This window comes from Novosphingobium sp. (assembly GCF_036803765.1).
GTDB lineage: Bacteria > Pseudomonadota > Alphaproteobacteria > Sphingomonadales > Sphingomonadaceae > Novosphingobium.
Genome location: NZ_DAIRTS010000006.1, coordinates 114,278 through 169,724, shown reverse-complemented (window position 1 = coordinate 169,724; position 55,447 = coordinate 114,278). Strand labels below are relative to the sequence as shown.

At 67.1% G+C, this 55,447-nt stretch carries 54 protein-coding genes and 3 riboswitches (2 of these 57 cut by a window edge); of the genes, 26 read left to right on the top strand and 28 right to left on the bottom strand.

Features of this window, described 5'->3' with window-relative positions; genetic code table 11:
- The 6 genes from hfq to dusB all read right to left on the bottom strand — a co-directional run.
- Window positions 1-172, bottom strand: the beginning of a protein-coding gene (gene hfq, locus V7Q48_RS06060; RefSeq protein ID WP_333836880.1) for an RNA chaperone Hfq. It extends 449 nt beyond the left edge of the window; only the first 172 of its 621 coding nucleotides appear in the window; it begins with the start codon at window positions 170-172; its stop codon lies beyond the left edge, outside the window.
- 223 nt (window positions 173-395) lie between these two features.
- Entirely contained in the window at window positions 396-1,781 is a 1,386-nt protein-coding gene (gene ntrX / locus V7Q48_RS06055; protein ID WP_333836879.1) for a nitrogen assimilation response regulator NtrX, read from the bottom strand.
- Between the two features lie 77 nt (window positions 1,782-1,858).
- Window positions 1,859-4,120, bottom strand: coding sequence for a sensor histidine kinase (locus V7Q48_RS06050; RefSeq protein ID WP_333836878.1), 2,262 nt, complete (start codon window positions 4,118-4,120; stop codon window positions 1,859-1,861).
- A 59-nt stretch (window positions 4,121-4,179) separates the two neighbouring features.
- Entirely contained in the window at window positions 4,180-5,628 is a 1,449-nt protein-coding gene (locus V7Q48_RS06045; RefSeq protein WP_333836877.1) for a sigma-54-dependent transcriptional regulator, read from the bottom strand.
- Between the two features lie 4 nt (window positions 5,629-5,632).
- On the bottom strand, window positions 5,633-6,691 hold the full coding sequence (locus V7Q48_RS06040) for a two-component system sensor histidine kinase NtrB (protein ID WP_333836915.1): 1,059 nt from the start codon (window positions 6,689-6,691) through the stop codon (window positions 5,633-5,635).
- A gap of 80 nt (window positions 6,692-6,771) precedes the next feature.
- The gene (dusB, locus tag V7Q48_RS06035; protein WP_333836876.1) at window positions 6,772-7,818 is read right to left on the bottom strand and encodes a tRNA dihydrouridine synthase DusB; all 1,047 of its coding nucleotides are present in this window, start codon (window positions 7,816-7,818) and stop codon (window positions 6,772-6,774) included.
- Between the two features lie 103 nt (window positions 7,819-7,921).
- Here dusB and V7Q48_RS06030 point away from each other — a divergent pair, with 103 nt between their 5' ends.
- Genes V7Q48_RS06030 through V7Q48_RS06020 form a run of 3 tightly spaced genes read left to right on the top strand, consistent with a single transcriptional unit; the run spans window position 7,922 to window position 10,241 of the window.
- Window positions 7,922-9,109, top strand: coding sequence for a bifunctional 2-C-methyl-D-erythritol 4-phosphate cytidylyltransferase/2-C-methyl-D-erythritol 2,4-cyclodiphosphate synthase (locus tag V7Q48_RS06030; protein ID WP_333836875.1), 1,188 nt, complete (start codon window positions 7,922-7,924; stop codon window positions 9,107-9,109).
- Window positions 9,106-9,681: a hypothetical protein gene (locus V7Q48_RS06025; RefSeq protein WP_333836874.1), complete on the top strand. Its 576-nt coding sequence runs from the start codon at window positions 9,106-9,108 to the stop codon at window positions 9,679-9,681. Before V7Q48_RS06030 ends, V7Q48_RS06025 begins: the two co-directional genes overlap by 4 nt.
- Before the next feature lie 35 nt (window positions 9,682-9,716).
- Complete coding sequence (locus tag V7Q48_RS06020; RefSeq protein WP_333836873.1) at window positions 9,717-10,241, top strand: CinA family protein; 525 nt, start codon at window positions 9,717-9,719, stop codon at window positions 10,239-10,241.
- Between the two features lie 81 nt (window positions 10,242-10,322).
- Here the strand turns inward: V7Q48_RS06020 and V7Q48_RS06015 are convergent, their stop codons facing one another.
- A complete protein-coding gene (locus V7Q48_RS06015; protein ID WP_333836872.1) occupies window positions 10,323-10,769 on the bottom strand; it encodes a type II toxin-antitoxin system RatA family toxin in 447 nt (148 codons plus the stop codon).
- Window position 10,770: 1 nt separating this feature from the next.
- Window positions 10,771-11,733, bottom strand: coding sequence for a lipoyl synthase (gene lipA, locus V7Q48_RS06010; RefSeq protein WP_333836871.1), 963 nt, complete (start codon window positions 11,731-11,733; stop codon window positions 10,771-10,773).
- Between the two features lie 66 nt (window positions 11,734-11,799).
- On the opposite strand from lipA, the gene V7Q48_RS06005 reads away from it, so the two are divergent.
- Window positions 11,800-12,450, top strand: a complete 651-nt coding sequence (locus tag V7Q48_RS06005; protein WP_333836870.1) for a carbonic anhydrase — start codon at window positions 11,800-11,802, stop codon at window positions 12,448-12,450.
- Window positions 12,451-12,723: 273 nt separating this feature from the next.
- On the opposite strand, the gene V7Q48_RS06000 is transcribed toward V7Q48_RS06005, so the two are convergent.
- Window positions 12,724-14,064, bottom strand: coding sequence for a tetratricopeptide repeat protein (locus V7Q48_RS06000; RefSeq protein WP_333836869.1), 1,341 nt, complete (start codon window positions 14,062-14,064; stop codon window positions 12,724-12,726).
- Between the two features lie 305 nt (window positions 14,065-14,369).
- Here V7Q48_RS06000 and gyrA point away from each other — a divergent pair, with 305 nt between their 5' ends.
- The 3 genes from gyrA to trmFO are packed head-to-tail and all read left to right on the top strand — an operon-like array spanning window position 14,370 to window position 18,846.
- A complete protein-coding gene (gene gyrA / locus V7Q48_RS05995) occupies window positions 14,370-17,156 on the top strand; it encodes a DNA gyrase subunit A (protein ID WP_442947096.1) in 2,787 nt (928 codons plus the stop codon).
- The gene (locus tag V7Q48_RS05990) at window positions 17,153-17,503 is read left to right on the top strand and encodes a DUF952 domain-containing protein (RefSeq protein WP_333836868.1); all 351 of its coding nucleotides are present in this window, start codon (window positions 17,153-17,155) and stop codon (window positions 17,501-17,503) included. Before gyrA ends, V7Q48_RS05990 begins: the two co-directional genes overlap by 4 nt.
- 5 nt (window positions 17,504-17,508) lie before the next feature.
- Window positions 17,509-18,846: a methylenetetrahydrofolate--tRNA-(uracil(54)-C(5))-methyltransferase (FADH(2)-oxidizing) TrmFO gene (trmFO, locus tag V7Q48_RS05985; protein ID WP_333836867.1), complete on the top strand. Its 1,338-nt coding sequence runs from the start codon at window positions 17,509-17,511 to the stop codon at window positions 18,844-18,846.
- 86 nt (window positions 18,847-18,932) lie between these two features.
- On the opposite strand, the gene gcvPB is transcribed toward trmFO, so the two are convergent.
- The 13 genes from gcvPB to V7Q48_RS05920 all read right to left on the bottom strand — a co-directional run bounded on the left by gcvPB (window position 18,933) and on the right by V7Q48_RS05920 (window position 30,150).
- Window positions 18,933-20,495 (bottom strand): aminomethyl-transferring glycine dehydrogenase subunit GcvPB, encoded by a 1,563-nt coding sequence (gene gcvPB / locus V7Q48_RS05980; protein WP_333836866.1) that lies wholly within the window; start codon window positions 20,493-20,495, stop codon window positions 18,933-18,935.
- Entirely contained in the window at window positions 20,492-21,850 is a 1,359-nt protein-coding gene (gene gcvPA, locus V7Q48_RS05975; RefSeq protein ID WP_333836865.1) for an aminomethyl-transferring glycine dehydrogenase subunit GcvPA, read from the bottom strand. Before gcvPA ends, gcvPB begins: the two co-directional genes overlap by 4 nt.
- Before the next feature lie 4 nt (window positions 21,851-21,854).
- The gene (gene gcvH, locus V7Q48_RS05970; RefSeq protein ID WP_333836864.1) at window positions 21,855-22,226 is read right to left on the bottom strand and encodes a glycine cleavage system protein GcvH; all 372 of its coding nucleotides are present in this window, start codon (window positions 22,224-22,226) and stop codon (window positions 21,855-21,857) included.
- Window positions 22,226-23,392 carry a glycine cleavage system aminomethyltransferase GcvT gene (gene gcvT / locus V7Q48_RS05965; RefSeq protein ID WP_333836863.1) on the bottom strand — a complete coding sequence of 389 codons (1,167 nt, stop codon included), beginning with the start codon at window positions 23,390-23,392 and terminating at the stop codon, window positions 22,226-22,228. The genes gcvH and gcvT overlap by 1 nt, the downstream gene beginning before the upstream one ends.
- Window positions 23,393-23,424: 32 nt before the next feature.
- Window positions 23,425-23,551: riboswitch (glycine riboswitch) on the bottom strand.
- A riboswitch (glycine riboswitch) is annotated at window positions 23,552-23,659 on the bottom strand. It abuts the riboswitch before it with no gap.
- Between the two features lie 38 nt (window positions 23,660-23,697).
- Entirely contained in the window at window positions 23,698-24,384 is a 687-nt protein-coding gene (locus V7Q48_RS05960) for an NAD(P)H-binding protein (protein ID WP_333836862.1), read from the bottom strand.
- Window positions 24,377-25,567 carry a deoxyguanosinetriphosphate triphosphohydrolase gene (locus V7Q48_RS05955; protein WP_333836861.1) on the bottom strand — a complete coding sequence of 397 codons (1,191 nt, stop codon included), beginning with the start codon at window positions 25,565-25,567 and terminating at the stop codon, window positions 24,377-24,379. Before V7Q48_RS05955 ends, V7Q48_RS05960 begins: the two co-directional genes overlap by 8 nt.
- Window positions 25,564-26,259, bottom strand: a complete 696-nt coding sequence (locus tag V7Q48_RS05950; protein ID WP_333836860.1) for an aspartate/glutamate racemase family protein — start codon at window positions 26,257-26,259, stop codon at window positions 25,564-25,566. The genes V7Q48_RS05955 and V7Q48_RS05950 overlap by 4 nt, the downstream gene beginning before the upstream one ends.
- A gap of 115 nt (window positions 26,260-26,374) precedes the next feature.
- Window positions 26,375-26,701 carry a hypothetical protein gene (locus tag V7Q48_RS05945; protein WP_333836859.1) on the bottom strand — a complete coding sequence of 109 codons (327 nt, stop codon included), beginning with the start codon at window positions 26,699-26,701 and terminating at the stop codon, window positions 26,375-26,377.
- A 70-nt stretch (window positions 26,702-26,771) separates the two neighbouring features.
- Window positions 26,772-28,181, bottom strand: a complete 1,410-nt coding sequence (locus tag V7Q48_RS05940; RefSeq protein WP_333836858.1) for an NAD(P)(+) transhydrogenase (Re/Si-specific) subunit beta — start codon at window positions 28,179-28,181, stop codon at window positions 26,772-26,774.
- Window positions 28,181-28,465 carry a proton-translocating transhydrogenase family protein gene (locus tag V7Q48_RS05935; RefSeq protein WP_333836857.1) on the bottom strand — a complete coding sequence of 95 codons (285 nt, stop codon included), beginning with the start codon at window positions 28,463-28,465 and terminating at the stop codon, window positions 28,181-28,183. Before V7Q48_RS05935 ends, V7Q48_RS05940 begins: the two co-directional genes overlap by 1 nt.
- 12 nt (window positions 28,466-28,477) lie before the next feature.
- On the bottom strand, window positions 28,478-28,786 hold the full coding sequence (locus tag V7Q48_RS05930; protein WP_333836856.1) for a hypothetical protein: 309 nt from the start codon (window positions 28,784-28,786) through the stop codon (window positions 28,478-28,480).
- A gap of 107 nt (window positions 28,787-28,893) precedes the next feature.
- The gene (locus V7Q48_RS05925) at window positions 28,894-30,012 is read right to left on the bottom strand and encodes an NAD(P) transhydrogenase subunit alpha (RefSeq protein ID WP_333836913.1); all 1,119 of its coding nucleotides are present in this window, start codon (window positions 30,010-30,012) and stop codon (window positions 28,894-28,896) included.
- A 15-nt stretch (window positions 30,013-30,027) separates the two neighbouring features.
- Window positions 30,028-30,150 carry an aa3-type cytochrome c oxidase subunit IV gene (locus V7Q48_RS05920; RefSeq protein ID WP_333836855.1) on the bottom strand — a complete coding sequence of 41 codons (123 nt, stop codon included), beginning with the start codon at window positions 30,148-30,150 and terminating at the stop codon, window positions 30,028-30,030.
- A gap of 135 nt (window positions 30,151-30,285) precedes the next feature.
- Here V7Q48_RS05920 and V7Q48_RS05915 point away from each other — a divergent pair, with 135 nt between their 5' ends.
- Both V7Q48_RS05915 and V7Q48_RS05910 read left to right on the top strand, forming a co-directional pair.
- Window positions 30,286-31,707, top strand: coding sequence for a sigma-54-dependent transcriptional regulator (locus tag V7Q48_RS05915; RefSeq protein ID WP_333836854.1), 1,422 nt, complete (start codon window positions 30,286-30,288; stop codon window positions 31,705-31,707).
- A gap of 82 nt (window positions 31,708-31,789) precedes the next feature.
- Complete coding sequence (locus V7Q48_RS05910) at window positions 31,790-32,905, top strand: potassium channel family protein (protein ID WP_333836853.1); 1,116 nt, start codon at window positions 31,790-31,792, stop codon at window positions 32,903-32,905.
- Here V7Q48_RS05910 and V7Q48_RS05905 read toward each other — a convergent pair.
- Window positions 32,902-33,558: a ribonuclease HII gene (locus V7Q48_RS05905; RefSeq protein ID WP_333836852.1), complete on the bottom strand. Its 657-nt coding sequence runs from the start codon at window positions 33,556-33,558 to the stop codon at window positions 32,902-32,904. The genes V7Q48_RS05910 and V7Q48_RS05905 overlap by 4 nt on opposite strands.
- Window positions 33,559-33,705: 147 nt before the next feature.
- Here V7Q48_RS05905 and V7Q48_RS05900 point away from each other — a divergent pair, with 147 nt between their 5' ends.
- The 6 genes from V7Q48_RS05900 to V7Q48_RS05875 all read left to right on the top strand — a co-directional run bounded on the left by V7Q48_RS05900 (window position 33,706) and on the right by V7Q48_RS05875 (window position 37,059).
- Window positions 33,706-34,383, top strand: coding sequence for a pyrimidine 5'-nucleotidase (locus tag V7Q48_RS05900; protein WP_333836851.1), 678 nt, complete (start codon window positions 33,706-33,708; stop codon window positions 34,381-34,383).
- A 52-nt stretch (window positions 34,384-34,435) separates the two neighbouring features.
- On the top strand, window positions 34,436-35,272 hold the full coding sequence (dapD, locus tag V7Q48_RS05895; RefSeq protein ID WP_333836850.1) for a 2,3,4,5-tetrahydropyridine-2,6-dicarboxylate N-succinyltransferase: 837 nt from the start codon (window positions 34,436-34,438) through the stop codon (window positions 35,270-35,272).
- A 98-nt stretch (window positions 35,273-35,370) separates the two neighbouring features.
- On the top strand, window positions 35,371-35,601 hold the full coding sequence (locus V7Q48_RS05890) for a hypothetical protein (protein WP_333836849.1): 231 nt from the start codon (window positions 35,371-35,373) through the stop codon (window positions 35,599-35,601).
- 106 nt (window positions 35,602-35,707) lie between these two features.
- Window positions 35,708-36,010, top strand: coding sequence for an alkylphosphonate utilization protein (locus V7Q48_RS05885; RefSeq protein WP_333836848.1), 303 nt, complete (start codon window positions 35,708-35,710; stop codon window positions 36,008-36,010).
- A gap of 110 nt (window positions 36,011-36,120) precedes the next feature.
- Entirely contained in the window at window positions 36,121-36,549 is a 429-nt protein-coding gene (locus V7Q48_RS05880; protein WP_333836847.1) for an OsmC family protein, read from the top strand.
- 219 nt (window positions 36,550-36,768) lie between these two features.
- Window positions 36,769-37,059, top strand: a complete 291-nt coding sequence (locus V7Q48_RS05875) for a hypothetical protein (RefSeq protein ID WP_333836846.1) — start codon at window positions 36,769-36,771, stop codon at window positions 37,057-37,059.
- Between the two features lie 103 nt (window positions 37,060-37,162).
- Here the strand turns inward: V7Q48_RS05875 and V7Q48_RS05870 are convergent, their stop codons facing one another.
- Both V7Q48_RS05870 and thiC read right to left on the bottom strand, forming a co-directional pair.
- Entirely contained in the window at window positions 37,163-37,630 is a 468-nt protein-coding gene (locus tag V7Q48_RS05870; RefSeq protein ID WP_333836845.1) for a hypothetical protein, read from the bottom strand.
- 105 nt (window positions 37,631-37,735) lie between these two features.
- On the bottom strand, window positions 37,736-39,601 hold the full coding sequence (thiC, locus tag V7Q48_RS05865) for a phosphomethylpyrimidine synthase ThiC (RefSeq protein WP_333836844.1): 1,866 nt from the start codon (window positions 39,599-39,601) through the stop codon (window positions 37,736-37,738).
- A gap of 45 nt (window positions 39,602-39,646) precedes the next feature.
- A riboswitch (TPP riboswitch) is annotated at window positions 39,647-39,751 on the bottom strand.
- A gap of 109 nt (window positions 39,752-39,860) precedes the next feature.
- Here thiC and crtY point away from each other — a divergent pair.
- The 7 genes from crtY (at window position 39,861) to V7Q48_RS05830 (ending at window position 46,885) form a co-directional block, all read left to right on the top strand.
- Window positions 39,861-41,057, top strand: a complete 1,197-nt coding sequence (crtY, locus tag V7Q48_RS05860) for a lycopene beta-cyclase CrtY (protein WP_333836843.1) — start codon at window positions 39,861-39,863, stop codon at window positions 41,055-41,057.
- Entirely contained in the window at window positions 41,058-42,536 is a 1,479-nt protein-coding gene (locus V7Q48_RS05855; protein ID WP_333836842.1) for a phytoene desaturase, read from the top strand. It begins immediately after the preceding gene.
- The gene (locus V7Q48_RS05850; protein ID WP_333836841.1) at window positions 42,533-43,114 is read left to right on the top strand and encodes a TIGR00730 family Rossman fold protein; all 582 of its coding nucleotides are present in this window, start codon (window positions 42,533-42,535) and stop codon (window positions 43,112-43,114) included. The genes V7Q48_RS05855 and V7Q48_RS05850 overlap by 4 nt, the downstream gene beginning before the upstream one ends.
- 8 nt (window positions 43,115-43,122) lie before the next feature.
- Window positions 43,123-44,103: a phytoene/squalene synthase family protein gene (locus V7Q48_RS05845; protein ID WP_333836840.1), complete on the top strand. Its 981-nt coding sequence runs from the start codon at window positions 43,123-43,125 to the stop codon at window positions 44,101-44,103.
- A gap of 23 nt (window positions 44,104-44,126) precedes the next feature.
- Window positions 44,127-44,930, top strand: coding sequence for a cytochrome b/b6 domain-containing protein (locus V7Q48_RS05840; RefSeq protein ID WP_333836839.1), 804 nt, complete (start codon window positions 44,127-44,129; stop codon window positions 44,928-44,930).
- On the top strand, window positions 44,927-45,673 hold the full coding sequence (locus V7Q48_RS05835; protein ID WP_333836838.1) for a molybdopterin-binding protein: 747 nt from the start codon (window positions 44,927-44,929) through the stop codon (window positions 45,671-45,673). The genes V7Q48_RS05840 and V7Q48_RS05835 overlap by 4 nt, the downstream gene beginning before the upstream one ends.
- Window positions 45,674-45,742: 69 nt before the next feature.
- Window positions 45,743-46,885 (top strand): aspartyl protease family protein, encoded by a 1,143-nt coding sequence (locus tag V7Q48_RS05830; protein ID WP_333836837.1) that lies wholly within the window; start codon window positions 45,743-45,745, stop codon window positions 46,883-46,885.
- Window positions 46,886-46,901: 16 nt separating this feature from the next.
- On the opposite strand, the gene V7Q48_RS05825 is transcribed toward V7Q48_RS05830, so the two are convergent.
- The 3 genes from V7Q48_RS05825 to pgi form a co-directional block, all read right to left on the bottom strand.
- On the bottom strand, window positions 46,902-47,924 hold the full coding sequence (locus V7Q48_RS05825) for an NAD-dependent epimerase/dehydratase family protein (RefSeq protein ID WP_333836836.1): 1,023 nt from the start codon (window positions 47,922-47,924) through the stop codon (window positions 46,902-46,904).
- An 83-nt stretch (window positions 47,925-48,007) separates the two neighbouring features.
- On the bottom strand, window positions 48,008-49,366 hold the full coding sequence (gorA, locus tag V7Q48_RS05820) for a glutathione-disulfide reductase (protein ID WP_333836835.1): 1,359 nt from the start codon (window positions 49,364-49,366) through the stop codon (window positions 48,008-48,010).
- A 126-nt stretch (window positions 49,367-49,492) separates the two neighbouring features.
- Window positions 49,493-51,019, bottom strand: a complete 1,527-nt coding sequence (gene pgi, locus V7Q48_RS05815) for a glucose-6-phosphate isomerase (protein WP_333836834.1) — start codon at window positions 51,017-51,019, stop codon at window positions 49,493-49,495.
- 171 nt (window positions 51,020-51,190) lie between these two features.
- Here pgi and lepB point away from each other — a divergent pair, with 171 nt between their 5' ends.
- The 4 genes from lepB to V7Q48_RS05795 all read left to right on the top strand — a co-directional run.
- A complete protein-coding gene (gene lepB / locus V7Q48_RS05810; RefSeq protein WP_333836833.1) occupies window positions 51,191-52,060 on the top strand; it encodes a signal peptidase I in 870 nt (289 codons plus the stop codon).
- Window positions 52,033-52,734, top strand: coding sequence for a ribonuclease III (gene rnc, locus V7Q48_RS05805; RefSeq protein ID WP_333836912.1), 702 nt, complete (start codon window positions 52,033-52,035; stop codon window positions 52,732-52,734). The genes lepB and rnc overlap by 28 nt, the downstream gene beginning before the upstream one ends.
- A 96-nt stretch (window positions 52,735-52,830) precedes the next feature.
- Window positions 52,831-53,796: a GTPase Era gene (gene era, locus V7Q48_RS05800; RefSeq protein WP_333836832.1), complete on the top strand. Its 966-nt coding sequence runs from the start codon at window positions 52,831-52,833 to the stop codon at window positions 53,794-53,796.
- Between the two features lie 56 nt (window positions 53,797-53,852).
- A protein-coding gene (locus tag V7Q48_RS05795; protein WP_333836830.1) for a hypothetical protein crosses the window boundary here: on the top strand, window positions 53,853-55,447 show its 5' portion. Its footprint extends 19 nt past the window's final position; only the first 1,595 of its 1,614 coding nucleotides appear in the window; its start codon is at window positions 53,853-53,855; the stop codon falls past the right edge of the window.

Below are 55,447 nucleotides of genomic sequence, written 5' to 3'. Positions count from 1 at the left end.
GGAAAACGTCCTGGAGGTTCTGCCCTTTCACGGCCCCGACGTTGGCCGCCGCAGAAGCCGGTGCCGCGGCAGCAGTGGGAGCCGCCACAGCCGTTTCGGGCGTGTCGGCGGCTTCAGGCTTGGTCGTGTCCGACTTGGCGCGGGGGCGGGCGGACAAGGTCTTTCCGGTCATCTCACGTGACTCCTGTTGGTATTGGCGTGCCCCTTCTTGGCGGGGCTTGCGCGATCTGGCCGGAGCATTGCGGGCGAATATGACGCCGCCATGTCCCGTCCGGGTTCGGTGCATGTTCTATGGCGCCTTGGCACCGAGGTAAACCGGGTTTTTGCAGCCGCGTTCCACGAAATGGAAAGGAGCAGATGCAATTCCTGCAACCTGCCCCACCCCGTCACGTGCGTCATTCGTCCTCGTCGTCGTCGCGGCGTTCGGCCATGCCCAGGAGCTTTAGCTTTCGGTGCAGCGCCGAGCGCTCCATCCCGATGAAGCTCGCCGTTTTCGAGATGTTGCCCGAGAACCGCCGGATCTGCACCTTGAGGTACTCGCGCTCGAAATTCTCGCGCGCTTCGCGCAAGGGCACACCCATCAGCGCCGAGCTGCTGTTGTCACCGCCGAGGCGCGTGCTGACGATCTCGGGCGGCAGCATGTCCGCCTCGATCCGGCCGAGGCGCTCGCGCGGCGTCAGGATGATCGTGCGCTCGACCACGTTGCGCAACTGGCGCACGTTGCCCGGCCAATCGTAGCTCTGCAGCGCGGCCATCGCCTCTGGCGTGATCCCCGGCGGTGCGACGCCCTGGTCGGTCGCGTATCGTGCGAAGAAATGGTCGACGAGCGCGGGAATGTCGTCGCGCCGGTCGGTCAGCGGCGGGATCGCCACAGGCACCACGTTGAGACGGTAGTAGAGATCCTCGCGGAAGCGCCGCTCCTCGATCTCGCGCTCGAGCGGGCGCGATGAGGAAGATACGACGCGAACATCGACGCGGATCTGGCGATGGCCACCCACGCGCACGAAGGCCTGCTCGGTCAGCACGCGCAGGATCCTTGCCTGGCTCGAAGCCGGCATGTCGGCAACCTCGTCAAGGAACAGGGTTCCCCCGTCGGCCATCTCGAGCAGTCCGGCGCGCACCAGCTTGCCATCGACTTCCTCGCCGAACAGTTCCTGCTCGAAGCGCTCGGGCGTGATGCGTGCCGAATTGACCGTAATGAAGGCATTCTGCGCCCGTGGGCTCCAGCTGTGCAGTAGCCGCGCCGCCACTTCCTTGCCCGATCCGGCCGGCCCGGAAATGAGCAGGCGGCTGCCTGTGTTTGCCACGCGCTTGAGCGTCGCGCGCACCTGGTTGATGGCGGTCGAATTGCCGGTAAATTCCTCCGAGGCGACGAAGCCCTGCTTCAGTCGCTGGTTCTCGCGGCGCAGCCGCTCGGTTTCGGTTGCCCGTTCGACAAGCAGCAGTAGGCGTTCGGCCTCGAACGGCTTCTCGAGGAAATCCATCGCCCCGCGGCTGATCGCGGAGACCGCAGTATCGATGTTGCCGTGGCCGGAGAAGATGATCACCGGCAGTTCGGGCTCGCGCTTCTTGATCTCGTCGAGAACCTCAAGCCCGTCCATCGGGCTGCCGTGGAGCCAGACGTCGAGCAGGACGAGGCTGGGCCGGCGCTCGTCCACCGCGGCCAGCGCCGAGGTGCTGTCTGCAGCGAGGCGACAGCCGTAGCCCTCATCGCTCAGCACACCCGCGACCAGTTCGCGGATGTCACGCTCGTCGTCAACGATCAGGATATCGAGTGCCATGAAATGCTTGCGTCCTGAAAAGTGTGTGGTGGCGAAAAAGTTGGGGCGATGTTGGTAACGATCAGGGTCGGTAGCGATCAGGCCGGGCTGGCCCGGACGAGTTCGGGTGAAGCGGTCGTGGCAGCCAATCCAGCCTGCTGCGCCAGCGGATCGCGGGCGAAGCGCAATGTCACCCGCGTCCCGCCGTCAGGCTCGGAGGCGAATGCCATCGCGCCACCATGCTCCTCGACGATCTTGTTCACGATCGCGAGGCCGAGGCCGGTGCCCTTCTCACGCGTGGTCACATAGGGTTCGAGAATGCGCTCCCGGTCGGCGGGAAGGCCGATGCCGTTGTCGCTGACGCTGACGGTCACGGCCGTTTCGCCGGCCTGGAGATCGATCGCGATCCGCCCGCGATAATCGACATCCGACCGCGCGCGCTGCTGCTCCACCGCCTCGACCGCGTTCTTTAGCACGTTGGTCATGACCTGGCCGAACTGGTGGCGGTCGCACTGGAAGGGCACCGCCGGCGCGTTGCTGGTGAACGTGAAATCCACGTCGGTGTTCGCCACTTCCTGCAGGAACAGCGCCTGTCGCACGAGATCGCTGGCGTCCTCGCTGCGAAACACGGGCTTGGGCAGGCGGGCGAACGAGGAAAATTCGTCGACCATCTTGCGCAGGTCCCCCACCTGCCGGATGATCGTCGCGGTCAGTTCCTCGAAAAGCTCGGGATCGGTCACGATCTGGCGGCGATAACGGCGCTTGAGACGCTCGGTCGCTAGCTGGATCGGGGTCAGCGGGTTCTTGATCTCGTGGGCGATGCGGCGCGCGACGTCCGACCAGGCGGCGCGGCGCTGCGTCACCAGCTGGCGGGTAATGTCCTCGAAGGTGATGACGTGGCCGTGCCGATCGGCCGTGGCACGCACCGCCAGCGTGAGCAATTCGCCCTGGCGCGAATACTGGACGAGGCCGCTGGTTTCGCCGCTGGCAACCAGCTGGGCGATCTGCGGCGCGATGGCCGACAGGGTCCGCCCTTCAGCCGGCTGTTCGCTTTCTTCGAGCAGCAGCTTCTGCGCGGACGAATTGACCAGCTGGATCGTGCCGTCGGGGCCAACCGACATGATCCCGGCGGTGACCGATTCTAGCACCGTCTCGATGAACACGCGGCGCACGTCGAGCTGGGCATTGGCACTGACGAGCGCCTGGGTCTGCCCTTCGAGCTGGGCGGTCATCCGGTTGAAGGCGCGGGTCAGCAAGCCGACCTCGTCCGCGTCCTTGCCCGGTGCCACGCGCATCGCGAAGTTGCCGCTGCCCACGCTGCGCGCTGCCTTCACCAGTTCGATCAGCGGCGCCACTTGCCGGTCGGCAAACCGCAGCGCCACCCACACCGCGAGCGCCACCAGTGCCCAGCTGATGATGAACAGCGCGACATTGAAGCGCAGCTGGATCGCGCGCGCGCTACGGGTCAGTACGTCGTAGGCCCCGAGCACGCTCTTCGCTCGCTCGAACTGACTGAGTGCCAGCTTGTCGGAATTGCGCGCGACGTAGAGATAGATGCCGCGGGCGTGATCGATCGTCGTCACCGCCTCGATCCGCTCGGCCGAGGCGGACACCACGACCTGCTCGCCCGCGTCGAGCTTGCGCAGTTCATCGCGCGTAATCCGCTCGCGGTTATCCTTGCCGTTGGGATCGACGATCGCGGCGGTCCGCAGCGTGCCGTCGGCGGCGCGCTCGACGATCGCGCTCTCGTCCATCTTGCGGCTGTAGACCTGCCACGAGTAGCCGGCCGCAAAATCCTGGCTGGTGATCGGGGCTTGGTCGAAATAGCCGCGCACGTCACCGGCCATCGCCACGCTCTCGCGGCCGACGTCGCGCAGTTTGTCGGCATAGTAGCCGCGTGCCAAGCTGCTGGCGTTCTCCAGCATCCCGCGAGAATCGTTGGAAAACCAGAACTCGACGCCCGACTGGAACAACAGAGAGGCGAAGACGACGACAAGCAGCGTGGGGATCGCCGCGATCAGCGAAAACAACCACACCAGGCGGACATGCAGGCGCCCGCTGCTGCCGACACCGCTGCGCCCTGCGCGCGCGAGGGCCAGGCGACGACCGACCAGCACGGTCAGGCCCATCGCCGGCACCAGCGACCCGATCAACAGCACTGATGTCAGGCGGGCCGGCAGCAACTGGTTGGCCGCACCGTTCGCCGTGACGGTTTGCCACGACACCGCCAGCATCATGACCAGCGCGGTGCCGGCAACCATTTCCAGCAGGAGGAAGACGTTGGCCCGCCGCAGCCCGACCAGAAGCCGGCGCCACCAGCGCGGCAGCCGCCTGCCCGAACGCGTTGCAGTTGTACCCATCGTGGCGATATTACAACGCCGCTGTTGCAGAAATGCAAGGCCTTTTGTGCAGCAGCGTCCTATCGGGCGATGACGGCATCCTCAGGCGCGATGCCCAGATCAACCAGGCGCTTGCGCAAGGTGTTGCGATTGATCCCCAGCAACTGCGCCGCCCGCAACTGGTTACCCCCGGTCTGGGCAAGCGCATGGAGGAACAGCGGCCGCTCGAACGCGGCCAGGGCCGCATCATAGAGCGTGCCGGGTTCGGGCGGCGTATCGGCCAGAAAGCGATCGAGCGCTGCCGCAAAGGTCGTGTCGCGGCTTTCGTCGACGCCGCCTGCCCCCCGGCTCAAGCCGGGTGACGTTGCTGCCTCGCCGCTCAGGAGGGGTTCGATCGTGGTCTCATCGATCACGTCGTCCCGCGCCAGCAGCGCCAGACGGTAGATCACATTGCGCAATTCGCGCACGTTGCCGCGCCAGGGCTGGCGCGCGAGCAATGCCGCGCCGCCGGATGAAAGCTGCCGGCGCGGCAGACCTTCCGCAGCGGCGCGCGCAAGGAAATGCCGGGACAAGGCCTCGACATCGTCGGCACGGTCGCGCAGCGGCGGCAGCTCGATCGGCACGACGGCGAGGCGGTAGTAGAGATCCTCGCGAAACGTGCCTGCGGCGATCATCGGCACCAGGTCCCGGTTCGTCGCCGCGACGATGCGGCAATGCAGCGCGATTTCCTCGGTGCCGCCGACGCGGCGGATACGCCCGGATTGCAGGGCGCGCAGCAGGCGCGTTTGCGCCTCGAGCGGCATGTCGCCGATTTCGTCGAGGAACAGCGTGCCGCCTGCCGCCTGCTCGAACTTGCCGATCTGGCGCGATACGGCGCCGGTGAAGGCGCCCTTCTCGTGACCGAACAGCTCGCTCTCGATCAATTCGTGCGGAATCGCCGCGGCGTTGACCGCCACGAACGGTCCCTCGCGGCGATTGCCGAGCTGGTGGATCGCCTCCGCCACAAGCTCCTTGCCGGTTCCGCTCTCGCCCAGGATCAGGACCGTCAGATCATTGCGCAGGACGCGGGTGATCATGCGGTAGACCGCCTGCATCGCCGAACTGCGGCCGACCAGCGGCAGCCCCTGTCCCAGGTCCTCCACCGCATCCGGCATGTCGCCCCCATCGAGCGAGCCCAACGCCTGGCGAACGGTGCGCACGAGCTCCTCGAGATCGAAGGGCTTGGGAAAATATTCGAAGGCGCCGGTATCGCTGGCGCGCACGGCCGTATCGAGGGTGTTCTGCGCCGACAGGATGATGACCTGCATCCGCGGATACGCATCACGCACCGGCGGCAGGCTCTCGATGCCATCCCCGTCGGTGAGCATCACGTCGGTCAGCATGAGGCCGTAGGCCCGCTCGCCAAGCATGCGGTCGCGACCGGCGATGCTATCACAACGATCGACCTGAAGCCCTTCGGCTTCCAGCGCGGCGGTGATGACGATGGCGATCGAGGCGTCATCCTCGACCAGGAGTATCGACTTTTTCATGTCTTCAACCACCCTGCACCGTGCCGGACACCGGGAGGTGAACGCGGAAATGGGTCCACCCCGCTGCCTCGTCGCGATCGTGCGTGATCCGGCCGTTCATCTCGCGCACGAGCTTCTGGACGAGGGCGAGGCCGAGCCCCTGCCCGTTCTTCTTCGCGGTTACGAAAGGATCGAATATGTGATCGCGCAAAGCCGGGTCGATGCCCGGCCCGTTGTCGCTGACGCGGACTTCGATCGGCAGGCGCAAGGGGCGTCCGTTGCGCGAGTGGACCTGGATGCCGCTGGCAAAGCGGGTGCGCACCACAATGCGGCGATGGGCCTGGGCCGCGCAAGCCTCGCGCGCATTGGTCATGAGGTTGAGCAGCACCTGCACCAGCGCATCGGGATTGGCGGTGACCATCGGCAGCGAAGGGTCGAACTCCTCGTCGATCACCACAGCGCCGGGATCGCTGGCCATGATCACGGCCTCGGCCCGGCGGACCGCCTCGTGCAGGTTGCAGGGCGAGGCAGGTTCGCGAATGCGGCGTGACAGCGACTGCATCTGGTCGATCAGCTTGGCGATGCGATCGACTTCCGAGGTGATCAGGCCGGTCAGCGCACGATCGCCGGTACCGAGCTTGCGATCGAGCAATTGCGCCGCTCCGCGAATGCCGGCCAGCGGGTTCTTGATTTCGTGGGCGAGCACCTCGGGCGCGCGCAGCGCGGCGCTGTCCCCATCGCCATCGCCGCCGGTGTCGTCGCTCAGCCCCTCGACGCCGCTCATTTCGTGCAGCACGACCATCTGCCAGCCCGGATGATGCTGAACGGGCGCGGTCATGACGTCGAGCGGGCGCGGCGCGTGGCCCGAAAGGCTGACCCGCACGCGCCGGGCCACAAGCTGCGTCTCGGCATCGGCCAGGCGGTTCATAATGAGCGGTTCCTCGAAGGCCAGCACATCGGTGACGCGCTTGCCCACGAGCCGGCGGGCGCCCTGCCCCAGCAATTGCTCCGCCGCCGGGTTTACCGCCGAGATCGCCATGTCCGGCGCGAGCAGCAGCACGGCGAGCGGGAAGCTCGCAATCATGCGCCGTGGATCGGGACGCACCAGGTGCTCGGCACGCGCGCGCTCCGGCGCGGTCGTCGTGCCGCTGCCCGGCGCTTCGGTCATGCCGCTTCCCGCTGCTCCGCGCGGGCGCGCTCGGCAAGGCGCTGCGGCATTGGCGCGTAGAAGGCCTCGAGGCTGTCGAGCACATCCGCGGCACTGTCGATGAAGTTGACGCGGTTGCGGAATTCGGCCGAACCGGGGAGCCCCTTGGTGTACCAGCCCAGGTGCTTGCGCGCCATGTTGACGCCGGTCACCGGGCCGTAGTGGTCGAGCATCAGGCCATAGTGCTCGACGATGATGCGGTACTGGTCCTCGATCGACGGATCGGCGCGTACGGAGCCGGTCTGCAGCCAGTGCATCACCTGTCCCAGCAGCCACGGGCGGCCATAGGCGCCGCGCCCGATCATCACGCCGTCGGCGCCGCTCTGCGCCACGGCCTGCGCGACGTCGTCGATCCCGCAGATGTCGCCGTTGACGACGACGGGGATCGACACGGCGTCCTTGACGCTGCGCACGAAGGCCCAGTCCGCGCTGCCCTTGTACATTTGGTTGCGGGTGCGGCCATGGACGGTGATCATCTGCGCGCCGAGATCCTGCGCGATGCGGGCGAGTTCGGGCGCGTTGAGGCTGTCATGGCACCAGCCCATGCGCATCTTGACCGTGACCGGCACCTTCACCGCCTTGACCGTCGCTTCGATCAGCCGGGCGGCCAGCGGCACGTCGCGCATGAGGGCGGAACCGGCATCGCCATTGACGACCTTGCGCACCGGGCAACCCATGTTGATGTCGATGATCGCGGCGCCGCGATCTTCCGACAGCTTGGCCGCCTCCCCCATCTGCTCGGGATCGCAGCCGACCAGCTGCATCGAGACCGGCTCCTCGCTCGGATCCCATGCCCACTTCTGGATCGACTGGCGCGTCTCGCGGATGGCCGCGGGGCTGGCGATCATCTCGGTGACGTTGAGACCCGACCCGAACCGGCGGACCATCAGGCGGAACGGCAAGTCGGAGACGCCGGTCATCGGCGCCAGCACGACCGGGCAATCGATCTGGACGGGGCCGACCTTAAGCGGCGAGAGCGAGGGGGGGACGGGGACTTTGGTCATCGGGGGATCTGCTGCCTAAAAAACAGGCAGCCTTTAGTCGCAAACGGCTCTGCGGGCAAGCCGCTTGCCCCATACGGCAACCTGCTGGTAGAGGCGCAGCCGCATGACAGGCTCGCCCCCCCGAAATCCGGCTTTTGCAGATGACCTGCATGGCGTGTCGCCGGCCGCTGCCGTGATCGTGGCCGCGGGCAAGGGCACGCGTGCTGGCGGCAGCGTTCCCAAGCAATTCGCCCTTTGGCAGGGCAAACCATTGCTCCGCCATAGCACCGAAGCGCTCCACGCCGCCGGCCTCTCGCCGATCGTCGTGGCCATCCCCGAGGGGTGGGATGAAGAAGCGGCAAAGGCGCTGGCCGGCCTCCCCGTGCGCCTGATCGCGGGCGGAGCCACCCGGCGCGCGTCGGTCCACGCCGCGCTCGAGTCGCTGGCTGCCCAGGTCCCTGCCCGCGTGCTCATCCACGACGCTGCGAGGCCGGTCCTTCCCGCAGCCGTCATCGAGGCGCTACTCGTGGCGCTCGATGCCAAGCCCGGCGCGATCCCGGTTCTGCCCGTGGTCGACAGCGTGGTACGCGGCGATCAGGGCTTGCGCCTGCACGCCGAGGCGCGTGACGGCCTTTATCGCGTGCAGACGCCGCAAGCCTTTCATTATCCTGCCATCCTTGCCGCGCATCGTGCGTGGAGTGGCCCGTCCGAGGCGGGCGACGATGCCGAGGTGGCCGATGCCGCCGGCCTGGCCGTCGCGCTCGTCCCCGGCGACGAGGCACTGCGCAAGGTGACCTTCGCTGCCGACCTGGAGACCACGATGACGCCGATGCTACTGCCCCGAACCGGAATGGGCTTCGACGTCCACCGGCTCGTCGAGGGCGAGGAACTCTGGCTTTGTGGGGTGAGGATCGACCATCCCAAGGGGCTGTCCGGCCACAGCGACGCGGATGTCGCGATCCACGCCCTGGTCGACGCGCTGCTGGGGGCGATCGCGGCCGGCGATATCGGCGACCATTTCCCGCCGAGCGACCCGCAGTGGAAGGGCGCCGCCTCGGACCAATTCCTCGCGCACGCCGCCAGTCTGGTCACCGGAAGCGGGCATGCCATCGCGCACGTCGACGTCACGATCATCTGCGAGGCGCCCAAGATCGGCCCGCACAAGGCCGCGATGCGCGCGCGCCTCGCCGACATTCTCGCACTTCCACTCGATCGCGTGAGCGTCAAGGCGACCACGACCGAGCGCCTTGGCCTGACCGGCCGAGGTGAAGGCATCGCCGCGCAAGCGGTCGCCACGGTGGTGCCGGCATGATGCACCGTCTCGCCCGCCCTCTCGCCGTTGCTCTGGCGCTGACCGCCATCGGTACCAGCCTGGCCGCCGCTGCCGCGCCTGCGCCAGCGCCCTGCCTCGATCGGCAGGAACTGACCGCGATCGTGACCTATGCCCTGCCCTCGGCCATGGACAGCGCGATGACGTTCTGCCGCCCGCACCTGTCGCCGCAGGGCTATCTTGCGCGCGAAGGGCGTGGTCTGGTCCAGCGCTATACCGTGGCCAAGCCGGCCGCCTGGCCCCAAGCCAAGGCTGCGCTGGTCAAGATGGCCACAACCGGAAACGACCCGACTGTCTCGAGCATGGCCCGCCTGCCCGACAGCGCGCTGCAGCCCTTTGCCGAGGGCATGGTCGGCCAGATCGTGGCCGACGGCATGAAGCCGCAGACCTGCGCGCCGCTCGAACAGGCGATGCGCCTGCTGGCGCCGCTGCCGCCCGAAAACACTGCCGGTCTCATCGCATTCGTGGTAACCCAGACCCAAGGCGCCAGACCCGGCGCGCGGCCGACGACGCGCAGCCGTTCGTCCCTTCCGCTGTGCCCAGCCAGCCTGTGACCGCGACCATCCCCGTTAGCGAAAGCGCATCCTGCATGGACTCCCTCCTCCCCGACGACATCGTCACGCTTGCCCGTCGCGTCGTCGCGGCCAACACCGCGGCCGGTCGCACGATCGCCCTCGCCGAAAGCTGTACCGGCGGACTGGTCGCAGCCGCGTTGACCGAGATCGCCGGAAGCTCGGCAGTGCTCGACCGCGGCTTCGTCACCTATTCGAACGAGGCCAAGAATGAACTGGTCGGGGTGTCGCTCGACGTGATCGACGCCGTCGGCGCCGTCTCCGTCGCGGTAGCCTGGTCGATGGCGCAGGGTGCGCTCGCGCATTCACGCGCCGACGTGGCGGTGGCGATCACGGGAATCGCCGGGCCCGATGGTGGTTCGGAGCAGAAGCCGGTCGGTACCGTCGTGTTCGCGCGCGCCGAGCGAGGCCAGAACCCCGAAGACATCATCGCGGAAACGCGGCTGTTCGATGCCTGCAAGACCCGCTCTGCGGTGCGCCATCAGGCAACGCTGTGCGCACTGGAACTGCTGATGCCGCCCGAGGCTGAAACCGGCAGCTGATCGGTTGGTTCACGAGGGGACGTCAGTTCGTACCCCTACACCACCCCCAACCCCCTCCTCTGAAGAGGAGGGGGCTTTCTTTTATTGGGGGGCGTCCGTGCCGTAGAGCTTGGCGGCGCGGTTTTCGAAGGCCGTGACCATCTTGCGGAACGCCCGGTCGAGATACTGCCCGGCGAGTGCCTCGAAGATCGCGTTGCGGAAGCTGAATTCGACACAGAAGTCGATCACGCAGCCGCCGTTCTCGCCGGGGCTGAAGGCCCATACGTTGGACAGGCTCTTCATCGGGCCGTCGAGATATTCGACCTCGATCCGGCTCGCCCGCGTCTTGCGCACGCGCGAGGTGAACTTCTCGCGCAGCGCATTGAAGCCGACGAGCATGTCGGCGATCATCTCGCTCTCGCTGTCCGACTTAATGCGCGTCGCCACCACCCATGGCAGGAATTCAGGGTAGTGGCGCACGTCGGCGACGAGGTCGAACATCTGTTCCGGCGACCACTGCAGGCGCCGCTGCTCGGCAATGCGTGGCATGTCAGGCCCCGAGCGGAGCCTTGCGCAGGGCGGCCTTGGCGAGCTGCGCCTCGCGCGTGGCGCGCATTTCGGCAAAGTCCTCGCCGGCATGATAGCTCGACCGGGTCAGCGGGCTCGACGCAACCTGGAGGAAACCCTTGGCCCGTGCGATCGCGCCATAGGCATCGAAGGCCTTGGGCGTGACGAAGTCGATGACCTTGGCATGCTTGGGCGTCGGCTGCAGGTACTGCCCCATGGTCAGGAAGTCGATCTGCGCCGAACGCATGTCGTCCATGACCTGGTGCACCTCGAGCCGCTCCTCGCCCAGGCCGAGCATGATGCCCGACTTGGTGAAGATCATCGGGTTCAGGCGCTTCACCTGCTCAAGCAGGCGCAGCGAGGCGTAGTAGCGCGCGCCCGGACGGATCGTGGGATAGAGCCGGGGCACGGTCTCGAGGTTGTGGTTGTAGACGTCCGGGCCAGCCTCGACGATCGAGGCGACCGCGCTTTCCATCTTGTTGCGGAAATCGGGCGTCAGGATCTCGATCGTGGTCTTGGGCGTCTGCTCGCGCAGCGCCTTGATAACCTTGACGAACTGGCTTGCGCCGCCGTCGGGCAGGTCGTCACGGTCGACCGAGGTGATGACGATATGCTCGAGCCCCATGCGCGCGGCGGCTTCGGCGACGTGGCCGGGTTCGCTGGCGTCGACGGCGCGTGGCATGCCGGTCTTGACGTTGCAGAATGCACAGGCGCGGGTGCAGACGTCGCCCAGGATCATCACCGTGGCGTGCTTCTTGGTCCAGCATTCGCCGATATTGGGGCACGCCGCTTCTTCACACACCGTGTTGAGCTTGAGGTCGCGCATCAGCTGGCGGGTCTCGCCATAACCCTTGCTGGTGGGCGCCTTGACGCGGATCCAGTCGGGCTTGCGGTTACGCGGGCGCAGAGCCTCGGCGGACTCACGGGTGCTGGCAGTTTCGGTCATGGCGTGCAGATAGGCGCACTTGCAGGCACTTGAAAGTGGCAATCGAACACGGCATCCCCATTGCCCATGGCATCCCAGAAAACCCCCGAGCTGGAGCAGCTCATCGCCGGCTACCGCCGTTTCCGTGACCATGGCTGGACGCCCCATCGCGAACGCTGGGAGCGCTTGCGCGAGGGCCAGGAGCCGAAGGTGATGATCATCGCCTGCTCGGACAGCCGCGTCGACCCTGCACAGGTCTTCGATACCGACCCGGGCGAAATGTTCGTGGTGCGCAACGTCGCAGCGATGGTCCCGCCGTTCGAGACCACCCCCGGCCTGCATGGCGTGTCCGCCGCGCTCGAGTTCGCCATCCAGGTGCTCAAGGTCAAGGAAGTGGTGGTCATGGGCCACGGCATGTGCGGCGGCTGCCGCGCGGCGCTGACCCAGGAACTCGCCGGCGCCGAGCGCGGCCGCGGCGGCTTCGTCGCCGACTGGATCTCGCTGCTCGACGAGGCGCGCAAGCCCGTGGTCGAGGCCCATGGCACCAGTGGCCGCACCGCTGAGCGCGCGATGGAGATGGCCGGCGTCAAGGCCAGCCTTGCCAACCTGCGCACCTTCCCCTGCGTCCAGGAAAAGGAAGCCGACGGCAGCCTCGTCCTGCGCGGCGCGTTCTTCGCGATCTCGGACGGCGTGCTGCACCTGCTGGACGAAGATACGGGCGAATTCGCGGCGGCTTGAAGCGAAAGGGGGGGGGGTGAAAACCTTGGCCCCTCCACCACCGCATCGCGGCGGTCCCACTTCCCGCCTGCAGCAGGGAGGATCTTTGGCCGTTGTTCTCTCGCAGCCTTCGGCAAGTTCAGCCCGAACGAACCAAGAGTTTCAAAAACGCACGGCCGTTCGCCCTGAGCCTGTCGAAGGGCGCCAGCGCATAGCCCGCCAGGTTCACGAACAAATAAAGAAAGGGCGGCCCCTCGCGGAGCCGCCCTTTCTTGTTGCCGGTAAGGCTGGAGCTTACTTGGCGCCCTTGGTGGTGGCATAGACGCTCCACAGCTGCGCCATCGGCTGGCGAACGCCGGTCACCTGGCCGAACGCGGCCTTGGCTTCGTCGGCCTTGCCTTCGTCGAGCAGCGCGATGCCGAGGCGCATCTGCGCACGGTCCTTGTCGATGCCACCCTTCGACAGCGCTGCCTTGTACTGCGCTTCGGCCTTGGCCGCTTCGCCGTACGAGAGGTAGGCGTCGCCCGTAGCCAGCGCGAGCTTGCCGTCGGCAGCCTTGGCGGCGTCACGCTCGAGACCCGGCAGCGAAGCCTTGTCGGCGGCGATGCGGCCCTTCGACTGCGCCAGCGCATCGGCAACGAACGGATCGCTAGTCGAGATCGCACCCGAGGCGATGCCCATCTCGGTCACCTTCTGGACTTCGCCGGGAAGGCGGCGCGGGTCGGCCGACTGGATGTATTCGATGTATTCGCGGCCGGTGAACTTCTTGTCCACGCCGAGCGCGCCGGTGCGCAGGAACAGGCGGCCGAGGTCGAGCGACTCTTCCTTGCCGTAGTTGCCGAATTCACGGGCGAGCTGGCCGGCACCCAACCAGTTGAGCGGGCTCGGATCGGCCGAGACGGTCATGATGCCCCACTCGATCGACTGCGGGCCGAGCTTGGCGTTGTAGGCGATGACCTGGCCACGCTTGTACCAGCTGGCCGGCACGGTGCCGCCCGAGGCCTTGCGTGCGGCGATCGCGGCCTTCAGCGCCTCGAGACCCTGCGCGGGCTGGTTCTGCTGGACATACGTGTCGGCCAACAGCTCGGCGGCGTTGTCTTCGCTATAGTTCGCGTCGATCGCAGCCTTGAGCGCCTTCTGCGCGGTCGGGTAGTCCTTGTTCTGGTAGGCGGTGGCGCCCAGGAAGTACTGGACCATCGGCAGCTTGTCGGCGGGCATCATGCCGCTTTCCGCCATGTTCTGCAGGCCCTTCTGCTGCAGCGTCGCATCATCGGCCGCGCCGCCCAGCACCTGCTGCCAGTTGCCGAGGATGAAGCGGTCGTTCGGCGTCTTGCTGGCAGCCTCGACCGCCGCGAGGCCCGGGACCAGCGCCTTGCCGGCGGCCTTGTAGGTGGCGTCGTCGGTTTTGCCCTTGGTCGCCTGCCAGTCGTTGAACGACTTCTGGAACGGCCCTGCGGCGGTGACGAATTCCTTGGAGTTGGCAGCAGCCGGCTTGGCCGCTTCCTTGTCCTTGGCCATTGCGGCCGGCGCGCCTGCACCGATGCCGAGGCCGGCGACCAGCGCCACGGCCATGGCCGCCCGCGCGGCGTTGCCCTTCACGGCACCCTTACCCGAAAACAACTTTGAACCGCGCATCGTCTTTCTCTCCTGTTCGACCCGCCACCGCGCCGGCTTGTCCAGCCATCGCTCGCGGTGCCGTTTACCCTGGTCGGCCTGCTGCTAGTGGCCCGGAATGGCCGCCTTGGCAACATTGCGGCTGATTGCGCAACGCGCCGTGAACCCGGTTTGAACGGCATTTCGTCCTGCCGTTCAGGCAATTGGTCGCATGTGTGGAAAAGTGCCGTCAATCCGGCGCGAAGGGCCACGGTTTGCTGGCCTTTTGCGCGCAACCGGACTAGGGCCTATCTCTTTCCTGACAACGAAACGATAAAGCCACCACAGTGAGCGACGACACCCCCAATACCGATCCCACCCAGTCCGGCCCGGACGGCGAATTCCAGCGGATCGACATCGTCGACGAGATGAAGACCAGCTACCTCGATTACGCGATGAGCGTAATCGTGGCCCGTGCGCTGCCCGACGTGCGCGACGGGTTGAAGCCGGTGCACCGTCGCATCCTGTGGACCAGCCACGAGAACGGCTTCACCTCGACCAAGGCCTATCGCAAGTCGGCGCGTATCGTCGGCGATGCCATGGGCAAGTACCACCCGCATGGCGACGCCGCGATCTACGACGCGCTGGCGCGCATGACGCAGGACTGGTCGATGCGCCTGCCGTTGATCGACGGACAGGGCAACTTCGGGTCGATGGACCCCGATCCGCCGGCCTCGATGCGTTACACCGAGGCGCGCCTTGCCAAGGTGGCGGACTCGCTGCTTGCCGACATCGACAAGGACACCGTCGACTTCCAGCCCAACTATGACGGCGCCGAGAGCGAGCCGCAGGTCCTGCCCGCACGCTTCCCCAACCTGCTGGTCAACGGCGCCGGCGGCATCGCGGTCGGCATGGCGACGAACATTCCGCCGCACAACCTCGGCGAAGTGATCGACGGTTGCCTCGCCTACATGGAAAACCCGCTGATCTCGATCGACGAGCTGATCCAGATCATCCCGGGCCCGGATTTCCCGACCGCACCGCTGATCCTCGGCGCCAGTGGGGCGCGCAAGGCCTATACCGAAGGCCGCGGATCGATCATGATGCGCTGCCGCCACGAGATCGAGGAAGGGCGCGGCCGCGACGCCAACCGTCGCTCGATCGTGCTGACCTCGATCCCCTTCCAGGTGGGCAAGTCGAACCTCGTCGAGAAGATCGCCGAGGCCGCCAAGGACAAGCGGATCGAGGGCATCTCGGACATTCGCGACGAGTCCAACCGCGAGGGCGTGCGCGTCGTCGTCGACCTCAAGCGCGATGCCTCGCCCGAGGTCGTGCTCAACCAGCTGTGGCGCAACACCCCGGCGCAGTCGAACTTCCCGGCCAACATGCTCGCCATCCGTGGCGGCCGGCCGGAAATCCTGACGCTCAAGGACATCATCGAAAGCTTCGTGCGCTTCCGCGAGGAAGTCATCACGCGGCGCACGAAGTTCGAGCTCAACAAGGCGCGTGATCGCGCCCACATCCTGCTCGGCCTGGTCGTCGCGGTGACGAACCTCGACGAGGTCGTGAAGATCATCCGCGGCTCGGCAAATCCCGCTCTTGCCCGCGAGGCACTGCTGGCGCGCGAATGGCCGATGGGCGAAATCGCGCCCTACATCCGCCTAGTCGAGGCGATCGAGGACGACGCCGTGGCGGGCGAAGGCACTTATCGCCTGTCCGAGATCCAGGTCCGTGCGATCCTCGATCTGCGCCTGCACCGCCTGACCGCGCTGGGCCGTGACGAGATCGGTGACGAGCTCGAAAAGCTGGCGACCGCGATCAAGGAATACCTCGCGATCCTCGCCGACCGCCAGAAGCTCTACGCCGTGATGCGGCAGGAGCTCGAAGAGGTGAAGTCGGCCTACGCCACGCCGCGCCTGTCACAGATCATGCCCGCCGCCGACGGCATCGACGACGAAGACCTGATCGAGCGCGAGGACATGGTCGTGACCGTGACCCTCGACGGCTACATCAAGCGCACGCCGCTCTCGACCTTCCGCGCCCAGGCGCGCGGCGGCAAGGGCCGCTCCGGCATGGCGACCAAGGACGAGGACGCCGTGGCGACCATGTTCGTCGCCAGCACGCATACCCCGGTGCTGTTCTTCTCCACTGCCGGCAAGGTCTATCGCCTGAAGGTTTGGCGCTTGCCCGAGGGCGGCGCCGCCACACGCGGCCGTCCGGTCGTCAACCTGCTGCCCGCGCTGGACCAGGGCGAGACGATCGCCGCCGTGTTGCCGCTGCCCGAGGACGAGGCCGAGTGGGGCACGCTCAACGTCATGTTCGCGACGGCCAAGGGCAACGTGCGACGCAACGCGATGGACGCCTTCGCTAACATCCCGTCGAACGGCAAGTATGCCATGAAGTTCGAGGAAGACGCCGAAGACCGCCTGATCGGTGTGGCGTTGCTGAGCCAGGGCGACGACGTGCTGCTGGCAAGCCGGCAGGGCAAGGCGATCCGCTTCCGCGGCGACGACGTGCGCGAATTCATGAGCCGCACCTCGACCGGCGTTCGCGGCATGGCGCTCAAGGATGGGGACGAGGTCATCTCGCTGTCGATCCTGCACCGCGCCGGCGTGAAGGACCAGGACGAGCGCGAGGACTACCTGCGCTTCGCGCCGTGGAAGGCCGAGAAGGAAGGCGAGCCGCAGATGAGCGCCGAGCGCTACCAGGAACTGGTGGAGCGCGAGCAGTTCATCCTCACCGTCTGCGCCAATGGCTACGGCAAGATGTCGTCGGCCTATGAATATCGCCGCACCGGCCGCGGTGGCCAAGGCATCACCAATATCGACAACATCGGCCGCAATGGCCCGGTGGTGGCGAGCTTCCCGGCGACCCAGGCCGACCAGCTCATGCTGGTGACGGACCAGGCCAAGCTGATCCGCCTGCCGCTGTCGTCGCTGCGCGTGATCGGCCGTGGTTCGGCTGGTGTGCGCCTGTTCAACGTCTCGGGCGACGAACACGTCGTGGGTGCCGTCCGCCTCGCCGAGCAGGAAGGCGACGAACTGGAAGCCGTGAGCGAAGCGGTGCCCGCTGCCGAGGGCGGCGAAGACAGCGCTATCGATGACACCGGCAACGACGCGGATACCGAGGAATGAGCGGCCATCCGCGCGTTGCCTACAAGGTGCTGACCGCCAGCCAGCGCAGCGAACTCGAAGGTGGTTCGTTCGCCGGGGCACCGGTCGACCTAGCCGATGGGTATATCCACCTCTCCGGCGCCGACACGCTGACGGGCACGGTCGACAAGCACTTCGCGGGCCAGTCCGACCTGCATGTCGCGGCTGTCGACCTGACCCGGTTCGGTGACGCGCTGCGGTGGGAAGTGTCGCGCGGCGACATGCTGTTCCCGCATCTCTATGCCCCGCTGCCGCTTGCGGCGGTGATCGCGATGGCGCCGCTGTCGCGCACCGCGGACGGTACGGTCGCCCTGCCCGACGCGGACTGAGACCCATGGCCCATCAGATCCACATTATCGGCGGCGGCATGGCCGGCAGCGAAGCGGCGTGGCAGCTTGCCCGGCGCGGCTTCCAGGTGCGCCTGTCCGAAATGCGCGGCGGCGGCGACATGACGGCCGCCCACCAAGGCACCGGGCTGGCCGAGCTGGTCTGCTCCAATTCGTTCCGATCGGACGACGACGAGAAGAATGCGGTCGGGCTGCTGCATCACGAGATGCGCCGCTGCGACAGCCTCGTCATGGCTGCCGCCGACAAGGCGCGCGTCCCCGCCGGATCGGCGCTCGCGGTCGACCGCGACGTCTTTTCCGCCGCGGTCGAGGCCACGCTGGCGGAATTACCCAACCTCGAAGTGGTGCGCGAGCGCGTCGATACCCTGCCGAGCGAGGGCATGGTGATCGTCGCCACCGGGCCGCTGACCGCGGCATCGCTCGCGGGCAGCATCGGCGCGGCCACTGGCGCCGACAGCCTCGCCTTCTTCGATGCGATCGCCCCCATCGTCCATCGCGACTCGATCGACATGGACATCTGCTGGATGGCGAGCCGGTGGGACAAGGCGTCCGGCCCGGAGAGCACCGGCAAGGACTACATCAACTGCCCGATGGACCGCGACCAGTACTACGCGTTCCACCAGGGCCTGATCGACGGCGAAAAGACCGAGTTCAAGGAATGGGAGGCCAACACCCCCTATTTCGATGGCTGCATGCCGATCGAGGTCATGGCATCGCGCGGGGTCGAAACCTTGCGCTTCGGTCCGATGAAGCCGGTCGGGCTCGACAATCCGCGCACCGGCCGCTGGCCCTATGCCGTGGTGCAGCTGCGCCAGGACAACAAGCTGGGCACGCTGTGGAACATGGTCGGTTTCCAGACCAAGCTCAAGCATGCCGAGCAGGTGCGCCTGTTCCGCACGATCCCCGGCCTCGAAAATGCCGAATTCGCGCGGCTCGGCGGGCTGCACCGCAACACCTTCATCCATTCGCCCACGCTGCTCGATCGCCAGCTGCGCCTGAAGCGCTCGCCCAACATCCGCTTTGCCGGCCAGATCACCGGCTGCGAAGGCTATGTCGAGAGCGCCTCGATCGGGATGCTGGCCGGGCTCATGGCCGCCAGCGAGCTGGCCGGCCGTGACTGGACACCGCCGCCGGCGACGACCGCGCTTGGCGCGCTGCTCAGCCATATCACCGGCGACGCGGAGGCCGAGACCTATCAGCCGATGAACGTCAACTTCGGGCTATTTCCGCCGGTCGATCCCAGCGTAAAGAAGAAGGTGCGCAAGGAAGCGTACACCACGCGCGCCAAGGCCGATATCGCAGGCTGGATCGAAACCCTGGCCTGAGCCGCCCGCGCGGCTGCCCGATTTTTGCCCCGTCATTCAGACGACACCCGCCCCCTCCCCGCATGGAGAGAGGGCGGGTTTCATCATCAGGCCGCTTCTGGTGTCCACACCAGGCGCGGCTTGCGCGCGGCGCGCGTCTCGTCGACGCGGCGGCGCGGTGCCAAATGCGGCGCGGTCTTGAGTGCCGGGTCGCCGGCCTTGGCACGCGCAGCCAGGCTTTCCATCGCGGCGATGAACTGGTCGAGGCCGGCCTTGCTTTCGGTTTCGGTCGGCTCGATCAGCATGGCGCCGTGGACGACGAGCGGGAAATAGACCGTCATCGGGTGGAAGCCCTCGTCGATCAGCCCCTTGGCGAGATCGAGCGTCGAGAACCCTTCGGCGAAGGTGTCGTCGCTGAACAGCGCCTCGTGCATGCACGGACCTGCGGCCCCGAACGGCGCATGGAGCAGACGCTCAAGCCGGCGCAGAACGTAATTGGCATTGAGCACCGCGTCGCCCGAGGCTTGGGCAAGCCCGTCGGCGCCGTGGCTGAGGATATAGGCCAGCGCGCGCGTGAACATGCCCATCTGCCCGTGGAACGCGCACATGCGCCCGAACGCGCCCGGCGCAGCCTCGACCGCATCGGGCTCCTCGACCAGGTGCAGCAGCCCGTCCGCGCCCGCGGCGACGAAGGGCAGCGGCGCGAAGGGTGCAAGCGCCTCAGACAGCACCACCGGCCCGGCACCCGGCCCGCCCCCGCCGTGCGGCGTGGAGAAGGTCTTGTGCAGGTTGATGTGCATGGCATCGACGCCGAGGTCACCGGGACGCACGCGTCCGACGATGGCGTTGAAGTTGGCGCCGTCACAATAGACGTAGCCGCCCGCAGCATGGACCGCATCGGCGATGGTCTTGAGGTCGCGCTCGAACAGCCCGCAGGTGTTCGGGTTGGTGATCATCACCCCGGCGACATGCGGGCCGAGTTTGCCGACCAGTGCGGCCAGATCGACGCGCCCGTCGTCGGTCGCGGGGATCGACTCCACGCGGAAGCCCGCGAAGGCGGCCGTGGCCGGGTTCGTGCCATGCGCGCTTTCGGGCACGAGGATCACGTCGCGCTTGTCGCCGCGGGCATCGAGCGCCGCGCGGATCGCCAGCAGGCCACAGAGTTCGCCATGGGCACCCGCCTTGGGCGTCATCGCGACGGCGGCCATGCCGGTCAGCGTGACCAGCCAGTGCGCCAGTTCGTCGATGACCTTGAGCGCGCCCTGCACCGTGGCTTCGGGCTGCAACGGATGGACGTCGGCAAAGCCCGCCATCCGCGCGACCTTCTCGTCAAGGCGCGGGTTGTGCTTCATCGTGCAACTGCCGAGCGGAAACGGCCCGAGGTCGATGGCATAGTTCTGGCGCGACAGCCGGGTGTAGTGACGCACCGCTTCGGGTTCGCTGAGGCCTGGCAGGTCGACCGGGGCACTACGCAGCGGCAGGCCGGCGAGCGGCGCGCCTTCCACGACGTCGAAATCGACGCCGCACTGGTCGGCGCGGCCAAGTTCGAACAGCAGCGGCTCTTCGAGATGCAGCGCCCGATTTCCGGTCACTGTCGGCGGGACGTCGTGCGAGGCCGGGCTGCGCTCGCCCATCTCGGGGCGCCAGCCTGCGGGATTGAGTACGGTCATGCCAGCACCTCCGTCAGCGCAGCGACCAGCGCCGCAATATCCTCAGTCGTCGTCAGTTCGCTGGTCGCCACCAGCAGCACGTTGGCCAGAGCAGGTGCGTTCGGCACGAGCCGCGACAGCGCCACGCCGCCAAGCACGCGGCGCTTGGCCAGTGCATCGACGACTTCTGCAGCAGGCTTCGGCAGCGTCACCGCGAATTCATTGACGTAGTGCGCATTGACCAGCGCCACCCCGGGGACGGTGCCGAGCGCCTTCGCCGTCTCGACCGCACGCAGGTGGCTGGCACGCGCCATCTGCGCAAGCCCGCTCCCGCCGAGCAAGGTGAGATGAACGCTGAAGGCCAGCGCGCAAAGCCCTGAATTGGTGCAGATATTGCTCGTCGCCTTTTCGCGGCGGATATGCTGCTCGCGCGTCGACAGCGTGAGGACGAACGACCGCTTGCCATCTGCATCGACGGTCTCGCCGCACAGGCGTCCGGGCATCTGCCGCACGAACTTCTCGCGGCATCCGAACAGGCCGAGGTACGGCCCGCCGAACTGAAGGCCAACGCCCAGCGACTGCCCCTCGCCCACCACGATATCGGCCCCCAGCGTACCAGGGCTTTCGATCAGGCCGAGCGCAACCGGCTCGGTGACGACCGCCACCACCAGCGCGCCTTGTGCCGCTGCCGCAGCAGAAATCCGCGCGAGATCGGGAATACGGCCCAGCACATCGGGATACTGCACGAGCACGCAGGCGGTCTCAGCGTCGATCGCCGCGATCACGGCGTCATCGTCGGCCTGCGCGTCCAGCACCGGTGCTGACGTCACCAGCGTGTCGCCGGTGAAGCGGGCCATGGTCTGCGCGGTGCGAACGTAGTGCGGATGCAGGCCGCCTGAGATCACCGCCTTGCTGCGCCGCGTGATGCGGCCGGCCATGGCGATCGCCTCCCAGCACGCGGTCGACCCGTCGTACAGCGAGGCATTGGCGACATCGGTGCCGAACAGGCGCGCCACCTGGGTCTGGAACTCGAACAGCACCTGCAATGTGCCTTGCGCGATTTCCGGCTGATAGGGGGTGTAGGCGGTGAGGAACTCGCCGCGCTGGATCATGTGGTCGACGGTCGCCGGCACATGATGGCGATAGGCGCCCGCGCCGAGGAAGAACGGGACCGACCCGGCGCTCAGGCTCTCGGCCGAGAGCCGGGCCATGTGACGCTCGACCGCCATTTCGCTGGCATGGCCTGGCAAGCGGGCGATCGGACCATCGAGCCGCGCTTCGGCAGGCACGTCGGCGAACAGCGCCTCGACGTCGGGCGCGCCGATCGCGGCGAGCATCGCGCCGCGATCGGTGTCATTGAGGGGGAGATAGCGCATCGTCTCAGAGGCCTCCCACGTGGGCAGCATAGGCATCGGCATCCATCAGGCCATCGAGTTCGCCGGCATCGGCGAGCGTCATGCGCCACAACCAGCCCTCGCCCTCGGGTGCCGAGTTGACGAGTTCTGGTGCGTCTTCGAGCGCCGGGTTTACTTCGGTGACGCTGCCCGAAACCGGGGCATAGACGTCCGATGCGGCCTTGACCGAGTCGACGACCGAGGCGCTGTCACCCTTGCCGAGCGTGGCGCCGACGGCGGGCAGCTCGACGAAGGTGATGTCGCCCAACTGGCTCTGCGCATAATCGGTGATCCCGACGGTCGCGGTCTGGCCTTCAACGACGAGCCATTCGTGATCGGTGGTGAAATAGCGGGTCATCAGGCGGCTCCTTTGCGCACATAGCGAGGGGGGGTGAAGGGAAGCGAAGTGACGGTGGCGGCGAGCGTCTTGCCGCGCACCAGGATGGAAAGCGGGGTGCCGGGCTGCGCCAGCGCGGTCTCGACGAAGCCCATGGCGATGGGCCGCTCGAGCGTCGGGGCGAAACCGCCCGAGGTGACGGTGCCGACACTGCGGCCCTCGCGAACGATCTCGGCGCCCTCGCGCGCGGCCATGCGCCCCTCGATCAGCAGGCCGACGCGGCGCCTCGCCGGGCCCTGGGCGAACGCCGCCGCGATCTGGCCCGCGCCAGGGAAGCCGCCTTCGGCGCGGCGACGCGCCGGAATGGCAAAGCCGAGGTCGGCCTCGACCGGGTCGATGTCGGGCGACAGGTCATGGCCGTAGAGCGGCAAGCCGGCCTCGAGCCGCAGCGAATCGCGCGCACCCAGGCCGATCGGCTTGACGCTGGGCACCGCAATCAGCGCATCGGCAAGCGCCTCTGCGGCATCGGCCGGGACCGAGATCTCGAAGCCGTCCTCGCCGGTATAGCCCGAGCGGCTGATATCAAGCCGGACATTACCCCAGCGAAACGCGCCGGCCTCCATGAAACGCAGGTCGGCGAGCGCGGGGCCGCCGTCCTGCCAGGCCACCAGGTCCAGCGACGCCAGCGCCTGTGCAGCGGCCGGTCCCTGCAGCGCCAGCAGCGCGTGGCCGGTCAGATGCTCCAGCGTCACACCCGCAGGCAGGCGCGCGGTGATGTGGGCGATGTCGGCATGCTTGGTCGCACCGTTTACCACGACGTAGAATGCGTCGCCGCGATTGGTCACGATCAGGTCGTCGAGAATGCCGCCATCGTCTGCAAGAAGCAGCGAATAGCGCAGCTTTCCCGCCGCAAGCGTTTGGAACGCACCAGGCAGCAGCGTCTCGAGCGCGGCGGCGACGTCGGCGCCTTGGAGGATCAGCTGGCCCATGTGAGAGACGTCGAACAGCCCGGCCTGGCTGCGCGTCCATAGATGCTCGGCCATGATGCCTTCGTATTGGACGGGCATGTGGTAGCCGGCGAATTCGACCATGCGGCCGCCGCGTGCGCGGTGCCAGGCGTCGAGCGGAAGATCGAGAACGGCGGGGCATTCGCCCGCGTCGGGGGCGAGATCGTATGTGTCACTCACAAGTTTCAACTCCGCACAGAGATGCACCAATCGGTGCCCCCTCTGTCACGGAAACCTGAGAGCTTTCCCCCGCGCCCTCTCCCGGGCGCATTGGCGGGGTTACCCCTTCGGCGGCTCTCCCTCTCTGCGGAAGGAGCAGCACTTTCCAGAGTGTCGCTATCGACCCATGCGGTCCGTTAGCCTGAGAGTTTCCGGGGCGGTTGCTCCTTCGGCGCCTCAGCCATTTCACATATGCGAATCAGCTGCGAGCTCTCCCGCGCGGGTCAGCGACAGGCCCCGCCCTTCGCGCATCGCCCGTGCTCAAGTCAACCGCGCTGCGCCAACCTGTGGATTTCGCGGCCCGTGTGGATCGTCATCCGCGCCGATGCGGCGGCGTCGGCGCCCAGACACGCGAGGGCAGCGGCTGCGACGGTGCTTGCGCGTATGCTGCGATAATCCGAAAAACGCCCGGCGAGGAGCGGGCCGAGCAGCGGAAGCACGGTCATCCCGATGCGCTCGCCCAAGCGCAGCGGCCCCTCGCGCCGCCCGACCAGCAGGCCGGGGCGCAGGATGTCGAGACGCGCAAAATCCAGCTTGCCCAGATCGGCCTCAGTCTCGCCCTTCACGGCCGCATAGAACAGCTTTGCGGCCGGATCGGCGCCGACCGAGCTGACAAGAACGGCCTGCCTGGCTCCGGCATCGTGCGCAGCCTTGGCGCACGACAGGGCCAGATCGTGGTCGACCGCGCGGAACGCGGCCTTATCGCCGCCCACGGCCGCGATGGTGGTGCCAAGGGCGAGGATCACGGCATCGGGCCGGATGGCTGCGATCGCGGCGGGCCACTGCGCCGGGGCGGCCACCAGTTGCTCCATCCGTGCGCCAACGGGCATCGCGGCGGCACGGCGGCCGAGTGCGACGATGCGCAGGTCATCGCGCCCCACCGCCGCCTGCATCACCGCCTGCCCGACCATGCCGGTTGCGCCGACGAGCAGCACGCGGCGCGGCTCAGACATTGCTGAGCCCCTCGGGCACATCGCCGGTCAGCGCGGAGTACCGCTCGATTGCATAGCGGTCGGTCATCCCGGCAATGAAATCGGCGATCGTGCGCAGCCGCCCCGTTTCGTTGGCCGGGAGACGCTCGCGCCACGACGCGGGCATCAGGCTTTCGTCGGCGCGATAGGCATCGAACAGCGTGGCGACGACCGATCGGGCCCGCTCGGCAGCCGCGACCTGTTCGGGGTGATAGTAAAGCCGCGCGTACATGAACTGCTTGAGCACGCGCTCCTCGCGCCGCATTTCCTCGGAAAAGCCGCAAAGCGTGCGACCGGCGGCGCGCACGTCCGCCGCATTGGCAACGCCGCTGTCGGCGATGCGCAGGCGCGTTTCGGTGATGACGTCGTTGACCATCCGGCCGATCTGGCCGCGCACTAGTTCGCGCTGCAGCCGCTCGCGCGGGGCCTCGGGGTACCGTCGCTCGATCGCGTACCATTGTTCCGCCAGCGAAGGCAACTCGAGCAGGTCCTCGACGCCGAGGAAACCGCCGCGCAGGCCATCGTCGATGTCGTGATTGTCGTAGGCGATGTCGTCGGAGATCGCCGCGATCTGGGCTTCTATCGAGGCATGGCTCGACAGGTCGAGCGGGAAGGCCGCATCGAGTTCGGCCAGGGCCCAGCCGGGCTTGCGCACCGGGCCGTTGTGCTTGGCCAATCCCTCGAGCATTTCCCAGGTCAGGTTCAGACCGTCATGCTCGACATACGGGCTTTCGAGCCGCATCAGCACGCGCAAGGTATTGGCATTGTGGTCGAAACCGCCAGCCTCGGCCATCGCGGCCTCGAGCGCATCCTCCCCGGCATGGCCGAACGGCGGGTGGCCGATGTCATGGGCAAGGCACAGCGCCTCGGTCAAGTCCTCGTCGGCGCCCAGTGCGCGGGCGATTACCCGGCCGATCTGCGCCACTTCGAGGCTGTGGGTAAGACGCACGCGATAATGATCGCCATCGGGCGCGATGAAGACCTGCGTCTTGTGGCGCAGCCGACGAAACGCGATCGAGTGGATGATCCGGTCGCGATCGCGCTGGAACTCACTGCGCGGGCCGCGCACGCCGCCGTCCTCGAGCACGAATTCGCGCCCACGTGAGGCATGTGGGTCCGATGCCCAGGGCGCCAGCACGCCGGTCAGCCCCAGCATGTCGATCATCCTTCGCCCAGAATCCAGTCGACCGCGGCCTCGGCATGGATGCGCGTGCCGTCGTAGATCGGCAGGACGTTGGCATCGACGTCGATCACCATATCCAGCTCGGTGCACCCAAGGACCACACCCTGCGCACCGGCCTGGCTCATGTTGGTGATGAGCGTCTTGAACGTGCGCTCCGCCGAGCGGGTGGCGCGGCCCTGCATCAGTTCCTCGTAGATGATGCGGTCGATCTCGTCGACGTTGTCCATCACCGGGGGCAGCAGTGTGACGCCATGCGCCACGAGACGCTTGCGGTAGAAGGTCTCGAGCATGACGTTGCGCGAGCCGATCAGCGCGGCAGTCTTGGTCCCGTTGGCCTCCATGCGTGCGCCCACTGCATCGGCGATATGGATCACCGGTACGGACACTGCGGCGACGATATCGTCATAGGCCCGGTGCATCGAGTTCGCGCCGATCAGGATGGCGGTGGCTCCGGCCTGTTCGAGCCGGCGGGCGCTGTCGATCAGGACGCCGGTGGCGCGCGCCCATTCCTCGGCGGTGGACAGCCGGGCGAGCGGCGCGAAGTCGAGGCTCTCGATCAGGAGCGGGGCACTCGACAAGGTGCTGGTCCGCCCCTGCACGAGGCGATTGATGTGCTCGTAATAAGTACGGGTCGAAACCCAGCTCATGCCGCCAATCAGGCCGATCTTGCGCAAAACGTGGTCTCCTGTCGGCCGCTGGTCCCCGGCCGTTTGCACCCTGGCCTTACGCAAGCCGCCGCCGCAGGTCCACCCGTCGAGCGGTGCGGCCCGCCGCGCAAAGCGGCACGCGTCACCGCTTTTCGGGGGCCAGACCGGTGGCGCAGAGCAGGGCCGCGCTGGTCGTCACCTCGATCAGCTGACGATCACCCACGCGGCGCACGGTATAGACGTAATCGGCCAGCGTCCGGCGCTCCGCCCGCAGCGCTTCCAGCCGGCGCAGCTGGCCGATCGAAAGCCGGTCGGTCATGCGCTCGGCCATGCAGGCCGCATTGCGATCGGAGAGGCCCGCATCGACAAGCGCCGAGCGGACGCGTCCCTCGGCCAGCTTGGACATGCAGCCACCGAGAGCCAGTGCGGTGAGGATAGCGACGGCGGTCATGCGGGGAGCGATGGTCATGGGTGGTTGGTTGCGCTGACTGCACAGCATGTCAATTGGGGTTGCGTCAGGGTTCAATTACCCGAGCAGATCAGTGCTGCAGCGCCTTGACGATATCCTCGACCATCTTCTTGGCATCGGCCAGCAGCATCATCGTCTGGTCCATGTAGAACACGTCGTTGTCGACGCCGGAATAGCCGACGCCGCCCATGCTGCGCTTGACGAAGAAGATCGTCTTGGCCTTTTCGACGTCGAACACCGGCATGCCATAGATGGGCGATGACTTGTCGGTCTTGGCCGCTGGGTTGACGACGTCGTTGGCGCCGATGACGAAAGCGACGTCTGCCTGCGCGAACTCGCCCTGGATGTCCTCGAGCTCGAAGACCTCGTCATAAGGCACGTTGGCTTCCGCGAGCAGCACGTTCATGTGGCCTGGCATGCGGCCTGCCACGGGGTGGATCGCGTACTTCACGTTGACCCCGTTGGCCTTGAGCACGTCACCCATTTCGCGCAGCACATGCTGCGCCTGGCTGACCGCCATCCCATAACCGGGGATGATGATGACGTTCTCGGCTTCCTTCATCAGGAAGGCTGCGTCCTCGGCGCTGCCGCGCTTCCACGGGCGCTGTTCCTTGGCCGCGCCGCCGCCGCTGGCCGCCTCGGCGCCGAAGCCGCCCGCGATGACCGACAGGAACGAGCGGTTCATCGCCTTGCACATGATGTACGACAGGATCGCGCCCGAAGAACCGACGAGGGCGCCGGTCACGATCATGGCGGTGTTGTGCAGCGTGAAGCCCATCGCCGCGGCGGCCCAGCCGGAATAGCTGTTGAGCATCGAGACGACGACCGGCATGTCCGCGCCGCCGATCGGAATGATCAGCAAAAAGCCGATGAGGAACGACAGTGCGGTGATGGCGATGATAACCCACGCGCTCTCGTCCTGCGTGAACCACGCGACGAGGCCGAGTATTGCCGCCAGCGTGCCGAGGTTGATGACGTGGCGCCCGGGCAGCAGGATCGCCGCGCCGCTCATCTTGCCGGCGAGCTTGAGGAAAGCGATGATCGAGCCCGAGAAGGTGATCGCACCGATGGCGATGCCGAGGCCCATCTCGATGCGGCTGTCGGGATTGATGACGCCACTGGGCAGCAGAATTCCGAAGGCCTCCGGGTTGGCATAGGCCGCGAGGCCCACCAGTACCGCCGCCAGACCCACCAGCGAGTGGAACGCGGCCACGAGCTGCGGCATCGCGGTCATCTGGATGCGCCGGGCGATGACGAAACCGATTCCGCCGCCGATCGCGATGGCCACGGCAATCTCGGGCAGGCTGGCGATCGAATGCGTGACCAGAGTCGTCGCCACCGCGATCGTCATGCCGATCATGCCATAGCGATTGCCCGCGCGGCTGGTGCCGGGTGACGACAGGCCGCGCAGCGCCATGATGAACAGCACGCCGGCGACGAGGTAGGCGAGCCCCACCCAGGGAGAAGTGTTGTGTTCCATCACTTCTTCTCCTTCTTCTTGTACATCGCCAGCATGCGCTGCGTGACGGCGAAACCTCCGAAGATGTTGATCGAGGCGAGCACGACGGCGCCGAGTCCCAGCCCCTTGGCCAGGGGCGAACCTGCAGCCGCCGAGGCTACCAGCGCGCCCACGATGATGACCGAGGAGATCGCGTTGGTCACCGCCATGAGCGGCGTGTGCAGGGCCGGCGTCACCGACCAGACGACGTAATAGCCGACGAAGCAGGCGAGCACGAAAATGCTCAGGATCGATATGAAGTCCATCTCGGCGCCCCCCTATGAACCGCCCGGCCCTGCGGCCAGCATTCGCCTGACCGCGGCCGTTGCCCGGTCGAAATCGGAAATCAGGCTTGCGTATGCCGTGCGCGGCGTTTCCTGCGGCCCGACGATGCACGATGTGTCGACGTCGGCGCGCGAAGACTTCCAGCGCTGCCTGGCCTTCGCCAGCATGGCAGCAGCCGACCCACCGCGCATGGTTGTCACGACGCCATCATAACGACGCAACGCTGAACGATACGACGCGAGAGCCTGTCTGCTGCGATCGAGCCTGAGACAGTTCGTCGCCATGTCGCGGCTCTGTTCCATCTCGAACAGGCGTTGCGCAAACTCGGGAGACGCCCCCACTGCTGCGGATGATGACGCTGCACTTGCGATGCAAAGCGCAGCGGCCATCCATCCTGAACCGGCGCGTCTCACCCCTTCAGCCTCTCGTGAACGACTTGGCCACCTTGCGTCAGGCGGATGGCGTTGCCGATCTCCTCATCAAGAACCGGCCGGCCCTGTTCCTTGTCCCAGAAGGCCGAGAGGAAATTGTAGAGGTTGCGGCTGAACAGCGCCGAGGCGTCAGCGGGCAGCAGCGCCGGGGTATTGGCGTAGCCGACGATCTTGACGCCATGCCGCTCCACCACTTGGTCCGCCACGCTCCCCTCGACGTTGCCGCCCTGCGCGACCGCGAGATCGTAGATCACCGAGCCTGGCCGCATCGTCGCGATCTGCGCGTCTGAGATCAGGCGCGGCGCGGCCCTGCCCGGGATCAGCGCCGTGGTGATGACGATATCCTGCTTGGCGATGTGGCTGGAGACCAGTTCGGCCTGCGCCGTCTGGTATTCCGGGCTCATCTCGGTGGCATAGCCGCCCGCGCCTTCACCCTCGATACCGGCGACCGCCTCGACGAAGATCGGCTTGGCCCCGAGCGAGAGGATCTGTTCCTTGGTGGCTGAACGCACGTCGGTGGCGGAGACCTGCGCGCCGAGGCGCCGGGCGGTGGCAATCGCCTGGAGGCCAGCAACGCCGACGCCCATGATGAAGGCCTTGGCCGCCGTGACCGTTCCGGCGGCGGTCATCATCATCGGGAAGGCGCGGCCATAGAGGTTGGCCGCAACGAGCACGGCCTTGTAGCCCGCAAGGTTGGCCTGCGACGACAGGATGTCCATCGACTGGGCCCGCGTGATGCGCGGCATGAATTCCATCGCCAGCGCCTCGAGCCCGAGGGTCGCATAGTCGTCGATCCGGGGCCGCTGCCCGAAGGGGTCGAGCCCCGCGACGATCCAGGCCCCTGGCGCCACGCCGCTCAGCAGGGCCGGATCGGGCCCCTGGACGCCCAGCACGATGTCCGCCCCGGCCGCGGCGGCGCTTTCGACCAGCGTGGCACCGGCGGCGGCAAAGTCGGCATCGGCGATGCCTGCTGCCGTCCCCGCCCCCGCTTCGACCACCACGCCCGCGCCTAGCGCGGCAAACTTGCGGACGGTTTCGGGCGTGGCGGCCACGCGGGTTTCACCGATCGCGCGTTCCCGCAGGACGGCGATGGTCAGGCCCCGGGGCACGGCTTACTTGATGATCAGTATGACGAAGGCCACGATCAAGGCGATGACGGGCACCGAGACCTTGATCATCGAGACGAAGCCTTCGTACGTCGCGCGCGCGCTCTTGATGTCGTTGGCAGGCGTCATGCTCACTCTTCCCCTGATGTTCTGATCTTGCGCCATGCTTATCGACAGCCCGGTCGCGGCTCAAGCCTTGATGCGCTTAATCCGGTCTTTACCGGAACCATGCCAATGCGTCAGTGTTGCAAAGACGGGAAAATCATGGCCGACGCCGACGAACGCCTGCTGATGCTGATCGATGATGAACCGGCGCAATGCCGTCTCATCACGGCGCTGGCTGCGCGCGAGGGATGGCGCACCATCGTCGCCCGCGATTCCGAAACCGCCATCGCCACGCTCGGTACGCGCCAGGGCATGCAGCTGGGCGCGATCATCCTCGACCAGTGGGTGCCGGGCGATGACGCCTGCCTGCTGATCGCCGAACTCAAGGCTCGCCGCCCCGCCCTGCCGATCCTGATGCTCACCACCAGCGCTTCGCCCCTGCTGGCGGTCGAGGCGATGCGGGCCGGCGCGACGGATTACCTCATCAAGCCGGTGGCGCCCGACCGGCTGCTCCAGGCGCTGCGCAGCGCGACCAATCGCGAACCGCCCGTCGCCGAACTCCAGCCGATGACCGAGAAAATCGGCACGACGCTCGATTTCGACTCGATGATTGGGGCGGCCCCCGCGTTCCGGGCCGCGCTGGCCGTCGCGGCCAAGGCGGCACGCACCCAGCAGACGGTGCTGATCGAGGGTGAAAGCGGCAGCGGCAAGGAAATGCTGGTGCGGGCGATGCACGCCGCCAGCCCGCGCGCCAAGGCGCCGCTGCGGTTCGTCAATGCCGGCGGCATCCCCGCCAATCAGATCGAGAGCGTGCTGTTCGGGCATGAGAAGGGTGCCTTCCCAGGCGCCTTCGACCGTCACATCGGCGCCCTCCAGCACGCCGATGGCGGGACGGTGGTAATCGACGAGATCGACTGCCTGCCCGAAGCCATCCAGGAGCGCCTCGCGCGCTTCCTCGTGCGCGGCGACGTCCAGCCCGTCGGTGCGCGGCATTCGTTCCGAATCGATGTGCGCCTGCTGGCCTGCAGCAATGCACCCTTGCGCGAACTCGTCGATGCCGGGGAGTATCGCGCCGATCTGCTCAATGCCCTGGCCGGCGTCCATGTCCATCTTCCCGCGTTGCGCGAGCGGGCAGGCGACATTCCCGCCCTCGCCCGCTATTTCCTGGCGCGGATCGGCGAGCAGCCGGGCCTGCGTCCGCTTGGGATCACCGACAGCGCGCTGGGGCTGCTCAAGGCCTATGACTGGCCCGGCAACGTACGCCAGCTGCAAGCCACGCTGTTCCGCGCCGCGGTCTTCTGCGACGCCGAGACGCTGACCGCACAGGATTTCCCGAACCTCTCCACTATGGTTGGCGAAGCACCACGCAGCGCCGCCCCGTCGATCAGTGACGGGGCCGGCGTCATGCTGTTCACCCCCGATGGCAATCTCCGGCCCCTCGAGGAAATCGAGGCCGACGTCATCCGCCTCGCCATCGGCCATTATCGCGGCCGCATGACCGAAGTTGCCCGCCGGCTGGGCATCGGGCGCTCGACCCTTTACCGCAAGCTGTCCGAACTCGGGATCGACAACGCCGCCTGACCCCGGCACGCGACGCGCCAAGGCACCGCACGGCTGGACAGCCGACGGATCGGACGCCACGATGCGCTGAACGGCGGGGGCCATGACACCACGACAGACATCGAGCGAATCGGCATTCGCGCAAGGGGCGAACACCCTGCTGGGCTCGCCGCTGCGCCTGTTGTCGGGCACGCTGCTTTACGTCGCCACACTGTTCGCCATCTCGACGATGGGCTACGTGCGCGCCGGATGGCCGCTGGGCGATGCCGCCTACATGGTGCTGCTCACGATCTTCTCGGTCGGTTATGGCGAAGTGCGGCCGATCGACACCACGTTCTTGCGGCTGTGGACGACGATGACGATCGTGCTCGGCTGCACCGGCATGATCGTGCTGACTGGCGCTCTGGTCCAGGTGTTCACCCTGTTCCAGTTTCGCCGCCTGATGGGACTGGACCGCATGCAGACCGAGATCGAGCGCCTCACCGGGCATACCATCATCTGCGGCTATGGCCGCATCGGCGTCCAGCTGGCGCGCGCGCTGGCGGAGGCCAATCATCCGTTCCTGGTGCTCGAGCGCAGCCCGGCCAAGGCCGACGAGGCGCGGGCCCATGGCTGCCTCGCGCTCGTGGGCGAAGCGACGCTTGAGGAAACCCTGCGCGAGGCCGGAATCACCCGCGCCCGCGTCCTCGCGACGGTGCTGCCCGATGATGCAGCCAACGTGTTCATCACGCTGTCGGCGCGCAACCTCAATCCCGCCGTCGAGATCATCGCCCGCGGCGAGGCACCCACGACGGAAAGCAAGCTGCTTCACGCCGGAGCCGACAAGGTCGTGCTGCCCACCCACATCGGGGCGGAGCGGATGACCGAGCTGATCCTCTACCCGGCCACCGGCAAGGCCATGGCCGACGGCAGCGCGATGGGCGAGGTCAAGCGCAAGCTCCACGACTTCGGGCTCGACCTCGAGGTCGTGATCTGCCCGCCGCGCGGCGCGCTGACCGGCGCCACCGTTGGCGAGGCCGAGCAGCGCGGCAACGGGGCGTACTTCATCGTCCAGATCGACCGGGCCGGCGGCCAGCAGATCGAACACCCCGGCGAGGACGTGCGCCTCGAGGCCGGCGATCGCGTGATGCTCGTGGTGCGCGGCAGTCGGCTGTCGGCGGGCGCGATCTTTTCGTCGCCGGCAAGGCCGGTGAAACACGGTCGAACGCTGGTGCGCTAAATCAGGACCAGCTGCGCCACGGGTGCGAAGCTGCGCCGGTGCAATGGCGTCGGGCCATGCGTGCGCAGCGCGGCAAGGTGTTCGCGCGTGCCGTAGCCGGCGTTGCGCTCCCAGCCGTAGTGCGGGTGAAGCTCGGCCGCGGCGCGCATCAGGCGGTCGCGGTGTTCCTTGGCGATGATCGAGGCGGCCGAAATGCATGGCTCGACTGCGTCGCCGCCGACGATCGGCCGGGCCGGCCAGCACCAGTCCGCATGGCGCCCGTGCGGCGTCAGGTTGCCGTCGACCCGGACCTCCCCCACCTCGCCCTCGAGTGCCGCGACGAGGCCCTGCACCGCAAGCGTCATCGCCATCATCGTCGCGCCGAAGATGTTGAGCCGGTCGATGTCGGCCGGGTCAACCACGCCGACCGCCCAACGGCACCGCGCCTTGATTTCCTCCTCGAGAACCGAGCGCCGCTTGGCCGACAGCACTTTGGAATCGGCGAGGCCCGTCGGCGGCCGGCGGCATAGCACCACGGCTGCGGCGACGACCGGACCCGCCAGCGGCCCGCGACCGGCCTCGTCGACTCCGATGACGTGGCCGGTGACGCGCGGAAGACGTGGGCGGCTTGGTGTTCGGGGGCGCGAGGCGACAGTGGGCGATGGGTCGGTCATGGCGTGCCATGGCCTATCGCCCGCCTCTTGCCTTAGTGCAAGTACCCGGCCGCCTGCCCCTCCGTCGCGCCCTCACCCCTTGCCCTGATCCGCGATCCGGGGCACCCCGACCAGCCGCAGCGCGCCGCTGCGTTGCAAGGATGACCGATGCCGTTCGACCCCTCACGCGTGGATTGCTGGATCTTCGACCTCGACAACACGCTGTATCCGGCCTCGTGCACCCTGTTCGACCAGATCGATGTGCGCATGGGCCGGTTCATCGCCAACCTGCTGGGGTGCGACGACGCCGAGGCGCGGCGCATCCAGAAGATGTACTTCCACGACCACGGCACCACGCTGGCCGGATTGATGCATTACCACGCGGTCGATCCGCAGGAATTCCTGGCCTTCGTCCATGATGTCGACATGAGCGTCCTGGCATCGGCCCCGCCGCTGGCCGAACGTCTACGCCGCCTGCCCGGGCGCCGGCTGATCTTCACCAATGGCGATGCGCCTTATGCCAACCGCGTGCTCGACGCGCTGGGCATCGCCGACTGCTTCGACGGGATGTGGGACCTCGTCGCGATGGAATACAAGCCCAAGCCCGAGCCATCGGCCTATCGCGGCGTGATCGAGGCCTTCGACATAGACCCGGAACGAGCGGTGTTCTTCGAGGATTCGGCACGCAATCTCACCCCGGCCAAGGCGCTGGGCATGCAGACGGTGTGGCTCGACTATGCCACCGAATGGGGCGATCGCGCCAAGGACGACGCCGCGATCGACGAGACGATCGACGATCTGGCCGCCTGGCTCGATGCGCTTGCCGCCGATGGCACGCTCGGCTAGGCGCCGCCGGGACAACCGCAGAACCACCAGACCAGCGTCGGAGACACGACCCATGACCGCACAGCTCGAAGCCGCCATCGAAGCCGCCTGGGAGGCCCGCGCCTCGGTGACCCCCGACAGCAGCGACGTGCGCGCGGTTGTCGAGCAGGCGCTGGAACTGCTCGACACCGGCGCGGCTCGCGTTGCGGAAAAGGTCGATGGCGAATGGCAGGTCAACCAGTGGCTCAAAAAGGCGGTGCTCCTGTCGTTCCGCCTCAACGACAATGCCGTGATCGATGGCGGTGCCGCCGGCGCCCCGGCGTTCGACAAGGTCCCTTCCAAGTTCGCCGACTGGGATGACGCGCGCTTTCGCGCCGGCGGCTTCCGCGTGGTGCCCGGTGCCGTCGCACGCCGCGGCGCCCATATCGGCAAAGGCGTCGTGCTCATGCCCAGCTTCGTCAACATCGGTGCCTTCGTCGACGAGGGCACGATGGTCGACACATGGGCGACCGTCGGTTCGTGCGCGCAGATCGGCAAGAACGTCCATATCTCGGGCGGCGCCGGCATCGGCGGGGTACTCGAGCCGCTGCAGGCCGGCCCCGTCATCATCGAGGACGGCGCCTTCATCGGTGCGCGTTCCGAAGTGGCCGAGGGCGTGATCGTCGGCGAAGGGGCCGTGCTGTCGATGGGCGTCTATCTCGGCGCCAGCACCAAGATCGTCGACCGCGCCACCGGCGAGGTTCACATCGGCCGCGTGCCGCCTTACGCCGTGGTCGTGCCCGGTGCGATGCCCGGCAAGCCGCTGCCCGATGGTACGCCGGGGCCCTCGCTCTATTGCGCGGTGATCGTCAAGACCGTCGACGCGCAGACCCGCAGCAAGACCGGCATCAACGAGTTGCTGCGCGACTGAGTACGGAACCAGCGCCCGTCCTCGAACGTAGGTTCGGCAAGACAGGGATGACCGTCTTATCGGTCATCCGCCCGATCCGGCGACAGGAGAGCGTTGCGATGCAGCACGATCATACCACGGGCGAGACCAACGCACAGGCGTCCTCGCCTCGATTGACCACCGAAGAAGCACGCGGCGGCACCGGCCTCAACGTCGTCCGCTGGGTGCTCCTCATCAGTCTGGCCCTGGCCGTCCTCGCCCTCTCGGCAGTATGGCTGACCGGCGCCTTCAACAGCGCCCAGCCCAATTCCGACGGCGTCGTCAGCGGCCAGGCCACCCCGACCTCGTAACAGAAAACCCCATGATCGCCTGTCGATCACGGGGTTTTTCGTGATTGGGCTGGTGCAACCCCCTCTAAACCGGCATGGCACCCGCGTTCAGACATATGGGGGGACCATGAGCGACGAAGATTACGTCTACGACGAGGATACCGGCGAATGGATGTCGACCTCTGATCTTGCAGCGCGACGCGCGGCTGCCGATCGGATCGAGGTCCGCGATGCGGTCGGCAACCTGTTGTCCGATGGTGACCAGGTAACCCTGATCAAGGATCTGGACGTCAAGGGTGCGGGCCAGACGCTCAAGCGCGGCACGCTGATCAAGTCGATCAGGCTGACGGGCGACGCGCAGGAAATCGACTGCCGTTTCGATGGCATAAAGGGACTGGTGCTGCGCGCTGAATTCGCCCGCAAACGGTAGGCCGACCCGAATCAACCGCGCGCCGTTGAGGCGGGCCGGACAGCTCGCGGGACTGGAACGGGCATGGTGCAGCCGCGTTGGAGCGGCGAACACCACGAAGGAGTTTTTCCATGCCCACCAGCAAAGCATCCGCACGGTACGAAGGGTTCGGCAAGTCCGGCAAGGGCTCGATCAGCACGGCGTCGGGCGTATTGAGCGAACAGCCCTACGGCTTCGGCACGCGCTTCGAAGGCAAGCCGGGTACCAACCCCGAAGAGCTGATCGCCGCAGCGCACGCAGCCTGCTTCACAATGGCGACCAGCTTCGCCCTGGCACAGGCCGGCCACAACGACGGCACGCTGGAAACCCAGGCCAAGGTCACGCTGGAGAGCGACGGCCCGGGGTTCAAGGTCACGTCCTCGGCCCTGACGCTCGAGGCCACCATCGCCGGAATCGACGAGGCCGAATTCGGCCGCATCGCCGACGAGGCGAAGGCGAATTGCCCGATTTCCAAGTTGCTCAATTGCGAAGTGACGCTTGAGCGGTCGCTCAAGAACTGATCCAAGGGCAGGCGCGGCTGTCGTTCGTTTGGCGGCCGCGCCCGATCCCATGGATTTCAATGTTTTGCTTTAACCGCAAAACACGGTTGCATTTCGTGCAATCCGGTAGGCAACCTAATCAATTGCCGCGCCGCCCCCCGTGCGCGAAGGGGGCGCCAACCATAACACAATAGACGGGTGTCCGAAGGCAATCTCACCTAGATCACAGGGGACATTGCCATGCTTCATTCTTTCTTCGCGATCGCCGCAGCCGCCGTGCTCGTCGCCGCTCCTGCCGTCGCTTCGGCCCAGACCAGCGACCAGTTTGCCTACAAGGGCGTGAGCTACGCCTACACCACCGAAACCAAGGGTGACGAACAGATCGTCCGTGGCACCGCCTATGCCGGCAAGGTGCCGTTCGAGCTGCACATCCGCAAGAAGAACGTCCAGGGCACGTTCAACGATCGTCCGGTCACCTTTACGCTCGACGACGTTAAGAAGCTTGGCATCGCCGTCAATCCGGCGAAGTAAGCACTCCGAAAGTTAGGCGGCGTCACGCCGCCTTGTCGGACGCCCAGTAAAAAGGCCCTCCCGCCGGTGGCGAGAGGGCCTTTTTCGTACGTGTCGCCAGGGATCAGCGGCAGCGCACGTTGTTGCTGTCGATCGCCGCACCAGCCGCGCCGCCACCGATCGCGCCGATGATCACGCCGAGCGGCTGCGAGCTGCCACGGGTAACCGCCGCGCCCAGCGCGCCACCGGCGAGGCCGCCAACGATCAGGCCGGTCGTGCCATCCGAACGGCGGCAATAGTACCGGTCATCACGGCCGCGGTAGATGCGGTCGTCGCTGCTCAGGCGGCGCTCGCGGTAGCGCGAGTCATTGCGATAGTAGCGGTCGGCATAATAGCCGTTGTCGCGCGGGTCCGGACGGTTCCAGTCATAGTTGCCGTAGCGGTTCGCGTAACCGCGGTCATAGTAACCCCAGTCACCACCGCCGACATAGCCGCTCGAGTAGCCGGGACGACCACCGTAGGCGTAGTCATCGGTGCACGCAGCCGTCAGGCCGCAAGCGGCCAGAGCCGCAATCAGCATCGCCTTCTTCATGGCATCATCTCCAACGCAAGGGAGAAAGGCGCAAGGGTCACGGGGGGATATGACCCTTGCGCCTTTCCTTCGGGGTGGAAATGATCGGAAACCGATCCGGTTCCTTTACTCTGCTGCGGGCAGGTAGAGCTCGCTTCCGGCCTCGCGATACTTCTCGCTCATCTGCTGCATTCCGGCCTCGGCATCGTCGGCGGCCAGGAACGTATCGGCCTCCTGGTTCTGCCGCGAGGCGAACTCGCGCACTTCCTGCGTGATCTTCATCGAGCAGAACTTGGGGCCGCACATCGAGCAGAAATGCGCGGTCTTGGCGCCTTCGGCAGGCAGCGTCTGGTCGTGATACTGCTCCGCCGTATCGGGATCGAGGCTAAGGTTGAACTGGTCGCGCCAGCGGAACTCGAACCGCGCCCGGCTCAGCGCATCGTCGCGCAGCTTGGCGGCCGGATGACCCTTGGCCAGGTCTGCCGCGTGCGCTGCCAGCTTGTACGTCACCACGCCGACCTTGACGTCGTCGCGATCGGGCAGGCCGAGGTGCTCCTTGGGCGTCACGTAGCAGAGCATGGCAGTACCGAACCAGCCGATCATCGCCGCGCCGATGCCACTGGTGATGTGGTCGTAGCCCGGAGCGATGTCGGTCACCAGCGGCCCGAGGGTGTAGAACGGTGCCTCACCGCATGCGGCGAGCTGCTTGTCCATGTTCTCCTTGACCTTGTGCATCGGCACGTGGCCCGGGCCCTCGATCATCACCTGCACGTCCTGCGCCCAGGCGCGCTTGGTCAGTTCACCCAGCGTGTAGAGCTCGGCGAACTGGGCCTCGTCGTTGGCGTCGGCCACCGACCCCGGGCGCAAGCCATCGCCCAGCGAGTAGGCGATGTCGTAGGCCTTCATGATCTCCGTGATCTCGTCGAAGTGCTCGTAGAGGAAGCTCTCCTTGTGGTGCGCCAGGCACCACTTGGCCATGATCGAACCACCGCGGCTGACGATGCCGGTCACGCGCTTGGCGGTCATCGGAATGAAGGGCAGGCGCACGCCCGCATGGATGGTGAAATAGTCGACGCCCTGCTCCGCCTGCTCGACCAGCGTGTCGCGGAAAATGTCCCAGGTCAGGTCCTCGGCAATGCCGCCGACCTTTTCGAGCGCCTGGTAGATCGGCACGGTGCCGATCGGGACCGGGCTGTTGCGCAGGATCCACTCGCGCGTGTCGTGGATGTTGCGGCCCGTCGACAGGTCCATCACGGTGTCGGCGCCCCAGCGGATCGACCAGACCATCTTGTCGACTTCGGCAGCGACGTCGGACGCGACGGCCGAGTTGCCGATGTTGGCATTGATCTTGACCAGGAAGTTGCGCCCGATCGCCATCGGCTCGCTTTCCGGGTGATTGATGTTGCTGGGGATGATCGCCCTGCCCCGCGCCACTTCGTCACGCACGAACTCGGCGGTGACGTAGTCGGGAATGCTCGCGCCCCAGTCCTGCCCGTCGCGAATGAGGGCTTCCTTCAGCTGCTTGCGCCCAAGGTTCTCGCGCACCGCGACATATTCCATCTCGGGCGTGATGATGCCCTGGCGGGCATAGTGCATCTGGGTAACATTGCCGCCGGCCCTGGCACGCAGCGGCGACTTGTTGACATTGGGGAATGCCGGGACGCCGCCCGACCGGTCCGGTCCCTTCAGGCCATTGTCTTCGGGCTGGACTTCGCGACCGGCATAGGTCTCGACGTCGCCGCGCCCGACGATCCAGTCGTGGCGCAAGCGCGGCAGGCCGGCGCGGATGTCGATCGCGACGGCAGGGTCGGAATAGGGCCCGGAGGTGTCATAGACTCGAAGCGGCGGCTCGCCCGAGCCCGGCTCCAGCGCGATCTCGCGCATGGCGACGGTCAGCCCCGGAAAGCGCGGGGATTCGACGTGGATCTTGCGGCTGCCGCGGATCGGCCCGGTGGTGACACCGATCTCCAGCGGGGAATTGACATCGGCCATGCACAGTGTCCTCTCGTGCAGGCGACGAGAAGGTTTGCGGACGCATGACTGTGACCGGCCCTTCCCTCCGCCCGTGTTAACGGGTTCAGGTTCGACGGGTCGGGCTGCGTTACCAGCCCCTCTCAGCCACTGGCTCCCCGGGGGGCGCCCGTTCTATGCCGCATCGTCCACTCGCGCAAGGGCGTGCACCCCCACCGCCTGCACGCCAAACACTTTGGGGCGGTTGCATGGGCCGGCGCCCTCGCCTAACGCAGTCGGGATGACGACACGCCATGCCGATATCGCGATCCTGGGTGGAGGCCTGGCGGGCGGACTGATTGCACTGGCTCTGCACAAGGCCCGGCCCGACACCGACGTCCTGCTGGTTGAGCAGGAAGAGAGCTTTGGCGGCAATCACGTCTGGTCGTTCTTCGGCTCCGACGTCGGCAGTGCCGGGCGCGATCTGCTCGCGCCGCTGGTCGAGGCGGCGTGGCAAGGCTACTCGGTGCGTTTTCCGCGCTATCAGCGCGACCTCGACACCAGCTATTACTCCATGACCTCGGCGCGCCTCGATGCGCTGTTGCGTGAGCGCCTGCCGGCTTCCGCTCTTCTCAGCGGGCAGCGCGTCCTGGCGGCCGGCAAGACTGCAGTGACCCTGGCCGACGGCACGCGGATCGAGGCCGGGGCGGTCGTCGACGCGCGCGGGTTGCGGCACCACGGGCATCTCGCCGGCGGCTGGCAGAAGTTCGTCGGCCAGCGCTGGCGTGTCGCCCGCCCGCACGGGCTCGAGCGGCCGATCGTGATGGACGCGAGTGTCGAGCAGATCGACGGGTTCCGTTTCGTCTATTCGCTGCCCTTCGGGCCCGACCAGATCTTCATCGAGGACACGTACTATTCCGATGGCCCCGCGATCGACCACGCGGCATTGTCCACGCGCATCGCGGCCTATGCCGCCGCGCAGGGGTGGGAACTCGACACGCTGCTGCACGAGGAACAAGGCGTGCTGCCCGTCGTCGCCGCTGGCGATTGGGACGCATTCTGGCGGGCCTCGGGCGCTCCCGGCCCTCGAGCCGGCGCACGCGCCGGGCTGTTCCACCCCGTCACCAGCTATTCGGTCCCCGATGCGGTGCGCTATGCCCTCGCCCTGTCGCGCCAGCCCGATCTCGGCCACGAGGCGCTGACCGCGTTCAGCGAGCAGTGGGCGCGCCGGCACTGGCAGCGCGGCGGATTTGCACGCACCCTGTCGGCCATGCTGTTCGGCGCGGCAGAGCCCGCCGGACGCTATCGCCCGCTCGAGCATTTCTACACTTTGAATACCCGCGTCATCGAACGCTTCTATGCCGGTCGCAGCACGGCGCTCGACCGGGTGCGCGTGTTCGCCGGCAAGCCTCCCGTGCCGATCACCCGTGCACTCGGCGTGCTGGCAGGGATCGGCCCCAAGCCCAAGCCTCTCACTCTGGCAGGAATGCGCAAGTAAATGAAAAGAGCATGCGTCATCGGCGCCGGGTTCGGCGGCCTCGCCCTCGCCATCCGTCTTCAGGCGGGCGGCATCCAGACCACCCTGATCGAGGCCCGCGACAAGCCGGGCGGCCGCGCCTACCACTGGCAGCGCGATGGCTTCACCTTCGACGCCGGACCGACCGTCATCACCGATCCTGCCTGCCTGCAGGAACTGTGGGGCCTGACCGGGCATGACATCGCGCAGGACGTCGAACTGATGCCCGTGATGCCGTTCTATCGGCTCAACTGGGCCGACGGCACCAACTTCGACTACTCCAACGATGAAAATTCGCTCCGGGCCGAGATCGCCAAGCTCTCGCCGCGCGATGTGGCAGGCTACGAGGAGTTCCTGCAGTACTCGGCCGGTGTCTTCGAGGAAGGCTACGTCAAGCTGGGCGCGGTGCCGTTCCTCGACTTCGCGGCGATGATCAAGGCCGCACCCGCGCTCGCCAAGTACCAGGCATGGCGCTCGGTCTATTCGATGGTCTCGAAATACATCGAGAGTGAGAAGCTGCGCGAGGCGTTCAGCTTCCACACGCTGCTCGTCGGCGGCAACCCGATGAGCACCAGCGCGATCTATGCCCTGATCCACAAGCTGGAGAAGGACGGCGGCGTGTGGTGGGCCAAGGGCGGCACCAACCGCCTGATCGCCGGCATGGTGACGCAGTTCGAGCGGATCGGCGGCACCGTGCGGATCGGCGACCCGGTGACGCGGATCGAGACGCTGGGCAATCGCGTGACCGGGGTCCACACCGCCAGCGGCTGGCACGGCAACTTCGACGCCGTTGCCTCGAACGGCGACATCATGCACACCTATCGCGACCTGCTGGGCGACAGCGCCACCGGCAAGAAGCGCTCGAAGGCGTTGAAGCGCAAAAAGTTCTCGCCGAGCCTCTTCGTCGTGCACTTCGGCATCGAGGGTACCTGGCCGGGCATTCCGCACCACATGATCCTGTTCGGCCCGCGCTACAAGGGCCTGCTCGACGACATCTACCAGCATGGCGTCCTGCCCGAGGACTTCTCGATCTACCTGCACCACCCGACCGTCACCGACCCGTCGGTCGCGCCCGAGGGGATGAGCACGTTCTACGCGCTGGTGCCGGTGGCCAACATGGGCAAGCTGCCCGTCGATTGGGAGGAAGTCGGCCCGATCCTGGAGAAGCGCATCCTCGACGAGGTCGGGCGACGCCTGATCCCCGACATTCACGACCGCATCGTCACCAAGTTCCACTATGCCCCGACCGATTTCGCCAACGATCTCGCCGCGCACCAGGGTGCCGCGTTCAGCCTCGAGCCGCTGCTGACGCAAAGTGCCTGGTTCCGCGCGCACAACCGTGACGACGACATCCCCAACATGTATCTGGTCGGCGCGGGCACGCACCCCGGCGCCGGGATCCCCGGCGTCGTGGGAAGCGCCAAGGCCACGGCCCGCTTGATGCTGGAGGATCTGGTTTGAAACGTATCGCGGTCTATTGCGGATCGGCCTCGCCTGCCGACACCCGTTACGTGGCACTCGCAGCCGAGGTCGGCCGCCAACTGGCCGAGCGCGGCATCGGCGTGGTCTATGGTGGCGGGCGGCTGGGGCTGATGGGCGCGGTTGCCGACGCGGCGATGGCGGCTGGTGGCGAGGTCATCGGCGTCATTCCCGAGGCGCTGGTCGGCGCCGAGGTCGCACATACGGGCCTCACCCGGCTCGAAGTCGTCCCCGGAATGCACGCGCGCAAGCAGGCCTTCGTCGACCTGTCGGACGGTTTCCTCACGCTGCCGGGCGGCGTCGGGACCATGGACGAGTTGTGGGAAGCGATCAGCTGGGCGCAGCTGGGCTATCATGCCAAGCCGGTGGGCGTGCTCAACGCCTTCGGATTTTATGACCACCTGCTCGCGTTCAATCGCCACATGATCGAGACCGGCTTCATCCGCCAGGCCCACGCGGGCATCATGGTGGCCGAGCATGACCTCGACCTGCTTCTGGCGCGGATGGCGGCACACGAGCCGCATCGTCCTATCTTCTCGATGAACGCCTCGGACCTCTGACGGCCCTCATGTCTGCTGCCCCACTCGATCGGCCCGCGCTGGTTGCCGCCGCGCGTGCCACGATCCGCAAGGGGTCGAAAAGCTTTGCCGCCGCCTCCGCGCTGTTCGACCGGACCACGCGCGAGCGGGTCTGGCTGCTCTATGCCTGGTGCCGCGCCTGTGACGACATCGTCGATGCGCAGGACATGGGCGGCGCGCTGGGCGACCAGTCGGGCGCGGCAGAGCGGCTGGCGCTGGTCCGCCAGCGCACCGCACAGGCCATGGCCGGCCAGCCGGCTGGCGACCCGGCCTTCGACGCTCTGGGTCTCGTCGCACGCGAGACCGGCTTGACCATGGCGATGGCCGAGGCGGTCATCGGTGGCTTCGCGCTCGATGCGGCGGACTGGCAGCCGCGCAGCGAGGCCGACCTCATGCGCTATTGCTGGCACGTCGCGGGTGCGGTGGGCGTGATGATGGCGGTGGTCATGGGCGTGGCACCCGACGACGAGGACACGCTCGACCGGGCCGCCGATCTCGGTCTGGCGTTCCAACTGGCCAACATCGCCCGCGACCTATCCGAGGACGATGCCGCCGGGCGCTGCTACATCCCGGCCGAGTGGCTGGCCGAGGTCGACATTCCGCCCGGCGAGCAGATGAAGCCGATCCACCGCGCCGCCATGGCCAAGCTGGCCCGGCGCATGTGCAGCCTGGCGCAGGCGCACGAATGCTCGGCGCGGATCGGTGCAGGGCGCCTCTCGCCGCGCCAGCGCTGGGCGATCCTCGCGGCCGCCGGCATCTATGGCGACATCGCCCGCAAGGTTGCCGAGCGGGGCGAGCAGGCCTGGCACAGCCGCACCGTGGTCTCGGGCAAGGAAAAGCTGGCGTGGATCGCCCGCGCGGGATGGCGTGCGATGCGGCCGGTGCCGGCCTCGTGCCACCAGGGTGCCGCCCATCGCCGCCACACGCGCCGCGATCTCATCGCCTTGGCCGAGGCTCGGCCTTTCGGGTGACGATTGCCGCGAATCGTGGCATCATGAACGCCATGGCTTCGTCCCCACTGATCCTTCGCATCCGCTGGCCCGTCCGCCTCTGGCACTGGATCAACGCGCTCAGCGTGTTCATCATGCTGATGAGCGGGATGATGATTTTCAATGCCCACCCCCGGCTCTACTGGGGCAAATTCGGCGCCAATTTCGACAAAGCCTGGCTTGAAATCGGCAATCACGGCGCACGCGGCTACGTTGCGCTCGCCGGCCATGAAGTGCCGACGACCGGCCTTCTGGGCTGCGCGCAATCGACCGCCCTCGCCTTCCCGCCGATCCTGACCATCCCCAGCAGCTATGGCCTCTCGGCGGCGCGTGGATGGCATTTCTTCTTCGCGTGGATCCTCGTTGCCAGCCTCGTGGCGTTCCTTGTCTATGCGCTGATTTCCGGTCATCTGCGCCGCGACCTTGCGCTGACCCGCGAGGAACGCCGGCCCTCGCACTTGGCGCAGGACCTGTGGGACCATGCGCGCCTGCGCTTCCCTCGGGGTGAGGCGGCGCGGCGCTACAATCCGCTGCAAAAGATCGCCTACTTGTCCGTCCTCGGCATTCTTCTGCCGCTGCTGATCCTGACCGGCCTTACCATGTCGCCGACGATGAACGCCGTTCTGCCCTGGCTGCTCGACCTGCTCGGTGGGCGCCAGTCAGCCCGCTCGCTGCATTTCATCGCCGCCCTGGGCATCGCCGGGTTCATCGCCGTGCACTTGCTGATGGTCGTCCTCGCCGGCCCGATCAACGAGCTTCGGGCGATGATCACCGGCTGGTATCGCCTGCCGCCGGAGCGCCGGCCATGAGCGGTCTCACCCGTCGCCACGCGCTCATCGGCGCTTCCAGCCTCCTTCTGGCAGGATGCGATCGCATCGTTGCCTCGCCCACGGTCAAGGGCGTGATCGGGCTGGGGGAAAACGCCAGCCGCTCCGCCCAGCGCCTCGTCGCCGGCAACGCGTTGGCGCCAGAATTTTCCGCCGCCGATATCTCCCCGGTGTTCCGCGTCAACGGCAATACGCGCCCGACGGCGGCGGCCTATCTCGACCTGATGGCCGAAGGGTTCGCGCGATGGCGGCTCGCGGTCGATGGCCTGGTCGCGCGCCCGCTGTCGCTGAGCCTCGCGCAACTGCGTGCCATGCCGCAGCGCACGCAGATCACCCGCCACGACTGCGTCGAGGGCTGGAGCGCCATTGCCGAGTGGACGGGCGCGCCGCTCGCCCTGCTGCTGCGCGCCGCGCAAGTCTCGTCACGGGCGCGCTATGCCGTGTTCCATTGTGCGGACGATTTCGACGGCACGCCCTATTACGAATCGATCGATCTCTCCGAGGCGATGCATCCCCAGACGATCCTGGCGCACACCATGAACCGCCAGCCCTTGTCGGTCGGCCATGGCGCCCCCTTACGCCTGCGGGTCGAGCGGCAACTGGGCTACAAGCAGGCCAAATACATCATGCGCGTCGAACTGGTCGACGACCTCGCCCGGTTCTACGGCGGCAAGGGCGGATATTGGGAAGATCATTCCGGCTACCAATGGTGGGCCGGCATCTAGCCGTAACATTTTCCTTGTATATCATATGGCTGCAGCGGGACCGCTCCGACTCGCACAAAGGCCATGGCTATGCCGCTTCCTCGTCGACAGTTCCTCGGGTCCTCGCTCGTCGCTCTCCTTGCGCCCAGCCTCCCCGCCCTCGCCGCCGATGCCTCGGGCGTGGTCCACATACCCATCTCGCTCAACCAGCGCCGCGTTCTGGTCCAGTGCCGGATCGGCGGCCAAGGGCCGTTCGGCTTCGTGTTCGACACCGGCGGCACCCTCGGGCTGATCGACATCGCGCTCGCCCGCCGGCTGCACATGGCCGACCACGGCTATGCGAACCTCAGCCTCTCAGTCGGCGCGCGCCGCTATCCGCTTTATGAGGCAAAGGACTTCGTGTTCGGCGACGAGGTCTGCCAGCCCAGCGCCCTGTTCGCCGGCGTCGAAAACTTCGGCTTTGGCGAAGGCGCGGTCGGCTCGCTGGCGGCCGGCGTGCTCAGCTCGGTCGATGGCGAACTCGACCTCGCGCTCGGGGAATGGCGCATCTATCGCGCCGGCGCCCCCGATCGCAGCGGGTGGACGCGATACGAGGGTGGCATCGTCCATCGCGGCACACTTCAGGGTTCGGCCTTCTTGCTCGCCGACGCGCAGATCGGCGACAGACCGCTTCGCTTCCTGCTAGACACCGGCATGCCCACGACGCTGCGGCTCTACCGGCGCACGGCCGAGGCGCTGGGGCTGTGGGATGCGCCGCGCTGGGCCCCTGCCGCACCCGATGGCAAGGCACGCCAGGTTCGCGTGCCCTCGATGACCCTGGCAGGCAAGGTGCTGGCCGGCGCCGTCGCAACGGTGGTTGATCGCACCCCGTGGGGCAAGGAAGAGGACGCCGGGATCATCGGCCTTCCCATCCTGCGGCAGTTCGACCTCGGCACGGACGCCAAGGAGGGGGCGACTTACCTGCGGCCCAATGGCCTGCCCGGCGCCATCGGCCGCTACAACATGTCCGGCCTGTGGATCGACCGCGACGGGGATGCGCTCAGCGTCGGCGCGGTCGGGCCGGGGAGTCCCGCCGCTGCCGCCGGGATCAAGCCTGGTGACCGCCTGCCAGGTGCCGATTTCGCCAAGCTGCTGCGCCAGATGAACGGGCCGGTCGGATCGCAGATGACGCTGGCGGTCGAGAGTAGTGGCACCGCCCGCACCGTAACCTTGCAGCTGTCCGACTACCTCTGACCACGACGGCCCGCGGTCAAGGCCGGACGAGGCCTTGAGCGATCAGGCTGCGGGCGCAATCGACGATCGTGTCTTCGACGGGACGCGCCGACCACCCCAGTCGCGCAAACGCGTGGCCGGCGTCGCAATCCCGCACGTTGCCCAGCTCTCCGACGATCTGGCGCACCGTCGGGCTGATCATCGCCGCGGCGTGAACCATCCAGTCGGGCAAATGCCGCATGGGGACGCGGCGCGCCTGCGCCCCCAGTTCCTGACGCAGGATCCGCGCCACGTCGATCAGCTTGAGGAACGGGCCGGAGGCGACGAATCGCTCGCCGTCGATACCCTCGGCCGTCAGGGCGCGAAGGTGAAGATCAACGACATCGCGCACGTCGACCACGCCGAAACCGATGTCGGGGCACCCGGGCATATGGCCTGACAACAGCAACCGCACCACCTCGATCGAGGCCGAATGCGCCGCGCTGTTGAGTGGCCCGAGCACGACGGCGGGATTGATGCTGACGAACGCCATGTCGCCGCCCTCCGCCGCCATCCAGTCGCGCGCCGCGCGCTCGGCCAGCGTCTTCGACAGGACATAGGCCGGCAGGCCGCGCGCGTCGGTATTGGTCCAGTCCGCCTCCGTAAAGCGATGGATACCGCTGCCGTGGCCATAGGCGATCGCCGCGACCGACGATGTCTGGACGAACCGGGTGACCCCGGCGGCGCGAGCGAAGCGCAGCGCCCGCAGCACGCCCTCGCGCGCCGGGACGATCAGGTCATCCGCGGCGTGCGGCGCATGGGCGGGTAGCGGCGATGCCACGTGGCAGACGTGGCTGCAGCCATCGACGGCAGCGCGCCAGCCCTTGTCGCTGGTGAGGTCCGCTTCGAAAAAGCGCAGCGAGGCGTACGTACCGCCGAGCTGACGACGCAGGTCCGCCTCGCGCCCCAGGTCGCGCAGCGTGGCGTTGACGGCCCACCCTTGGTCGAGAAGCATCCGGATGAGGTGCCCGGCGATATAGCCCGATCCCCCCGTAACCAGCACGGTCCCGCTGCTGCGCATGTCCACGAATCCGGCCCCCGCCCTTGCCCCCGGCAAGGATGGGCGAAGCGGCGGGGCATTTCAACGCAAACCGATGCAGCGTTTCAGCGCATGAGCACCAGTTCCTCGGCCATCGACGGATGGAGCGCGACCGTGGCGTCGAAGTCCGCCTTGGTCAGGCCGGCCTTCACCGCAATCGCCACCGCCTGCAGCACCTCGGGCGCCTCGGGTCCGATCAGGTGCGCGCCGAGCACGCGATCGGTCTGGGCGTCGACCACCAGCTTGTAGAGGCCGCGCTCGGGCCGGTGGGCGAAGACGTTCTTCATCGGCCGGAAGTCCGAGGTGTAGACCTTGACGTTGCTGCCGAACTTCTCGCGCGCCTGGGCTTCGGTAAGGCCGACGCTGGCAAGCGGGGGCTGTGAAAACACGGCGCTGGGGATGCAGTCGTAATGGACGCTCGCGGTCTTTCCGCCGAACACGCGGTCGGCGAAGGCCTGGCCCTCACGAATGGCGACGGGGGTCAGTTGCACGCGGTTGGTCACGTCGCCCACGGCATAGATGCTCGGGCAGGAGGTGCGCGCTTCGTCGTCCACCTTGATCTCGCCATGTTCGCCCAAGGCAATGTCGGCGTTCTCGAGGCCGAGCCCATCGGTCTTGGGACGACGCCCGGTGGCGACCAGCAGCGTGTCGGCATGGATGGGATCGTCCTGGCCTTTCATGAACACGTGAAGCGAGCCGTCTGCCTGCTTCTCGACGCGCTCGATCCCGCAGTTGAACTTGTACTCGATCCCGCGCGCCATCGTGATCTGCAGCAGGCGGTCGCGCAGCGCGGCATCGTAGCCGCGCAGGATCGTCTCGCTGCGATTGACCACCGTGACGTGGCTGCCCAGCGCGTTGAAGATCCCTGCGAATTCCAGCGCGATGTAGCCGGCACCGGCGATGACCACGCGCTTGGGCAACGTCTCGAGATCAAACACCTCGTTCGAGGTGATGGCATGTTCCGCCCCCTCGAACTCGGGCACGACCGGCCATGCACCGGTGGCGACGAGGATCACCTTTGCGGTAAGCTCACGCCCGCTGGCGAGCCGGATACCATGCGGGCCGGTGATCGTGGCGCGCTCCAAGAAATGCTCGACCTTGTTGTTGTCGAGCGTGTTCGTATAGGCCGTGTTGAGACGATCGACATCCTTGGCCACCGCATTGCGCAGCGTCGGCCAGTCGAAGGTCATCTTCTCCACGGTCCAGCCGTAATTGGCCGCATCCTGCAGTTCTTCGGCGAAATGCGATCCGTAGACCAGCAGCTTCTTGGGAACGCATCCGCGAATCACACAGGTCCCGCCGATGCGGTATTCTTCCGCCACGGCGACCCTGGCGCCATAGCCGGCCGCGATGCGGCTCGCGCGAACCCCGCCGGACCCGGCACCGATCACGAACAGGTCGAAGTCGTAAGCGGTATCGGTCATGTCAGGCCTTTCGAGCGATTCAAGCAAACAGGCGCCGGATATGGCAACGAAGCCGACCCGGCGCCAGTGCTGAAACGGTATGGGAAATAGCGATCGCCGTGAGCGACCGCTTCGATCACCTTTGCGTCAATTTACGCCGATGCCCGCCTCGGCAAGCAGCGCCTCGGTGCTGGGATCGAAGCCTTCGCCGCCGCCTGCGTCGATCTTCTTGGCAATCGCCTTGCCGAGCTCGACGCCGAACTGGTCGAACGGATTGATCCCCAGCAGCATGGCCGAGACGAACACGCGATGCTCGTGGAACGCGATCAGCGCGCCGAGCGTCGCGGCGTTCAACTCGTCGCACAGGATCGTCGCCGAGGGGCGATTGCCCGGATAAGCGCGCGCGCCATCGTCGCTCGCCTGGCCGGCCATAAGCGCCGCGCCCTGGGCAAAGCAGTTCGACAGCAGGATCTTGTGATGGACCGGGTCGAGATCATGCCCCGGCACCTTGACCGCCAGGAAATCGACCGGGATCAGGTGGGTGCCCTGGTGCAGCAGCTGGAACACCGCGTGCTGCGCATCGGTGCCCACCCCGCCCCAGGTTACCGGCGCGCTCGGCCGGTCGAGCGGCGTGCCGTCGGCGCGAACGCGCTTGCCGTTCGATTCCATCTCGAGCTGCTGGAGGTAGTCGGGCAGCAGCGCGAGGCGCTCGTCATAGGCAAAGACCGCGCGCGTCTGGCATCCCATGGCCTGGGTATAGAGCAGGTCCGCGAAGGCCGCGCGAACCACGACATTGTCCGCCAGTGCGGTGTCGCGGAAATGCAGGTCGATCGCCTTGGCGCCATCGAGGAACTGCTGAAATGCCTCGGTGCCGAGCGCCAGCGCGACGGGGAAACCGATCGACGACCACAGTGAATAGCGTCCGCCCACGGTTTCGGAGAACGGCAGGATGCGGGTTTCGTCGACGCCCCATTCCACCGCCTTGTCGGGCGCGGCCGTCAGCGCGATGACGCGGCCATAGGGATCGGCGACTCCGCCCTCGCGCAGCCAGTCGAGCGCGGAATGGGCATTGGTCATCGTCTCGGTGGTGGTGAACGTCTTGGACGCAACGGCTATCAGCGTGGTCGCCGGATCGCACTGCTGCATCGCCGCCTCGAGCGCGCAGCCGTCGATGTTCGACACGACGTGGACCGCAACCTTGGCGCCCTCGCGCGCGAGGGCATCGATCGCCAGCGCCGGACCGAGCGCGGAACCGCCGATGCCGATATGGATCAGGCTGCGCACGTCGCCCAACACGCCCTCGTGGATCGCCTCGACCAGCAGGTTCATGCGCGCATGCAGCGCTTCGGCTTCCTCGACGCTCGCCTCGGAGCCGACGCCGCGCTGTGCGGTATGCTCGGCCGCGCGGTCCTCGGTGTTGTTGATGCGCGCGCCGTCGAACAGCGCCTCGCGCTTGCCGGTGAAATCGGTGGCGTCGGCCAGCTGCGCCAGGATCGCCGTGATCGGTGCAGACAGGTGCGTCTTCGACCAGTCGAAGCGAATCGGACCACCCGGCAAATCGAGGGTCGTGGCATAGGCATCGAGCCGCGCGGTGTCTGCGAAGAGCGCCGCGAGCGTGGGCTTTTCCGCGGCTTCGAGCGCTTGCCACAGCGCGCCCTGGTCGTGTTCTGCCATTGTGATCCTCGTCCTTTCGCAGTTGCGGTGCCGCCCCTCATGCCCGGTCGGATGCGTTCTTCCAAGCGCGCGCGTGATCCGACGAACGGGTGGTGCAAACGTATTAGCCGGGGACTATGACGGCTCTATTCCTTCTTGACGGATGCACCAGCGCTTCACATGACCCAGCCGATGAACGATACGCCAGATACCGCCCCGCCGGCGGCCGATACCGCGGTGCCCGGAACCGGTGCGGCCGCAGCGCCCCCGCCGGCCAAGAAGCCGCGCAAGGAGGACAGTTTCCCCGTCTTCCTGGTGAAGCTGGTGCTGATCGTCGCGATCTTCCGCAGCTTCTTCTTCTCGCCGTTCAACATTCCGTCGGAATCGATGCTGCCGCGGCTCGAAAACGGGGATTACCTGCTCGCCGCCAAGTGGCCCTACGGCTTCTCGAAATATTCGCTGCCGTTCAGCCTGCCCTTGCTGCCCAAGCGCATCTTCGCCGGCCAGCCCAATCGCGGCGACGTGGTGATCTTCAAGGCCCCGCCGGGCAACGATGTCGATTACATCAAGCGCGTGATCGGCGTACCGGGCGATACCGTGCAGATGATCGGCGGCGTGCTGCACCTTAATGGCAAGGTCGTGCCCAAGCAGAAGATCGCCGACTTCGTCATCAAGGTTTCGGACAACACGCAGTGCATCTCGCCCGAGTTCTCGGCGACCGAGGCGGACGGCACGCAGACCTGCCACTATCCGCAATTCCAGGAAACGCTGCCGGGCGGCAAGACCTACAACGTGCTCGACCTCGGCTACCGTCCGCAGGACGACACGCCGCCGGTCGTGGTGCCCGAGGGCAAGCTGTTCCTGATGGGCGACAACCGCGACAACTCGATGGATAGCCGCTTCCCCGCGATCGAAGGCGGCGGCATCGGCCTGGTGCCGCAGGACAACCTCGTCGGCCGCGCCACGATCGTGATGTGGTCGACCGACGGATCGGCCAACTGGCTGCTGCCCTGGACCTGGTTCACGGCACTCCGCTGGCAGCGCATCGGGGGCATGTTCTGAGCACGCACCTGACGCCCGAGACCGCTGCCTTCCTGACCGAGCTGACCGGGGGCGAGCCCCGCACCCCGGCGCTCTGGCACGAAGCCCTGACTCACGGCTCGCTTGGCGAGGCGCGCGACTACCAGCGCCTCGAGTTCCTCGGCGATCGCGTGCTCGGCCTCGCCGTGGCCGAGTGGCTGCACGAGACCAGCGACGCGGCCGAGGGCAAGCTGTCGCAGCGCCTCAACGCGCTGGTCAGCCGCGAGACCTGCGCCGATGTCGCGCGGGCGCTTGGCGTTCCGGCGCATATCCGCCTCGGCAAGCAAGCACGCGACGATGGCGGCGCCGACAGCGACAACATCCTTGGCGATGTGATGGAGGCGCTGATCGGCGCCCTGTTCATTGAACGCGGATTCGCCATCGCGCGCGATTTCGTGCGCCGGGCGTGGGACAAGCCGATGCGCACCGGCGCCGGTCAGCGCAAGCATCCCAAGGCCGCGCTGCAGGAATGGGCCGCGGGCAACCGCCGCAAGCCGCCGGTCTATACCCTGGTCAGCCGCCATGGCCCGGATCATTCCTCGATCTTCACCGTCAGCGTTTCGGTCCATGGCGTCGGCGAGACGCAAGCGCGCGGCCAGAGCAAGCAGGAAGCCGAGACCGCTGCGGCACGGGAATTCATCCGCCAGTTTGCCTGACCCACGCGGTCCGCACCACACCAGCCATCCTTCGCCCGTACAATTCTTCCCGCGCCCCGGCTTGCCGAAGGGTGCCGACAGGTTCATCCTCATCCCATGACTGACACGCCTAATATCCCCAGCGATACCCCGATTGCCGCCCCCACCCCGCAGCAAGTCACCTCGCAGCCCGGCACCACTTGCGGCCTCGTTGCGGTGATCGGCGCCCCCAATGCGGGCAAGTCCACGCTGGTAAACGCCCTCGTCGGCCAGAAGGTCGCGATCGTCTCGGCCAAGGCGCAGACCACGCGCGCCCGCCTCATGGGCATCGCGCTCGAGGGGCAGGCCCAGATCATCCTGGCCGATACGCCCGGCCTGTTCGAGCCGCGCCGCCGCCTCGACCGCGCCATGGTCAACGCCGCCTGGGAAGGCGCGCAGGAGGCGGACGCGATCCTGCTGGTCGTCGATGCGCGCAAGAAGAACCGCGACTATCTCGAGCCGATCCTCGCCTCGCTGGCGCAGCGGCCCGAGCGCAAGATTCTCGTGCTCAACAAGGTCGATGCCACGCCCAAGGAGCCGCTTCTCGTCGCAGCCGAGGCGCTCAGCGGCGAAGGCGCCTTCGACGAGGTGTTCTTCATCTCCGCCCTGACCGGCGACGGCGTGGCTGAACTCAAGACCCGCCTCGCCGCGCTCATGCCCGAGAGCCCGTGGCACTATCCCGAGGATCAGGTCTCCGACGCGTCGGAGCGCCTGCTGGCGGCCGAGATCACGCGCGAGCAGATCTATCGCCAGTTGCACGACGAGTTGCCCTACGACAGCGTCGTGCGTCCCGAGAGCTACCAGCACCGCCGGGACGGCTCGATCGAGATCCACCAGCAGATCGTCATCGCCCGCGACAGCCAGCGCGGGATCGTGCTCGGCAAGGGCGGCGCCAAGCTCAAGGCGATCGGCGAGGCCTCGCGCAAGGAGCTGGCAAATCTGCTCGGCGCGAAGGTTCATCTCTTCCTCCACGTTAAGGTCGAAGAGAACTGGGCCGAAAGCCGCGAAATCTACGAGGAAATCGGCCTCGAATGGATCAAATAGCGGGGACGTGCGTCTAAGCGGCGTATTGTTCCGATGGAGCGCCGCCGGCGGACTAGATGACGGTATCCAACATTAGTAGCCGCACACGCCTCTCCATCGCCCGCTGGTTCGGTGCCGCCGCCATCCAGGCGGGCGGAGACGTTGCGCTCCACGGCCCGTTCCGGCCGGTCGCGACGGCGACACCGCGGCCCGCGCTGCTCGACCTTCCGGAATTGCGCAGTTTCGGGCTTTTTCTGCTCATTACCCTCGCGATGCGCGCGCCGTGGCTGGGCGATCCGCTGTTTCATACCGACGAGCAGTTCTATCTGCTCGTCGGCGATCGCATGTGGCACGGAGCCTTGCCCTATGTGGACATCTGGGACCGCAAGCCGATCGGCCTGTTCCTGATCTACGGCCTGGCGCGGGCCTTCCCCGGCGACGGCGTGCTGGCCTACCAGATGATGGCGATCGCCGCGGTCGCTGCCACGGCGACGACGATCACCCGCATCGCCGGGCGCACCGCCGGCCCCACCGGCGCGCGTCTCGCGGGTTTTGCCTATGTGCTGTACCTGCCCGTATTCAATTGCGGGATGGGTCAGGCGCCGGTGTTCTTCAACCTGCCGATGATCCTGGCAGCCGAGCAGGCGCTGCTGGCCGTTACCGAAGCGGGCAGCCAGACGGTGCGCGATCCCTCGATCGCCCTGCTGCGCCGCGGCTTCTTCGCGATGATCCTTGCCGGCCTCGCCATTCAGATCAAGACGAGCGTGGTGGTCGAAGGCATCGGCTTCGGGATGCTGTTGCTGTGGTCGGGATGGCGCCTCGGCTGGTCGCCGCGCCAGCTCGCAGGCATCGGCGCGGCATGGGCCGCTACGGCACTTCTGCCAATGGCCCTAGCGCTGGCGGTCTACGCTGCGCTCGGCGCGAGCGATGCGTTCATCGCCGCCAACTTCCTGTCGATCTTCGGACGAAGCCAGGACTTGGGCGAAGGTCTGCTGCGGCTGGCCAAGGTGATGGCAGCGCTGATCCCGTTCTACATCGCCCTTTGGCGGGGTCGGCGCGTGCTCCCGGCGCCTGTCGGTGCGGCCCGGCTCGTACATCAGGCGTCGACTGTCTGGCTGGTCTTTGCCGTCGTCGGCCTGCTGCTGCCCGGCAGCTGGTACGATCACTATGCCGCCCCGATGCTGATGCCGCTGGCAATTCTTGCCGCGCCCGCGCTCGACGGGCTGCGCCAGGGATGCCGCATCGCGCGGGCGCTGCTGCTGATCGTCGGCACCGCTGCCAGCCTTGGCGCTACGGCCGCGCAGGCCCGCAAGTTCGGCGACAGCGAGGATCTCGCCCGCGCAACCGCGGCCATCGCCCCCGTGATCGGCCCGGGGCACTGTCTGTTCGTTTATGAGGGCGACAGCGCGCTCTATCGCAGCACCGGCTCCTGCCTGCCGACGCGGTTCGCGTTCCCCGCGCATCTGTCGACGCGGTTCGAGGATCACGCGCTGGGGACTGACAGCGTCGGCGAGGTTCGGCGTATCATGGACAACGCACCCGGCGCCGTGGTCATCGACGCCTCGGGCGATCCCTATGCCCCCAATCTGCGCACCCGCGCGGTCGTCGAAGCCGCGCTGGCGTCGGGCTATCGCCGCATCATGCCGCTGACAATGGGGACCCGCCGCTACGA

What these genes read in the sequence shown, in the direction of transcription:
- V7Q48_RS05885 (WP_333836848.1), top strand. Translation starts at nt 35,708, where the DNA reads ATGAGCGACGAAGATTACGTCTACGACGAGGATACCGGCGAATGGATG.
- V7Q48_RS05880 (WP_333836847.1), top strand. Translation starts at nt 36,121, where the DNA reads ATGCCCACCAGCAAAGCATCCGCACGGTACGAAGGGTTCGGCAAGTCC.
- gorA (WP_333836835.1), bottom strand. Translation starts at nt 49,366, where the DNA reads ATGACCGATACCGCTTACGACTTCGACCTGTTCGTGATCGGTGCCGGG.
- V7Q48_RS05855 (WP_333836842.1), top strand. Translation starts at nt 41,058, where the DNA reads ATGAAAAGAGCATGCGTCATCGGCGCCGGGTTCGGCGGCCTCGCCCTC.
- V7Q48_RS05830 (WP_333836837.1), top strand. Translation starts at nt 45,743, where the DNA reads ATGCCGCTTCCTCGTCGACAGTTCCTCGGGTCCTCGCTCGTCGCTCTC.
- V7Q48_RS05960 (WP_333836862.1), bottom strand. Translation starts at nt 24,384, where the DNA reads ATGTCTGAGCCGCGCCGCGTGCTGCTCGTCGGCGCAACCGGCATGGTC.
- V7Q48_RS05835 (WP_333836838.1), top strand. Translation starts at nt 44,927, where the DNA reads ATGAGCGGTCTCACCCGTCGCCACGCGCTCATCGGCGCTTCCAGCCTC.
- era (WP_333836832.1), top strand. Translation starts at nt 52,831, where the DNA reads ATGACTGACACGCCTAATATCCCCAGCGATACCCCGATTGCCGCCCCC.
- gcvPB (WP_333836866.1), bottom strand. Translation starts at nt 20,495, where the DNA reads ATGACCGTACTCAATCCCGCAGGCTGGCGCCCCGAGATGGGCGAGCGC.
- V7Q48_RS06005 (WP_333836870.1), top strand. Translation starts at nt 11,800, where the DNA reads ATGGCATCCCAGAAAACCCCCGAGCTGGAGCAGCTCATCGCCGGCTAC.
- V7Q48_RS05870 (WP_333836845.1), bottom strand. Translation starts at nt 37,630, where the DNA reads ATGAAGAAGGCGATGCTGATTGCGGCTCTGGCCGCTTGCGGCCTGACG.
- V7Q48_RS05915 (WP_333836854.1), top strand. Translation starts at nt 30,286, where the DNA reads ATGGCCGACGCCGACGAACGCCTGCTGATGCTGATCGATGATGAACCG.
- V7Q48_RS05945 (WP_333836859.1), bottom strand. Translation starts at nt 26,701, where the DNA reads ATGACCATCGCTCCCCGCATGACCGCCGTCGCTATCCTCACCGCACTG.
- lepB (WP_333836833.1), top strand. Translation starts at nt 51,191, where the DNA reads ATGAACGATACGCCAGATACCGCCCCGCCGGCGGCCGATACCGCGGTG.
- V7Q48_RS06030 (WP_333836875.1), top strand. Translation starts at nt 7,922, where the DNA reads ATGACAGGCTCGCCCCCCCGAAATCCGGCTTTTGCAGATGACCTGCAT.
- dusB (WP_333836876.1), bottom strand. Translation starts at nt 7,818, where the DNA reads ATGACCAAAGTCCCCGTCCCCCCCTCGCTCTCGCCGCTTAAGGTCGGC.
- V7Q48_RS05840 (WP_333836839.1), top strand. Translation starts at nt 44,127, where the DNA reads ATGAACGCCATGGCTTCGTCCCCACTGATCCTTCGCATCCGCTGGCCC.
- lipA (WP_333836871.1), bottom strand. Translation starts at nt 11,733, where the DNA reads ATGACCGAAACTGCCAGCACCCGTGAGTCCGCCGAGGCTCTGCGCCCG.
- V7Q48_RS05845 (WP_333836840.1), top strand. Translation starts at nt 43,123, where the DNA reads ATGTCTGCTGCCCCACTCGATCGGCCCGCGCTGGTTGCCGCCGCGCGT.
- trmFO (WP_333836867.1), top strand. Translation starts at nt 17,509, where the DNA reads ATGGCCCATCAGATCCACATTATCGGCGGCGGCATGGCCGGCAGCGAA.
- V7Q48_RS06040 (WP_333836915.1), bottom strand. Translation starts at nt 6,691, where the DNA reads ATGATTGCGAGCTTCCCGCTCGCCGTGCTGCTGCTCGCGCCGGACATG.
- V7Q48_RS06015 (WP_333836872.1), bottom strand. Translation starts at nt 10,769, where the DNA reads ATGCCACGCATTGCCGAGCAGCGGCGCCTGCAGTGGTCGCCGGAACAG.
- thiC (WP_333836844.1), bottom strand. Translation starts at nt 39,601, where the DNA reads ATGGCCGATGTCAATTCCCCGCTGGAGATCGGTGTCACCACCGGGCCG.
- V7Q48_RS05900 (WP_333836851.1), top strand. Translation starts at nt 33,706, where the DNA reads ATGCCGTTCGACCCCTCACGCGTGGATTGCTGGATCTTCGACCTCGAC.
- V7Q48_RS06000 (WP_333836869.1), bottom strand. Translation starts at nt 14,064, where the DNA reads ATGCGCGGTTCAAAGTTGTTTTCGGGTAAGGGTGCCGTGAAGGGCAAC.
- pgi (WP_333836834.1), bottom strand. Translation starts at nt 51,019, where the DNA reads ATGGCAGAACACGACCAGGGCGCGCTGTGGCAAGCGCTCGAAGCCGCG.
- V7Q48_RS05905 (WP_333836852.1), bottom strand. Translation starts at nt 33,558, where the DNA reads ATGACCGACCCATCGCCCACTGTCGCCTCGCGCCCCCGAACACCAAGC.
- gcvH (WP_333836864.1), bottom strand. Translation starts at nt 22,226, where the DNA reads ATGACCCGCTATTTCACCACCGATCACGAATGGCTCGTCGTTGAAGGC.
- V7Q48_RS05920 (WP_333836855.1), bottom strand. Translation starts at nt 30,150, where the DNA reads ATGACGCCTGCCAACGACATCAAGAGCGCGCGCGCGACGTACGAAGGC.
- V7Q48_RS05940 (WP_333836858.1), bottom strand. Translation starts at nt 28,181, where the DNA reads ATGGAACACAACACTTCTCCCTGGGTGGGGCTCGCCTACCTCGTCGCC.
- V7Q48_RS06045 (WP_333836877.1), bottom strand. Translation starts at nt 5,628, where the DNA reads ATGAAAAAGTCGATACTCCTGGTCGAGGATGACGCCTCGATCGCCATC.
- V7Q48_RS05955 (WP_333836861.1), bottom strand. Translation starts at nt 25,567, where the DNA reads ATGATCGACATGCTGGGGCTGACCGGCGTGCTGGCGCCCTGGGCATCG.
- V7Q48_RS05935 (WP_333836857.1), bottom strand. Translation starts at nt 28,465, where the DNA reads ATGGACTTCATATCGATCCTGAGCATTTTCGTGCTCGCCTGCTTCGTC.
- V7Q48_RS06050 (WP_333836878.1), bottom strand. Translation starts at nt 4,120, where the DNA reads ATGGGTACAACTGCAACGCGTTCGGGCAGGCGGCTGCCGCGCTGGTGG.
- ntrX (WP_333836879.1), bottom strand. Translation starts at nt 1,781, where the DNA reads ATGGCACTCGATATCCTGATCGTTGACGACGAGCGTGACATCCGCGAA.
- V7Q48_RS05930 (WP_333836856.1), bottom strand. Translation starts at nt 28,786, where the DNA reads ATGGAACAGAGCCGCGACATGGCGACGAACTGTCTCAGGCTCGATCGC.
- dapD (WP_333836850.1), top strand. Translation starts at nt 34,436, where the DNA reads ATGACCGCACAGCTCGAAGCCGCCATCGAAGCCGCCTGGGAGGCCCGC.
- V7Q48_RS05890 (WP_333836849.1), top strand. Translation starts at nt 35,371, where the DNA reads ATGCAGCACGATCATACCACGGGCGAGACCAACGCACAGGCGTCCTCG.
- V7Q48_RS05825 (WP_333836836.1), bottom strand. Translation starts at nt 47,924, where the DNA reads ATGCGCAGCAGCGGGACCGTGCTGGTTACGGGGGGATCGGGCTATATC.
- V7Q48_RS05875 (WP_333836846.1), top strand. Translation starts at nt 36,769, where the DNA reads ATGCTTCATTCTTTCTTCGCGATCGCCGCAGCCGCCGTGCTCGTCGCC.
- crtY (WP_333836843.1), top strand. Translation starts at nt 39,861, where the DNA reads ATGACGACACGCCATGCCGATATCGCGATCCTGGGTGGAGGCCTGGCG.
- V7Q48_RS06020 (WP_333836873.1), top strand. Translation starts at nt 9,717, where the DNA reads ATGGACTCCCTCCTCCCCGACGACATCGTCACGCTTGCCCGTCGCGTC.
- V7Q48_RS05910 (WP_333836853.1), top strand. Translation starts at nt 31,790, where the DNA reads ATGACACCACGACAGACATCGAGCGAATCGGCATTCGCGCAAGGGGCG.
- V7Q48_RS06025 (WP_333836874.1), top strand. Translation starts at nt 9,106, where the DNA reads ATGATGCACCGTCTCGCCCGCCCTCTCGCCGTTGCTCTGGCGCTGACC.
- V7Q48_RS05990 (WP_333836868.1), top strand. Translation starts at nt 17,153, where the DNA reads ATGAGCGGCCATCCGCGCGTTGCCTACAAGGTGCTGACCGCCAGCCAG.
- gcvPA (WP_333836865.1), bottom strand. Translation starts at nt 21,850, where the DNA reads ATGCGCTATCTCCCCCTCAATGACACCGATCGCGGCGCGATGCTCGCC.